The organism is Porticoccus sp. GXU_MW_L64, from assembly GCF_052983295.1.
In genome coordinates this window covers 1-57,671 of sequence record NZ_JBRKJK010000008.1, presented here as the reverse complement: position 1 = coordinate 57,671, position 57,671 = coordinate 1, and the positions used below count along the sequence as shown (strand labels likewise).

Sequence of the window (57,671 nt, the reverse complement as noted above, 5' to 3'; positions counted from 1 at the left end):
GCGAGCGTAGCGCGGCGATCCAGTGACTTTGCTTTAAATCGGAGTATTAAAGACGCTGGATTGCCACGCTACGCTCGCAATGACGGCTTGGGTGGTTATCACGGACGGCAGTGTGCGAAAGCGAAGATGACAATATCGCTTAACTGCGCTCAATCACCTCTTTGCCTTCGCGGAATGCCTTGGCACTTTCCACAGTGGCTTTTACACCGCCTTTGGCACCCGGTGAGATCACGGTAACGCCGTGGGGGTTTTCCATAACTATCTGGTTAAAGGCATCCTGCACATCTTTGATGGTGATTTTCTTCAGGGCTGCGATGGATTTTTTGCGGTAATCGAATTCCGTGTGGCCCTCGCGCAAGTCGCGCCAGAAACGGCTTACTCTCTCACCCACATTCTGCGGTGGTTGTTGCAATTGCGCCACCATCGCCTGTTTCAGCGACATCAAATCATCGTCACCCATGGCGTTGAGTTTTTGCTGAAATTCCGGCAGGAATTTATCCGTCGCCGTTTCCACTTCCGCAGCGCTGGCGGTGGGGGACTGGACCATAAATGTCAGCCCCGGAGTGCGCTCACTGCGCTTGGCTCGCGCGCCCACAATATAGCCCAGCTGCTGTTCGGTACGCAGGCTGTCAAAGTAGGGCTGATGTGCCAAGCGGCTCAACAGGCTTATTATCAAGCGCTCTTCCAGGCTGCTGTTGCGGCCCTGGTAGTAACGCAGCACAGCGGCATCGGCATGAGCCAGGTTGGAGCGATACACACCCAGAGTTTTTGTGGGGTTCAGTTTCAACACTCGCTGACCGCGGGGAACCCGTTTGTCAGTGGGCTGCAAATCCAGTTGTGACTGGATATCCCCAACAAACTTCCTGGCCTGTTGTTCGGTGATATTGCCCGAGGCCATCAGGGTCATCTGGCCCTCGCCAAACAACCACTTGGGTGCATTCAGAACCTTGTCTAGGTCGATGCTTTCGACCATCTTGCGCACGTCTTCAATCGGGTAGCTGTCTGCATCCAGCAATTCATCCAGATCACGGCCCACACCTTGAGTGGGTTCCACCTTGTCGTAGTTGGCAAAGTAGCGGCTGATAATTTCCATCATGCGGCTGAATTGACCGTCGCTAAAGGTGGGTTTCAGCACCTGGGCCAACACCTGGTCCGCCAGCTCTGGCAGTTTGTCAGAGTAGCCGCTAAAGGTGACTCCCTGAGCACTGACGTCGTAACTCATACCGGCATTGCTGGCATCAGAACTGAGCTTTTCCAGTTGTTCATTCATCAAACCAAAGTAGATTTGCGAGACCAGATCTTCTTCCAGGCTGGGGCGCTGCGGGCGATCAATGGCCAATTGCACGGTGGCCCGGGGAATGCCGTCTTCAATATTCGGGTAGTACCAGGCGTCTACACCGTTGGTGTCGTCCAGCTTGACCGGTTGCTCGGCGGTTTTCACATCAACCAGATCGAGGTTTTCCGGAATCAGGAGGTTGGCTTGTGCCAGCGTCAGGTCGCTGTATTGGGATACGCTCCAGGCTTTTACCCGCTCGGCACCGGGTTGATAGGTACGGTAATCGGCACCGTAGAATTCGGTTTCCTTCTCGGGCACCACAGTCGACGATATCAGCTGCACCACCATGTTGTCCGGGCGCAGGCTGTCCAGCACATCGTTGATCCGCTTGCTGTCAAAGCGTTTGAAACTGGCGCGAATCAAATCCCGGGGCAGGGTATCCTGCAGGGCGTTGGCAAAATTAATCACTTCCTGTGTACCCAGGGAGCGATTTTCCGAAAACCTGAAGCCCAACTCCCGCAGATTTTTCAGTTCATTGTAGCGCCACTCTTTGACACCTTCTTTCTTCACCAAAGCAATCTGGTCAAACGTGGCGGCAATAATTTCGTCCTGGTGAGCCACACCCTGCTCCGTGAGCACAATGTAAATCAAAAAGGTATCGGCATTGTTGTAATCCATACCCCCCTGCGCGCTAAAACCCAGAATCCAGCCTTTGTCTTTCAGGCGATCGCTCAGATTGTTATCGCTTTTGGAACTCAGCATGGCGGCCACAAACCCGGTGGGGTTTTCCAGTGCGTAGTCTTTTTGCTGGGCAATAGGGAAAGTCAGGGCCAGTATGTGGGAATCCTGAACCGGCTTGATTTCAATTATCTTGGGCAATTCACCAGCGGTGAACAGAGATGGAAATTCAGTGTCCGGCACATTGTCCACTCTGGGGATAGCGGAAAATTTTTCCCGAACCAGTGCTTCCAGGGTATCCAGGGATTCGTTGCTCGCCAGGGCCAGAGTCATCAGGTGAGAGCTGTAGTAGGTGTTGTAAAAATCGATCAGCTCATCCCGGGCCGAACGCTCTGGCTTGTCGGACAGGGTATCCAGATTACCGGCATTAAATTTGTAAGCCGGGTGCGCCGGATTGATGGTATTTTCAAACACTTCAATATTGCGAATACCGTCATTTTCAATGCGGGTGTAGTACTCGGAATGCACCGCATTTTTTTCCCGGTCAACGTATTTTTTGGTAAACAGCGGGCTGATAAAGAACTGGGAGAAACGATCCAGTGCACCATCAAAAGCACTGTTGTCTACAGAGAAATGGTAGTTGGTAATTTCATAGGCGGTGTAGGCGTTATGGGAGCCACCGTGGGCCTTGAGATACTCGCTGTAGTCCGCAGAATCCGGGTATTTTTCCGTACCCAGGAACAGCATATGCTCCAGAAAGTGCGCCAGGCCATCCCAACCTTCCGGGTCCTGGAAGGAGCCGATGTTCACATTCAGGGACGCCACTGACTTCACCGCATTGCCATCGGAAATCAAAAGGGCACGAAGACCGTTGTCCAGTTCAATATAGCGGTATTCTTTGCTATCCAGGGGAAAGCTCTGAACCACGTTGGGGTCCGCTTCCACCGCTGTAGTCTGTGGCTCCGCGCTTTTTTCCACTGGGGAGCAGCCCACCAGAGCCGCCAGCAAAATCACTGCAAACCATTGAATTTTCATACCCTCTCCCGGCATTTGAGAATTATGTTAAGGGCACCTCTAAAATGCACTGTTTTTAGAGGTGCCCTTGAGAAAATTAACCGGCGAATTATATCGTCGAAACAGGGAAATAACAGTTAAGTTTTGCTAAACGATAGAACGAAAAGCATCCAAAAAATGGCTGGATGTACTACAGCGTCAACCAATTTTTACTGAGATTAGGATAAGTGTTACCTGAATCCGTGATTTCAGAGTGAGTGTAGAGTGCAAGATATTGGTTTCACAGTGGAATTGAAAAATCTTAGCTTCACCCATCGGTTAAGTGGGCATTTTTCAAACCGCTGTGGAATCAAGAGCTTGTGCTATGCGCCGCTCTGAAGTCACGGCTTCAGGTATTAATGCCAATAATCAGCGACCCAGGCGGCGGGGCGCAAGCGGCGATACCAGCGGTCGCCCTGACCAGCGATGGCCTCTACGGGGTTCGGTGCCCCGTAAAAAACAATGATGCGACCGGAATCCGGCTTGGTTGATGGGTAAAACCAGCGCTTGAGGCGGTTTTTGGGCAAACAATCCCGGCGATAACTCAGGCACCATTCCCGGGGCCAGAAGTTCAGCTTGCCTTGCTCGCGAACGTATTCAGTCAGGTAAGATTGTTCATTAAAGTGCTGTTCGACGATCCGCTCCCGGTTGTTGCAGAACTCATCCAGCACTCCCGCCATGGCCCCGGCCGTAAAGCGGTACACAGAGGAATTGCCATTGTCGCGCCCCTCGCCCCAGTCGCGAATGATGTGGAAGTCCCCCGGCGGTTCAAAAAAGCAGTCAATGTTGTCGACGATAACAATATCCAGGTCGAGAAACAGGCAGGTACCTTCAATATCGTAGAGGGGCGCTGAAAATGTCAGCAGTTTTTTCCAGGCCTGAACCCGCTTCCTGCCACCGCAATCCTCAATATTGACGTTCACTTCGGGAATGGCAAAACACTCCACCTGCTCGCTAATGCCGGTAGTATCATCGGTCAGGCAGACAAATCGAAACGGCAAACTGAGGTGGCGAGACACCATGGAGTAGAGGCGGTTAACGTACACCGCATCGTATTTGGTACCCCATTTCATGCAGAGAATGTTGACCGGGCTGGCAGACATAGTGGCGATTAGCCTGTTGTTGTAATCCCGCTATAATACTGGTTTGGCTCTTTGATAGAAAGCCGCTTGCCTGCCAGCGACTTTCCCGATACCTTGCCGCATTTAACTGCGGACAGCGTCATGCACTTACCCTACCCTGCCTATTCCTCTGTCGCCCTCGCCAGAGAGAACGAATCCCCGGAAAACCCCGGCGCCCTGGAGAAGCGCGTTGCCCTGTGCCCGGCGGACGTGGGCAAACTGGTGGCCGCAGGTATTGACTGCTATGTGGAGTGCGGCGCTGGTGAAGGCATTGGCTTTAGCGACCAGGAATACCAACAACAAGGCGCCACCCTGCAAAGCGGCGAGCAAATCTACCGCGACAAAGACATGATCATCAAATTCAAGGGCCCCAGCCTGGACGCCATCACCCGGATGCGCCCCGGCTGCACCCTGTTCTGCATGGCCCACTTTCACTCCTACCCGGACCGGGCAAAGCTATTGGCAGAGCACCGCATCAACGTGATCGCCATGGAAGAAATTCTGGAATCCCCCAAGCATCAGGAAGACGAGGAAATTCTCGCCCGCACCGCCATGAACGCCGCCATATCGCCCTTTGTGGAGAGTGGCGACATTGCCCGGCTGGATGTGCGTATTATCCAGTGGACACCACAACTGGCAGGCACCATTCGCCGGGGCAGCAACCGCAACCCCGGCAGCATGAAAGTGGTGCAGCCGGATTGCCCCTTTGAACAACTGGACGTATCCGGCCCCAACAGCCTGTATGTGTTCGACAGCCGCAGCTTTGACAACGCCATTGATAACAACAATGGCCTGCTGGAAAAACTGCGTGCCAGCGGTACCCACCTGCAGGATGTGGCCGCCTTCGAAAGCGACCACGGCGCCCAGGCCATCGCCAACTACCGCCAATCCCACCCGCCGCTGGAGTTCGGCATGCGCCGCATCCAGTGCCTGCACGAAACCGGCATGGCCGGGGCACGCTACGGATTAAAGCTGCTGCGGGAAAACAAACCGCAACTGAACATAAAAGACGCCAAAGCGGTGGTATTGGGCTACGGCAATGTGGGCCAGGGGGCGATTCACGAAATCTACGACCAGGGGGTGAGGAATATCGCCATTCTTGGCCGCGAGCACACCCGCAAGGAAAATATCGAACCCTGGATCCAGGACGCGGATTTAATCGTCAACGGCGCAGAACAGGCCCCGGAACTGCGCGGGGTGAATTACCTGATCAGCAACGACCACCTGGAACGGGTTATTCCAAATAACTCGGTGGTTATCGACCTGGTGGGCGGCAGCGAAACCAACCGCAGCCCAGTGGAAGCAGTACTGGCCTGCACCTTCCTCACCGACCCGCACTTCGAACGCCACGGCGTTACTGTCTCGTCCCTGTGGGGTTGGCCCATGATGGGCATGATGCGAGAAAGCGCCCTGCGCTACTCCGGGCAGATAATCGACGTACTGCTGGGGCGGGAGCGGTTGGTTGATGGTTTGGAAACACTGACGCCAGGGGTTGAGCGGGCGTTGGTGTGTGGGAAGTTTTAGCTGTGGGCAGCGAGCTGGCTACGAGCAGTCAGGTCGTTTGCTGTCACTCTGAGCGCAGCGAAGACAGTAGAGATTGACTTGCTCGATCTCCCCGCAGCCCGGGGCCAGCAGCTTTTTAACTTGTCGGCTTTCTTTTCTTGGGCCCCTTTTTACCCTGGCCACCTTTGGGTTTGCCACCCTTCCCCGGCGGTGGCGCATCGGTCCACTGGCGGATTTTGATGGGCTTTTGGCGGATGCGGGCTTTTTGCAGTTCCCGTAACAGCTCTTTGGGCATGCCCGCTGGCAAGTCCACCACGGTAAATACGTCGTACAGCTGAATGCGGCCAATGTATTGACTGTCTATTTCCGCTTCGTTGGCGATGCAGCCCACTACGTCTTTGGGCATCACTCCGTCTTTGCGGCCCACCGCCAGGCGGTAGCGCACCATTTCCACATCCGGGTGCTCCGCCAGGGGCTCTGCCTCGACTCCGGGCAATTCCGGGCGGCGGCGATCTTTGGGGTCACGCGGGCGGGTGTCCGGTTCGGAAAATTTGGGGAACAACGGCCGCTCCTTTTGTGCCTGATAAGCCAGTGAAGCGGCAATCTCGGTCATGGACAGTTCGCTGCCATTGGCAAACTCCTGCAACAGCTCCACATAAGGTTCCAGTTGTTCCGCCTCGATGGTGTCGCGAATGCGATTTTTGAACTGGGCGACACGCTGCTCGCTGACTTCCTGGCCACTGGGCAGGCGCAGCTCCGACAACTTCTGCCGGGTGGCCCGCTCAATACTCTGCAACATGCGGCACTCCCTGGGCGCCACAAACAGAATGGCCACGCCATCGCGACCGGCGCGCCCGGTGCGGCCAATGCGGTGCACGTAGGCTTCGGTGTCGTAGGGAATGTCGTAGTTGAATACGTGGCTGATGCGCTCCACATCCAGCCCGCGGGCCGCCACATCGGTGGCCACCACAATATCCAGCTGGCCTTTTTTCAGGCGGTTGATAGTGCGTTCGCGCAATTGCTGACTGAGGTCGCCATTGAGCGCACCGGCAGCGTAACCTCGGGCTTCCAGCTTTTCTGCCAGATCCACGGTGGCCTGCTTGGTGCGCACAAAGACGATCATGCCATCGAAGTGCTCCACTTCCAGTATGCGGGTAAAGGCGTCCAGCTTCTGGTTGTTGTGCACCACCAGGTAGCGCTGTTCAATGCGCTCCACGGTGGTGGTTTTGGCGGCAATTTTTACCTCCTGGGCGTCTCCCAGGTATTTGCCGACAATATTGCGTATGGCTCCCGGCATGGTGGCGGAGAACAGTGCTCGCTGGGCATCGTCCGGGGTGTGGGAGAGAATTTCATCCACGTCATCGATAAAGCCCATGCGCAGCATTTCATCCGCTTCGTCCAGCACCACCGCCTTGAGTTGCGACAGGTTCAAACTGCGACGGCGCAGGTGGTCCATAATCCGCCCCGGCGTGCCCACCACTACCTGCACACCGCGCTTCAGGGCGCGCAACTGGCCGCCCATATCCTGACCGCCGTAGATGGGCAACACCTGAAAGCCTTTGCTATACCGGGCATAGCTTTTGAACGCTTCTGCCACCTGAATGGCCAATTCCCGGGTGGGGGCGAGCACCAATACCTGCGGCACCTTCAGTTGCGGGTCAATGCGATTGAGCAGCGGCAAGGCAAAGGCGGCGGTTTTGCCAGTGCCTGTTTGAGCAGTTCCCAGCAGGTTGGCGCCGTCGAGCAAAATCGGAATGCTCTGCGCCTGGATGGGCGACGGTTGTTCGTAACCCACATCCCGCAGGGCTTTTAGGGTGGTGTCGGCGAGGCCGAAGTCGGCAAACAACGGCGCCTGCTGGGGCTGGGAATCGGAGGGCATGGCAATAGTGCTCGTGGATGCCGGCCAGGAGCCGACAGAAAAAGGGCGCGCAGTATACATGAAAAACTGGTTTCGGGTTTCGGGTTTCGACACCTCGCTCGATCTGCCCGCAACACGAAACCCGTAACCCGTAACCCGCAACTAGCTACCGCTTGGCAAGATACCGATCCAGCACATTGGCAAACTGCTGCCGGTGGCGCTGGTCCAGTTTTGAGGGGCCGCCGCTGGCTTCGCCGATGGTGCGCATTTCTTCCATAAAGTTGCGCATCGCCAGGCGCTGGCGAATATTGGCTTTGGTGTAGTGTTCGCCACGGGGGTTTACCGCTTCCACGCCGTTTTCCACCACTTGCGCAGCCAGGGGAATATCCCCGGTAACCACCAGGTCGCCGGGCCGGGCTTGCTGGGCAATCAGGTTGTCTGCCACATCAAAGCCCTGGGGCACTTGAATGGCTTTGATCCAGGCAGTAGCGGGTACGGCGAGTGAGTGATTGGCCACTAACGTCAGGGGCACTTTGGTGCGCTGGGAAGCGCGAAACAGAATTTCCTTGATGACTTTTGGGCAGGCGTCGGCGTCTACCCAGATTTCCGGCTGGCGCTCAGTCATCAAATTGCACGGGGGTGATGCGCGGAGTCAGGTCTTCCTCCTCCACCGACACATCGAATTTGCTGCGTACCAACAGACGGCTGCCTGAGAATATGAACAGCTCCCAAACGCCAGGCACCACTTCGTAGCGTTCGGTAAATTCAAAGGCGGCCACATGGGAATCGCTGTCCGGGCTGAGTTCGATCACTTCTTCGTATTTGTCGTGGCGGGTGCCGTCTGGCTCTACCACCCCTGGGGTCAGGTACAGATAGGTCACCTGGCTGCCTTTTTTCTTGCCGCTCACCCGGTAGCGAATACCGAATTTTGAACCGAGTTGGGCGGGTACATGGCTGGTCTGGCGAATCTGCTCCCGGCCCCGGCTAACCAGGCGCTCGCCTTCTTCCAGGTTGACCTGGGCGCGTTCAAAAACACCGCTGTTGTAACTCTCCAGGCGCAATTCCGCCAATGCGGTGGAGGCAAACCCCGTCAATAACAGGGCGGTCAGCAAGTAGCGAGACATGGCAATTCTCTCCAGTTGGTCAGGCTGGCAAGGATATTTCAGAAAGATGTCAATTATATTACGGAGGATGAGAGATGAAAGGCGGGAGACCCTGGGCAGCCCGCTCGGGCCACCCAGAATAACAACATCAGTATTTAACGGAGCAACCGTAGGGGCGGGTTGTGGTGTAAGACGCGGCTTTGCCAGCCATCACTTGCGGCACCACCACGTCCACGTAGTTGATGGCGTTTTTGATGGCGGCGGGGTCAGGAGATGGATCACTGTCGATAGCGCCCATGTATTGCAGCACACCTTGCTTGTCCACAACGTACATGTGAGGCGTGGTTTTGGCGGCGTATTGTTTACCCACGGTACCGTCGGAATCCATCAACAGATGGCTGCGGTGTACCTGTTGCTGTTCACCAATACTGGCTGCCTGTTCTGCGGTCACATAGCCCTGCTTGCCCGGCGCAGACGACACGATACTCAGCCACACCACACCGTTGTCGGTGTGTTTTTTCTGCAAGGCCTGCATATTGCCGCTGCCGTAATGTTTTACCACATAGGGGCACTGGTGGTTGGTCCACTCCAGCACCACGGTTTTGCCGCGATAGTCTGACAGGCTCACGGTTTCACCGCTCTGGTTGACCAGTTCAAAATCAGGGGCCGGGCTGCCCACTTTGGGGGCCGCCGCTGCCAGCACAGGCAGACTGAACGCCAATGCCGCCAAAAACAGTTTTTTCATCGTTACTCTCCTTTGGGTAGGTAAGGGGCTGTTACTTGGTAAATAGCTTCTTGGTCGAATGCAATAACAAACTCGAAGCTGGAGGGAGGCTGGGAAAAATAATCACTGATGGCAAAGCTGGCCACCAGGCGTTTGCCCTGTTTTTGCAACTCGGGCAGTTGGCTGTAACTCACCAGGTCTTGAGTGATGGGAAAGATGACCGGCGCGTTTTGGTAACCGGCCATATCTTTATAAAGCTCCAACACCAGGCGATCACCTTCTATGGAATAGTTGGCTGAGCTGGCGGGAAATGACTGGGGCAATAACTGGCGGGCGTCGGTGAATGCCTGGGCAACGGCGCTTTTCTGGCTGCTGTTGGCAACGGGCAAAGTCATCTGCAAATTGGCTTTGCCGGGTATGCAGACTTCTTCACACACCAGCCACCTGATTTTGGCGGCTATGGACAGGTCACGGCCAGGCGGCACATCCGGGGCAACGGTAACCGGCACCATCAGCAGCACATCGTGGTAGCCATAGTTCATCAGGTGAGCAACGGGAATACGTTCCGGGGCGGGCCATTGTACGTTGCCCACGCTGATACCCGGTGGCAACTGCCAGTCTATTCGCGGAGCCTGGCCGGAATCGCCGGGGTTTTGCCAGTAAACGTGCCAGTGGTCGGCGGGTTTGAACTGCACTCCCAGCCACTGGGTAGTGCCCGGTTGCAGAGCGTTGTGCTCACTCACCAGGCTAACGGCGATGTTATCGTCAGTGTAAGTTTGCGAGCTGGCCTCAACCACAGCAAGGAGCTGTACAGCCAACAGAAGTGATGCAGACAACAGAATACGCTTCACAGCAGGTCACCAAATACCAAAGCAGGCGCAGACAATGTGATTTTCCCGCTATGGGTGCATCTGATTTTACGTAGTTTTACATGAATGGGTTGCGGGAAATAATAGATTCACCCGTCATTCCCGAAATACGAAACGCGCATCTCGAAACACACCTATCCACTCACGGCCCGCTGCTCAAGTAATTCCCTTGCGACTGGTCTGGTGGCGCTCCCGATTTTCGTCTTTTTTGGCACTGCTTTTACGCAGCATGATGTAGGTGGCCCCGCTGCCGCCGTGAAAAGGCTGGGCGGTATGGAAGGCGAGCACTGGGTTCAGCTCCCGCAGCCAGTGATTGACACAACTTTTCAGCAACGCCGGCTTGTGGCGCAGTTCACCTTTGCCGTGGGTAATAACCGCACTGCGCACATCGGCCTCCACACAGTCGCGCACAAATTCAAACAACGCACGCCGGGCCTGTTCCACGGTGTGATGGTGCAGGTCGAGGCGCGCTTGCAGGGGGTATTTGCCCAGGCGCAGGTTTTTAAATACGCCGTGTTGCACGCCATCCCGTTTATAACTGAGCAGGTCGTGAGGCTCTATCAAGGTGATTTGTTCTTCAGAGGCCAACTGATTGCGTTCCAGCAATACTTCTTTCTGGGCATCGGCGCGGCGCTGTGCGGTGCCGGGCTGGGTGCGCGGCTTTACTCGCTGATTGTGGGTAGGCTCACGTTTTACCGGAGTAATGTCGCCCATCTGGTGAGAGACCAGATCGTGAAAGGAATATTCTTCAGACATGGCCTTATTCTGAAGCGGGAGAGGGCTCCAGATCAATATGTGATGTATCCACTTCTACCGGTGGCTGCTCGCGGCGTTCGTTGGCAGCCAGTACATCGCTGCCCGCAGGGGCCACGGAAATATCCGCCACGTTCAGGTCCACAACCGGCTGCCTGGGACGCTCTTCCGGGCGCAACAGGTTGGCGCCCACCGGGAACAGCGTCCAGGGTTCGTCGCTGATATCGTCTTCCGCTGGCTGCTTGCCATCTTGAGTGGTTTTTACCTTGGCAGTCGCACCGCCCTGGCGTACCTGCACCACAGCACCGGCTCGCTCCATGGCCTGCTGATAGCGATTGGCGGATTGTTCATCCAGATTGCGGCGAATCACCACCGGGCGGCCACTGAACAGCTTGGCCAGCTGTGCGTCGTCGGCTTTAAACAGTTCCCGCAGGTTTTCCCTCACCTCAACCATGGTATTACCGGGGACGATGTCCCCACGGAAGACAATTTCTAATAATGAAGAGTCGAGAGATGAGTCAGACACAATACGCCCCTTTAGTTGTTGTTATAGCGGGGAATATTACATCAAAGAGAGGCGATCAGGTCGATTACGCGGTTCTCAATTTCGTCCCTGACCTGACGAAATTGTTCCAGAGGCAGATGTTTGGGGTCTGGCAATGGCCAATCCTGACGCTGGTGGGCACTGATCCCGGAGCAGCGGTCTCCGCAGCCCATGGTGACAACAGCATCAAATTCCAGATCGTTAACCGCTTCCAGACCCTCAGAACGATGCTCATGGAGAGGATAATCCCGCTCCGCCATCACCTCAATAGCCCTTGGATTTACCTGTCCGGAAGGGTTGGAACCGGCGCTGTATACCGCCAGATTAGCGGGTTTGTGGATATGGCCAAAGGCTTCCGCCATCTGGCTGCGGCAACTGTTTTCCACACAGACAAAGAGGATTTTTTTCACAGGGGCTCCAGGTGGTTAATTGATGAATTATTGACCGGAATAACAGCAGATGGTTTCAAAACTGCGCGTCAGCCCCAAAATCTCAACCACACCACACTGCCCCACACCACCGTAAACAGCAGCAATGTCATAAATACCGCCGCCGAACCGAAGTCTTTGGCGTGTTTGGCAAACTCGTCATTGTGAGTGCCAATGCGGTCTACCGCTGCTTCGATGGCGGAGTTGAACAGTTCGGCAATCAGGATCAGCAGCAACGAGGCAAACATCAGCAGAAATTGCACCAGGCTTTGAGACAGCCAATAGGCCAGCGGCAACAGCGCCAGGCCGAGTAACACTTCGGTACGAAATGCTTCTTCATTTTTAAAGCAGGCACGCAGCCCTTGCAGAGAGTAGCGGGTGGCACCCAGTACCCGGCGGCGAAACCAACCGGTGCGATCCAGTTTTTCCAACGCCTGCTGCATGGCTTCACGGGCGGCATCGGTGCGCTCATTCACCGCCTGGCGAGCGGCATCGGCCCGTTCAGTCATGGCCTGTTTAGCGGCATCTGCACGCTCTGTCATGGCTTGTCTGGCGGCATCTGCGCGATCTTTAAAGTCAGGCATTAGTAGATCTTCAATATAATTTTGTCGAGTTTACTGGCGCAGTGCCCACAGGCCTTTTCAGACACGCTGTGAATACATCCTTGTACGCTCGGTGGCCGCTATCCCTGCGGCCAACGGTCTGAAAAGGCCTGTGAACACTGCACCCGGCAAAGTTAGCCTGCAGCACTATTAGTATTTGCACCCAATTGAATAAAGCGGTCAAACAATTCGTCCATATTATCCAGAACTGTCTGCTTGAGTGCCATCTCCGTCTCTGCAAGTACCACAACCAGTGCTTGCGGGGTCAGGCATTCGGCAAACTGACCGGCAACGGGGCGGTAGCTCAGGTGCCAGGGTTCTGGCGCAATACCACCCCGATCCTGCGCATAGGGGCGAAAAAAGCCGCTGTCGAACTGTTGATTCAACCAATCAGCAAGGCGGCCAAAAGGCCCCTTATCACTGTATTCTTCCGGAATCAGTTGCAACTGATAATCCGCAGCTACCGCCGCCCGATCCCACACATCCATATCCGTACCCCAGTGGTGGCGCGACGCCCCGGGCAATGCGCTCCAGCGCATAATGGCATGCACCTGTTGCAACGGCGATAGGGCCGCCATATCCAAAGGCTGACCATCGCTGTCCAGCACCGGGCGCTGGCCACTGGCCTTGGCATTCCAGATGGCCAACTGGCGCTCGAAGGAGCGAAAGCCGCTGGCAATCTGCACATCCATACCCAGTTCAGCCGCGCGCAGCTGCAATTGCGCAAACGCCGGTGCCACTTGAGAGTGCAGCTGTGCACCGTTGTAACTGACCAGATGATCTTGTATTTGCCCGGTCAGCTGACGATGATTGATAGATGCCATGGCGTTGATTCAACCTGTGCAGTTTGCTGCTATTCTACCCATTAACCGGATTAAACACCCACAGGATTCACCATGGATCAACTTTCCCTGGACAACGAATTGCAGCTGTTACAAAACTTTTATCAGATTGTGGTGGAGTTTTTTGCCAACTACAGCTTTCAGCTGGTTGGCGCCATTCTGATTTTCCTGATCGGCCTGTTTGTGGCTGGCAAGGTTTCCAAAGGGCTGAATAACTTTTGCCTGCGCAAAGAGCTGGACCCCACCCTGTCCAACTTTATTGCCAGCATTGTCAAAATTATTATCCTCGCCGGGGTTATGGTGATCTGCCTGAACAAACTGGGGGTAGAAATCACCCCGTTTGTGGCGGCCATAGGCGCTATTTCACTGGGTGTGGGACTGGCCGTCCAGGGGTTGCTGTCCAATTACAGTGCCGGCCTCAGCATTATTGTTACCCGCCTGTTTGTAGTGGGTGACACCATCAGTGTTCAAGGCGTGACCGGGGTGGTGAAGGAGGTGCGCCTGGCCTATACCCTGCTCAGCGACGAAGATGATGTGCAAATACTGATTCCCAACCGCCATATCGTCGGCGAAATTCTGCACAATTCAAAACACGAAAAACTGGTGGAAGCCACCGTTGGCGTGGCCTACGACTCCGATATGAAGAAGGTCAAACAACTGCTGCGCGGCGTACTGGACAAACACCAACTGTGCGACAACCGTGAACCCCAAATCGGCATCGATGAATTTGCCGACAGCAGCGTGAATTTCAGCCTGCGATACTGGGTGCCCACCGAGCAATACCATCAGCTGCGCATGGCAGTAAACGACGATATATTTGCCGAATTACAGCGCGCCAATGTACAGATACCCTTCCCACAAAGAGAGGTGAAACTCCTCGAGAGATAAAGCACTTAACCCCGGCACACTCAACTTGTCACAAGCCCGCCTTTTTGTCTGGCAATGACGGCGATATACTGTGCCCTTCCAGCGAACAAACAGAGAATGTCACCATGTACGTAGTTGGTCTTACCGGGGGTATCGGCAGCGGCAAAAATGCCGCCTCTCATTATTTTCAGGATTGTGATATCGAGATTGTCGACGCGGACATCGCCGCGCGCCGGGTGGTGGAACCCCACACCGACGCCTATATGGAGATTATCGAACACTTTGGTACCGGTGTGTTGTTGCCCAGCAACGACCTTAACCGCAGCGCCTTGCGCGCCCTGGTGTTTGCCGACCCGGAAAAGCGCCAATGGCTGGAAGATTTGTTGCACCCTCTGATATATCAGTGGATGGATCAGCGCCTGCGCACAGTGCGGAGCCCTTATGTGATTCTCGCCTCGCCACTGCTGCTGGACACAGAACAACACAAACTGGTTGATCGCATTCTGGTGATAGACGCCAGCGAAGAACTGCAAATCGAACGCGCCTGTGCCCGGGACGCCACTTCAGAAGCACAAATTCGCGCTATTATGGCCAGCCAAATGCCCAGGGAAAAGCGCCTGGAGCGGGCCGACGATGTGATCTGCAACAGCGGCTCACTGGAAAAACTGGAGCAGCAAGTTAAAGACATACACCAACAATACCTGCAACTGGCCGCAGCCGCAGTCGAGCAACCAGCATGAGCAACACCACCGAATTAAACTGCCCCACCTGCCAAAAACTGATTCAGTGGAACGACCAGTACCCACACCGGCCTTTTTGCTCCACCCGCTGCAAGCAAATTGATTTTGGCGACTGGGCCAATGAAGCCCACAGTATCCCTGGGGAGCCTGTTATGGATGAGGAATTATTGGATCAGACCCAGCATTGATGGTGGATGCCGAGATGCCTACAGATTTTCAATCAAGTGGTTCACTAAAGCCTGATTTGCTTCCGGAAATGGATAATCCCCAAGTTCGCCGGGTTTAACCCATTTCACCGGCTGGCCTTCGGCGCCGTGAGGCTCGCCATCAAAGTCTGTCACATCCCAAAATTCCAGATGAATCTGCTTGTCTGGATAGTCGTGATGGGTTTCCACCAGCCGTTGGCAGGCGGTGGTTTGGATGCCCAGCTCCTCCTGCAGTTCACGCAGCAAAGCCTGCCGAGGAGTTTCGCCTTCATCGACTTTGCCGCCGGGGAATTCCCACAGCCCACCTTTGTGAACATTGTCCGGGCGCTTGGCGATAAAGATTTCGCCGGGGCGCCCGCAGCAGTCACCATGGATAACAGCGGCAACAACGTGGATTCTTCTCAACAGACGGCCTCTTTCATGTGCGATATTCGGCGTTGATTTTCACGTAGTCGTGAGACAAGTCCGTGGTCCAGACTGTCTCGCTGCAATTGCCGCGCCCCAGGTTGATGTGAATATCAATTTCCTCCTGATCCATCACCGCCTGTCCATCTTCCTCACGGTAATCAGAAGCACGGCCGCCCTGCTCAGTGAGCAGTACATCGCCGAGATGAATAATCACATTATTTACATCCAGATTATCGACACCGGCCCGGCCAACAGCCGCCAGGATACGACCCCAGTTCGGGTCGGAGGCAAACAGCGCGGTTTTTACCAGTGGTGATTCCGCCACTGTGAAGGCCACATCCAGTGCCTCCTGCCGGTTGGCGGCTCCATCCACAGCCACTGTCACAAATTTGCTGGCACCTTCACCATCGCGAACAATGGCTTGCGCCAGCTCCACCGCCACTTGCCGTAAAACGTCAACAAAAGCGGCATAGCCAGAGGAATTTTCAGTAATGGCAACAGCGGATTTTCCGGTGGCGACAAGGACCACTGAATCGTTGGTGGAGGTGTCGCCATCCACGCTAATGCGATTGAACGAGCAATCGCAGCACTCCATGACAAGCTGTTGCAGTAACGGCTGATCAATCTGCGCATCGGTGGCGATATAACCCAGCATGGTCGCCATGTTGGGCTTGATCATGCCGGAACCCTTGGAAATACCCGTAACGGTGACAATTTTGCCGCCAATTTCCACCTGGCGGCTGGCACCTTTGGGGCGAGTGTCGGTGGTGAGTATGCCTTCACCGGCATCTTTCCAGCCCTGTTCATCCAGGGCCGCGAACGCATCGGGTATTGCTGCAATAATTTTATCGGCGGGTAACGGCTCGCCAATCACACCGGTAGAAAACGGCAGCACCTCAGAAGCGGGAACCCCGGCAGTATCAGCAAGTGCTTCACACACTTTATTGGCAGCCAGCAACCCTTGTTCACCGGTGCCGGCATTGGCATTTCCGGTGTTGGTAATCAGGTAGTGCGGGGCTGTTTCCGTCAGGTGCGCTTTGGCAATTTGCACCGGCGCGGCGCAAAAGGCGTTTTTGGTAAACACTCCAGCCACGGTGCTGCCGGGAGCCACTTCCATTACCACCAGGTCTTTGCGGCCAGGGACTTTAATGCCAGCGGAGGTGGTACCCAGCTTAAAGCCGGGTACCGGATACATGGTGGGAAAGGTGGGTTTGCCTACGGGCATTTCTTTACGTTCTCTTTATTCTGTAGGGCGGATTAGACGCGTAGCGACGTAATCCGCCAAAGACCCAAGCAATAGGTGGGTTACGCATTCGCTAACCCACCCTACGGATTGGGATGACGATAAACCTGTTACCCCAGCTTGCCGTGGCATTGCTTGAATTTTTTGCCGGAACCACAGGGGCAGGGGTCGTTGCGGCCCACTTTGGGCATTTCGCGCACAAAGGGCTGCGCCGCACCGTCCAGCTTGCCGTGGCAAGCCTTGTATTTTTTACCAGAACCACAGGGGCACGGGTCGTTGCGGCCCACGCCGGGAGGTGCTTGCTGAGGTTGTGCCTGTTGCTGCGCTTCCGGTTCAGCGGCCATGGCGGAAGCCTGGGCGTGCTGGAATTCCATTTGCTGCCTTTGTTGTTGCTCCAGGCGACGCTGTTCCAGCTGTTCTGCTTCATCCGGCTGGGCAATTTGTACCTTGCACAGAAAGCGGGTGGTTTCCAGTTTGACGTTGTGCAGCAAATCTTCAAACAGCTCAAAAGATTCCCGCTTGTATTCCTGTTTGGGGTTTTTCTGGGCGTAGGCGCGCAGGTTAATGCCCTGACGCAGATGGTCCATATTGGCCAGATGCTCTTTCCACAGCTGATCCAACACCTGCAACATGATCTGCTTTTCGATGGCGCGCATATCCGGGCCAACTTCATCGCATTTGGCCTTGTAGTGGGCGTTCAGCTCGGCGTTAGCTCGCTGACGAATGCCTTCTTCATTGAGGCGGTCGTCGCTGTCGAGCCACTCTTGAATCGGCGCTTCCAGCAAAAATTCAGCTTTTAGAGCCTCCTCCAGCCCGTCGATATCCCACTGTTCTTCGAGGCTTTCCGGTGGGATATGGGCACTGATGACATCGTTTACAACATCCTCACGAACCGAGTCGATCACATCGGAAATATCGTCACTTTCCAGCAAATCGTTGCGCTGCTGATACACCACCTGACGCTGGTCGTTGGCCACATCGTCAAACTCCAGCAGGTGTTTGCGAATATCGAAGTTGCGGCCTTCCACTTTGCGCTGGGCTTTTTCGATGGCGTTGGACACCATGCGGTGCTCGATAGCCTCGCCATCTTTCATGCCCAGGGCGCGCATCATGTTTTTCACCCGGTCGGAGGCGAACAGGCGCATCAACGGGTCTTCCAGCGACAGGTAGAAACGGGATAAACCAGGGTCGCCCTGGCGACCGGCACGGCCCCGCAGCTGGTTATCGATACGGCGGGATTCGTGGCGCTCGGTACCGATAATATGCAGGCCGCCCGCTTCCAGTACGGTGGCGTGGCGCTGCTCCCACTCTTTTCTGGCAGCAGCTAGCTGCTCCTCAGACGGGGACTTCATATCCCGCAATTCCGCTTCCCAGTTGCCCCCCAGCACAATATCGGTACCGCGACCGGCCATGTTGGTGGCAATGGTCACCGCACCGGGGCGGCCCGCCTGGGCAATAATTTGCGCTTCTTTTTCGTGGAATTTGGCGTTCAGAACCTGGTGCGGCACTTTGGCTTTTTTCAGCAGTGCTGACAGCAGTTCAGAGGTTTCGATGGAAGCGGTACCCACCAGCACCGGGGCTTTTTTCTCCATGCAGTGTTTGATGTCTTCAATCACTGCCTGGTATTTCTCACCCTGAGTCAGGTACACCAGGTCGTTGAGGTCTTCCCGGGCAACGGCGCGGTTGGTGGGAATGACCACCACGCTCAGGCCGTAAATCTGGTGAAATTCGTAGGCCTCGGTATCGGCGGTACCGGTCATGCCAGACAGTTTGTCGTACAGGCGGAAGTAGTTCTGGAAGGTGGTGGACGCCAGGGTCTGGCTTTCCTGCTGAATCTGCACCCCCTCGCGGGCTTCAATGGCCTGGTGCAAACCTTCCGACAAACGGCGGCCCAGCATTTTACGGCCCGTGTGTTCGTCAATCAGCACCACGTCATTGCCTTCGACAATGTAATCCACATCCCGGCGAAACAGGTGGTGGGCTTTCAGGCCCGCATGAACGTGGTGCAACAGGCCCAGATTGGTAGACTGATACAGGCTTTCGTCTTCACCCAGCAAGCCCTCATTGATCAGCAGACCTTCGATTTTTTCGTGGCCCTGTTCAGTGAGTTCCACCGCGCGGCTCTTTTCATCCACCACAAAGTCGCCGGTATCGAGAATCTGGCACAGGGGCTGTTTGCCCTCCTCCATCATCACCAGGTCTTTGCCCGCTTCGCTGGCTTCTGCCTGGGCAGCGCCTACATTAACCAGTTCTGGCTCGCCGCCATCGCGCTGCAACATAACCTTGGGTAGCTGAATTTTGTCGTTGCGCACTTTGTCGGAATGCTGCTGAGGCTTGAGCAGCTGCACGATGCGGTTCATGCGTTTGTACACTTCCGAGCTGTCGCTGGCAGCGCCGGAAATAATCAGCGGCGTGCGCGCCTCGTCGATCAGGATGGAGTCCACTTCGTCCACCACCGCGAACGACAGTTTGCGCTGTACACGGTCTTCCTGGCGCAACGCCATGTTGTCGCGCAAATAATCGAAGCCAAATTCGTTGTTGGTGCCATAGGTGATATCGGCGGCGTAATTGAGTTGTTTTTCCTCGGCCATTTGCCCGGAATACACCACACCCACGGTGAGCCCCAACTGTTCGTAAATGGGGCGCATCCAATCGGCATCCCGCTTGGCCAGGTAATCGTTGACGGTGATGATATGCACACCTTCAGCTGGCAGAGCATTCAGGTAGGCGGGCAAGGTAGACATCAGGGTCTTACCTTCACCGGTACGCATTTCGGCGATGCGGCCTTCGTGCAGGGTGATACCGCCGATCATCTGCACATCGAAATGGCGCATTCCCAGGGTTCTGTCCGCCGCTTCCCGCACCACCGCAAAGGCTTCGGGCAACAGTTGGTCGAGGGTTGCACCATCTTGCATGCGCTGACGAAATTCACCGGTTTTGGCGCGCAGCTCAGCGTCGCTGAGCTCCCGCAGCGGCTCATCAAAGCTGTTGATTTGTTTGACTATTTTGCGCATCCGGCGCAATTCACGATCGTTCTTGCTGCCGAATACTTTCTTTATCAGGTTGGCCATCGGTTTCCCTTGGATTCAGTTTGGCGCTGTTCAGTACAGCGCCGCTAAAGGCTATATGGGGTTGTTTTTGCCAGAGACAAATAAAAACTGTGGAATCAGCGGCCCATCAACAAAGGGGCACTGATTTATCGGGGGAATGCCGCGAGTGCGGCCAGAATTCAGAGTACGGTCTTTTTGATATAGGTGGCAGGATCCACCGAGCGGCCGTTTTTAAACACTTCGAAATGCACGTGGGGGCCGGTTGAGCGACCAGTGCTGCCCATCAGGGCAATCACCTGGCCTTTTTTGACCACATCTCCGGCTTTCACCAGATTTTGTTTGTTGTGGCCGTAGCGGGTGACAAAGCCATCGCCGTGTTCTATTTCAATCAGCTGGCCGTAACCGCCGCGCTCGCCAGACCAGGTCACTACGCCAGCGGCAGTGGCCACCACATCGCCACCCTCTTTACCGGCGAAATCCACGCCTTTGTGCCAGGCGCGCTTGCCGTGAAAGGGGTCGGTGCGCCAGCCATATTTGGACGACATCCAGCCCTTGCTAATGGGGCGGCCAGCGACTGTGGTCTGCTGGGTGATCTCGCGATCCACTAGCATGGATTCCATCATCTGCAACTGCAGTTCGCGATCGTCCAGCTGACGTTGCAGTTGGGCAAACAATTGATCCAGGTCGGAGGGTTCGCGGCTGCCGGACTCGTCTCCCAGGCCGCCACCAAGAATGGCTTCATCGGGGCCACCCAGTGCCGGCACCCGGCTGAAATCAAACTCGCCCTGATCCAGGCTGGCCACATCGGTGAGGCGCTCGCCAAGGGCGTCGATGCGCACCAGGCGTGCCTGCATCTCTGCCAATTTGGAAGTCAGGGCCGCCAGCCGGCGACGCGCCTCGGTGCGTTCACCGCTCAGAGTGTCGCGCTGCTGTTGCAGTTCCTCGTGCATGGCCTCTACCGCCTGCACCAGCTCCAGGTCAGTGTTGCGGTCGCTGACCAGTTTGCCAATCAGAAACCCCGTACCGGTGGGCAATGCCAAAAAACACAACGACAGCACCACTTTCGCCCAGCTGTTCAAGCTGACCGTACGGCTGCTGTCCTGATTATTGCCAATAAAGATGATTTTCATAGCACGAGCTTTGCGTTTTTTATTGTCGTTATGGTCGTTCTCGTTGCTGTCGATAAAAGCCACTGATATCACCCGCTACCTTAACGCTACTGAGCCGGACACTCTGTTAACCAGGTCGCATCCAAACCTTCAACTACAGTGCCGCAACCGGCTTGCTGTAGCTGATGGGTGCCTCGGCATCCTCGCCTTCAAAGGTCACCATTTCCCAGGCATCCGGCTGGGCGATCAGTGCCCGCAAAGAGGCGTTATTGAGGGCGTGGCCGGATTTGAAGGCCTCGAACTCACCAATCAGGCTGTTGCCGAGCAAATACAGGTCGCCAATAGCATCGAGAATCTTGTGTTTTACAAACTCGTCTTCGTAGCGCAGGCCATCTTCATTAAGGATGCTGTACTCGTCTACGGCGATAGCGTTCTGCACGCTGGCACCGCGAGCCAGCCCCTTGGAGCGCATGTATTCAAATTCGTGAACAAAACCAAAGGTACGCGCCCGGCTCACTTCTTTCACAAAGGAGGTGGTGGAGAAGTCAATGGCGGAGTGCAGTGCCCGGCCTTTAAATACCGGGTGATCAAAGTCGATGGTAAAGGAGACTTTAAAGCCGTCGAAGGGTTTGAAACGAGCCACTTTGTCGTCGTGGGTGACGGTGACTTCCTTTTTGATACGGATAAATTTTTTCGGGGCTTCCTGCTCGGCGATACCTGCCGACTGAATCAGAAAAACGAAAGGCCCGGAACTGCCATCCATAATGGGTACTTCCGGGGCGGACACGTCGATAATGGCGTTGTCGATACCCAGACCCGCCATAGCGGACAACAGATGTTCTACCGTGGAAACCCGAACATCGCCATTCACCAGTGTGGTAGAGAGAGTGGTGTCGCCGACATTCTCTGCCTTGGCTTCAATTTCCACCACCGGGGAGAGATCGGTACGGCGAAAAACAATGCCGCTGTTCACCGGAGCCGGGTGTAGGGTCAGGTAAACCTTGTCGCCGGTATGCAAGCCAACGCCAGTGGCTTTGATGGTGTTTTTCAGTGTCCGCTGCCTGACCATACGCTGTTTATTCCACGCAAAGTGAGCCGAAAAGCCGCGCATCATACCAGATACCCGGCAACCAGACCACCTGCCGAAAGGACAGGTGGCGATCAGGGTATGACCGTAAAAAGCTCCGATAGTGCCATTCTATCCACAAAGGGGAGAAGTGATGGAATGGCGTTATCATTTAATTGCGCCTATCCCGTCATTGCGGGGCCGAAGGCCGTGGCAATCTCCTGACCCTGGCACTTTGTCCGATGGAGATCGCCACGCTACGCTTGCGATGACGCAACACTATTACTAATCAGCCTGCCTGCGCAGAAAAGCGGGAATATCCAGATAGTCCATATCCTGATCCGCTTTCGGTTCTTCCAGCTTGCGGGCAGTGGCTTCGGTGCTCACCGGAGGCTGTTGCATCTGGGCCTGAGCCGGATTACCCGCCGGGCGGCGAGTTTGCGCCTGACCGCGACGCACCCGATTTACCGCCGGCTTGTCCAGCTCGCCGTAATCCACTTCGCCGTTGTTTTTGCGGGGCTCTGCCTGCTGGGTGGTATTGTCCACCACTTTGGTGGGCACAAATTCCCTGCCGAGACCAGTGGCCACAACGGTTACCCGCAGCTTGTCGCCCAGGCTTTCGTCGATCACCGTACCCACCACCACAGTGGCGTCATCGGAGGCAAACTGTTCCACGGTGTCACCCACATCCTGGAATTCACCCAGAGACAGTTCCGGGCCCGCGGTGATATTCACCAGAATGCCTTTAGCACCCTGCAGGTTGATGTCTTCCAGCAGCGGGCTGTGTACCGCCGACTCCGCCGCTTCGCGGGCGCGCTGGTCGCCAGCGGCTTCGCCACTGCCCATCATCGCCATGCCCATTTCCGACATCACGGTGCGCACATCGGCGAAATCCACGTTGATCATGCCCGGGCGGATAATCAGGTCGGCAATACCCTGCACTGCACCCAGCAATACATCGTTGGCCGCTTTGAAGGCGGACAACAAACTGGTGGAACTGCCCAGTACCGCCAGCAGTTTTTCGTTGGGAATGGTGATCAGCGAGTCCACACGGTCACGCAGGTGCTTGAGCCCTTCTTCGGCAATGGCCATGCGCTTTTTGCCTTCGAAAGAGAACGGGCGAGTCACCACCGCTACCGTAAGGATGCCCAATTCTTTCGCCACATCCGCCACCACCGGTGCACCACCGGTGCCGGTACCGCCGCCCATTCCGGCGGTGATAAACACCATATCGGCGCCCTGCAACACATCGGCAATGCGGTCGCGATCTTCCAGAGCCGCCTGGTGGCCGACCTCCGGGTTGGCCCCGGCACCGAGCCCGCGCGTGACGTTGTTACCCAGCTGCAGGACGGTGGCATTGCCAATGTCCTTGAGCGCCTGGGCGTCGGTATTGGCGCAGATAAACTCCACACCTTCGACGTTGCTTTCGATCATGTGCCGCACGGCATTACCGCCGCCACCACCGACACCAATCACCTTGATTTCCGCTGAATCCGGAATACTGTCTACGATTTGAAACATGGTTTATCCCCTTTGTTTTCCCTGAAATTGTTGATACTGAAAATGATTGAATCTTTGTCATCCTGAGCGCAACGAAGGATCTCGCACTTCGCAGCAATCAAGGGATCCTTCGCTGCGCTCAGGATGACGAAACCACTACTACAAACTGCCCTGAAACCACTGTTTGATACGGCCCACCAAACCCTCTCCACCACTATCAGCACTGCTGCTGGTGCGCCGCACCGGGCCTTCCTGTTGTTGTTGCATGCCGTACAGCAGCAGGCCAACACCGGTGGAATAAATCGGGTTATTCACTATATCGGTCAGCCCGGTGATATTGCTGGGGGCGCCTAAACGCACCGGCATATGGAAGATTTCCTCCGCCAGTTCCACCACCCCTTCCATCTTGGCGGTGCCGCCGGTAAGCACAATGCCCGCCGCCACCAGGTCTTCGAATCCGCTGCGGCGCAGCTCGCCCTGGATCAGGGTAAACAGTTCGTCGTAGCGGGGTTCCACTACCTCCGCCAATGCCTGCCGCGACAGGTCGCGGGGCGGGCGGTCGCCGACGCTGGGCACTTTGATGCTCTCCTCCGGCCCCGCCAGATTCGCCAGCGCACAGGCGTATTTGATCTTCAATTCTTCCGCGTGGGGTGTGGGCGTGCGCAGGGCCATGGCCACATCGTTGGTGACCTGATCCCCGGCAATGGGAATCACTCCGGTGTGGCGAATGGCACCTTCGGTAAAAATGGCAATGTCCGTGGTGCCGCCGCCAATATCCACCAGACACACGCCCAACTGTTTTTCGTCATCGGTGAGCACTGCATAGCTGGAGGCCAGTTGCTCAAGGATCACATCTTCCACTTCCAGCCCGCAGCGGCGAATGCACTTTTTGATGTTCTGGGCAGCGTTGGCGGCGCAGGTCACCAGGTGCACTTTGGCCTCCAGGCGCACACCGGACATACCCAGAGGTTCGCGCACCCCTTCCTGGTTGTCGATAATGAACTCCTGCGGCAGCACGTGAAGGATCTCCTGGTCCGCCGGAATCGCCACCGCCCTTGCCGCATCGATCACCCGCTCTACATCCTGGGGGTTCACCTCGCGATCGCGGATGGCGACAATGCCGTGAGAGTTGAGGCTGCGAATATGGCTGCCAGCAATGCCCACATACACCGAGTGGATATGGCAACCGGCCATTAACTCCGCCTCCTCGATGGCCCGCTGGATGGAGTGCACAGTGGATTCAATATTCACCACCACGCCTTTTTTCATGCCCGTGGAGTGGTACATGCCGGTGCCAACGATCTCCAGCTGACCATCGGGGCTCAGCGAACCCACTATCGCCACCACCTTGGAGGTGCCGATATCGAGTCCGACGATCATGCGTTCTTCGTTACTAGCCATTTTTTGCATCCCCACTCTTTTGTTGACCCACAGCGCGCCAGCTCACGGCAACACCATTGGGGTAACGAATATCAATCTGTGCAATCTCTCCCTGGCGATGGCGCAACACGGTGTCGTACACCGCCAGAAAGCGTTTTAATTTTTCCGTGACATTGCCCTGGCCCACTTCAACTTCCAGGGTTTTGCCCTGGGTGGAGTGGCTGCCGCTGACCGCCACCACTTTCAAATACCAGGCGCGACGGCTGTCGAGGCGAAACTCCATGGTCTTCAACCCCGATGGCAACAACATCTGCGCGGCGTGCTGGTATTCCTCCATAATCAGCCGCGCTTGCCCCTGGGGGCCCAACAACAGAGGCAGATTTTCCAAGCCACTGTTGTCTTCTATATCCAATGCCTGACCGCGGCTGTTGAGAAAGCCGCGGCGGTTCCAGCGGGCGATGGGCATTTCCTCAGTCACTGATATTTCCAGGTACCCGGGCCAGCGGCGGCTTACCACTGCGTTGGCGATCCAGGGGTCGCGCTCCAACTGGCTGCGAATTTTGCCCAGCTCCAGACTCAGGAAACCGCCGTGCAGTTGACCGCGCACCAGACGGGCAATTTGCTCGCGACTGGCGTACTTGAAATCTCCCTGTACCGAAATGCGTTCGATGGGGCGGTCGAGGTGTTGGTACAGCAACACCCCACCCCACAACATGCCGATGGCAAAGCAGCCCCACATCAGAGTGAAAACTGCAGTGCGCAGCAGCGACCACAAGCCCTGGAAGCGGGGCTCGCGATGCTGGCGGCTGGCGCCTTTTCTGTTGGCTACTCTTGTCATTTCAATCCAATATTTCATGTGCGGTGGATTACGCTTCGCTAATCCACCCTACAACCCATATCAACTTATAGAGGTGTTTAAAATTTCCACCACCAACTGCTCCATGGCCAAGCCTTCCGCAGCGGCCGCTTTGGGCACCAGACTGTGGTCGGTCATACCGGGGATGGTGTTTACTTCCAGCACCTGGAAGCGGCCATCGCTGTCGCGCATCACATCCACCCGGCCCCAGCCGCTGCAGCCAATGCTGTTAAATGCTTGCAAGGCCAATTGCTGTAGCTGGTGAATCTCGCCACCGTGTAATCCGCAGGGAATCAGGTAGCGGGTATCATCCAGTAGATACTTGGCTTCGTAGTCGTAAAAGCCGCGATCGGTTTCCAGCTTTATCGGCGTCAAAGCCCGGTCATTGAGTATTGCCACGGTATATTCCGGGCCATCAATCCAGCGCTCCGCCATTACCTCTCCGTACAGTGCCGCCTGCTGCCAGGCATCTCGCAACTGCTCCGGGGTTTCCGCCCGGCGCATGCCGATGCTGGAACCCTCGCCATTGGGCTTTACCATCACCACACCGCTCAGAGATTCCAGGGTCGCCGCCCAATCGCTGCCTTCGTCCAACATGGTGAACTCGGCGGTGGGCAGCTCAATACCGCGCCACAGTTTTTTGCAGCGCCACTTGTCCATGGCCAGCGCAGACGCCATCACGCCGCTGCCGGTATAGGGAATACCCAACAACTCCAGCGCCCCCTGATAAGTACCGTCTTCGTCACCTGGGCCGTGCAGTACCAACATGGCGCGATCCATATCCACGGACTGAATGGTAGCCAGTGGGTTGCCCTCCACCACCACCGGCACCGCGTCTACACCAGCGCGCAGCAGGGCCTCATATACCGCCTTGCCAGATTGCAGCGACACCTCGCGCTCGGCGGAATTGCCACCGTAGATAACGCCGACGCGGCCGTATTGCTTGTTCTTGTTCATTGCCACACCTCAGCAACGAAGTTGTTGTTAGGGGGTCGCACGTCTGACGTCGCACGTCGCACGCTTTGGTTCGGAGCTTGCGTCATTCCCGCCTTCGCGGGGATGACGAAAAACCTGCTGACGCAGTGCTTGGTTTTAGCGTGCGACGTCTGACGTGCGACGTGCGACCGTATATTCATTGCAACTTCCTCTCCGCCAGCATCTTCACCAGTTTGCTGACACTGCCCGCCCCCTGGGTGATGACAATATCGCCGGGTTCAATGATGTCGCGGACGATGTCGGGTACGGCGTCAATGCTGTCGGCGAAAATCGGGTCCACCAGCCCCCGCTGGCGAATGCTGCGGCACAGGCTGCGGGCGTCGGCGCCGGGGATGGGTTCTTCGCCAGCGGAGTACACTTCCGTCAACACCAGGGCATCGCAGCTGGACAGTATTTGCACAAAGTCCTCGTACAAATCCCGGGTGCGGGTAAAACGGTGGGGCTGAAACACCATCACCAGGCGGCGCTGGGGCCAACCGTCGCGCACCGCCTTGATGGTGGCGGCCACCTCGCGGGGATGATGACCGTAGTCGTCCACCAGCATGGCTTCGCCACCGCGACCACCGCCGGTGGATACCGGGAACTCACCGTACATTTCAAAGCGGCGGCCGACACCGCCAAATTTGCTCAGCCCCTCGCAAATGGCGCGGTCGTCAATGCCCTCGTCGGTGGACACCGCAATGGCTGCTGTGGCGTTGAGCACATTGTGGGCTCCGGGGATATTGAGTTCGATGTCCAGGGGCTCTTTCCCGTCCGGGCGCTGCACTGTGAAATAACTGCGATTTTTGTCGCTGCGCAGGTCGCTGATGCGGTAATCCGCCTGCTCGGAAAAACCGTAAGTGAGCATGGGCCGTGACACATCGGGCATCACTTCGCGCACGCGCTCGTCGTCCACGCAAACCACCGCCAAACCGTAAAACGGCAGGTTGTGAAGAAACTCCACAAAGGTCTTTTTCAGTTTGCCCTCGTCGAAACCGTAGGTTTCCATGTGGTCGATATCGATATTGGTGACAACGGCCACCATCGGCTGCAAATGCAGGAAGGAGGCATCGCTCTCGTCCGCCTCCGCCACCAGGTAGCGGCTTTCCCCCAGGCGGGCGTTGGTGCCAGCGCTGTTGAGGCGGCCACCGATAACGAAGGTCGGGTCTTTGTCGCCCTCGGCAAAAATTGAGGCAATCAAACTGGTGGTGGTGGTTTTGCCGTGAGTACCCGCCACGGCAATACCGTGGCGATAGCGCATCAACTCCGCCAGCATTTCTGCCCGGCGCACAATGGGAATGCGCTGATCCCGGGCGCGCACCATTTCCGGGTTGCTGTCATTTACGGCGGTGGAATTGACCACCACATCCACGCCATCCACATTGCTGGCGGCGTGGCCGATAAAAATGCTGGCGCCCATATCCCGCAGGCGTTTGGTCACCGGGCCGTCATTAATATCGGAGCCGGAAATCCGGTAGCCCTGGTTGAGCAGCACTTCGGCAATACCACACATGCCCACTCCGCCAATACCGATAAAGTGGATGCGCTGGATACGGCGCATCTCCGGAATTTCAAACACCGCGTTCACCTTGCCGCCGTCTGTTGCGGTTTTACTCATTTGCATACCTCCTCACAGGCATCCGCCACGGCACATATCGCCCCCGGCCGTGCCAGGGCGCGGGCGTTTTCTGCCATGGTTATCAACTGCTGGCGCTCCCCCAGCAATTGTTGCAATTCCACCGCCAGCTTCTCCGGGCTTAACTGCGCCTGTTGAATCTGGCGGGCAGCATTGTTATCCACCAGCCACTGGCCGTTTTTGGTCTGGTGGTCGTCGATGGCGTGGGGGAACGGAATCAAAATGGAGCCCACCCCCGCCGCCGCCAATTCCGACACCGTCAGGGCACCGGCACGACACAACACCAAATCCGCCCAGCCATAGGCCTCCGCCATATCGTCGATAAAGGGCACCACATGGGCCTCGACGCCGACTTCGCGATAGGCCTCTGCGGTCACCACCGCCTTGTCGCGACCGGTCTGGTGCCAGATATTAGGCCACTCTTTCCGGGGCAGGCGGGCAATGGCCTGGGGCAGCACTTCATTGATAGCCTGGGCTCCCAGGCTGCCGCCCAGCACCAGTAGATTCGGGGTATCGCCGTTGCGTTGCAGGCGCTGCCCGGGCTCTGGCAAATCGATAATTTCCCGGCGTACCGGGTTGCCGCAGTGATCCCCTTTGGGCAGGGAACCGGGAAACGCCTCCATTACCCGCCGCGCCAGCTTCGCCAGCCAGCGGTTGGTGGTACCCGCCACCGCATTCTGTTCGTGAATCACCACCGGTATGCCCAGCAGCCGCGCCGCCAGCCCGCCGGGGCCAGAGGCAAAACCGCCCATGCCGAGCACCGCATTGGGGCGCTGCTGAAGCAACAGCGCACGGGCCTGGGACACCGCCTTGAGCAGTAAAAATGGCGCTTTCAGCAGGGTCGTCACACCCTTGCCACGCACTCCGGCCACATCGATAAAGTGCAGCGGAAAATCGTTGGCGGGCACCAGCTGTGCCTCGATACCCCGGCGGGTACCAAACCATTCGATGGCAACGCCACGGTCGCGCAATTCGCTGGCCACCGCCAGTGCCGGAAATACATGGCCGCCGGTACCACCGGCCATCACCATGATTTTTCTGGGCGCTGTTTGAGCCATGTCGGTCATCGCGCCCTCCCGTCTGCTTTTAAAGGTTTCTTCTTGGCTACCGGAGCATGCAGTTCCATACCAAAGCGCAGAATCAGCGCCACCATCACGCAGCTCACTAACAGGCTGCTACCGCCGTAGCTGATAAAGGGCAGCGTCAAACCCTTGGTGGGCAGTAACCCGGATGCCACACCGATATTGATAAATGCCTGGCCCGCCAGCAGCACGCCGAGGCCAAACACCGAATAAGCGGTAAACCAGTCGCTGCGGCGCACAGCGCGGCGAATAATGGCAAATACCCGCCACAGCAGCAGGGCGAATAGCGCAATCAGCGCCACCACTCCCAACAGGCCAAACTCCTCGGCGTACACCGCAAATACAAAGTCGGTGTAAGCCTCTGGCAGATAGCCCAGTTTTTGCACACTGTTGCCCAGACCCACCCCAAACCATTCGCCGCGACCAAAGGCGATCAGCGACTGGGATAATTGATAGCCACTGCCAAACTGGTCAGCCCAGGGATCCAGATAGGCCACCAGGCGCTTCAGGCGATAGGGCGACAGCACCGCCGCCAAACCCAGCAACCCACCAGCCAATCCCATCAACACTCCCACTTGCCACAACTTGGCACCGGCAAAAAACAGCATGGCCAGCACGGTGGCGGACAACACCACCGAAGACCCCAAATCCGGCTCCAACAGCAACAAGCCCACCAGCACTGCGAGAATACCCAGAGGTTTGCCAATTTCCTTCCAGTTGTCCCGCAACACCTGTTGGTGGCGTTGCAGATAACCCGCCATAAACAGCACCACTGCCAGTTTCACCAACTCAGACACCTGGAAAGTCATGGGGCCCAGCCCCAGCCAACGACGGCTACCGTTAAAACTGCGGCCGACACCGGGAATCAACACAATCAACAACAGGCCAAAAGCCGCCGCCAGCAGCAGCAGCCCATAGCGGTACCAGAACACCACCGGGATGTTGAGTACCACCAGCCCCAATACCGACCCCAGCGCCAGATACATCAGCTGGCGCTTAAAGAAATACAGACTGTCACCAAAGTTCACTTCCGCGAAATTCACAGAGGCTGAATAAATCATCACTACGCCCAGGGTGATCAGCGCCAGCACCGTCAGCAGCAATTTGCCGTCCAGGTGTTGCAGGTCACTCCCAACAAACGACAACGGCATACCCTTGATACTGGCCACGGCACTCATAACAATGCCTCCACTACCCGGGCAAATACCTCCCCCCGGTGTTCAAAGCTGTTGAACATATCGAAGCTGGCACAGGCCGGTGACAGCAACACCAGGTCGCCGGGTTGCGCCAGTTGGCGGGCGCGCCCCACGGCGGCCTGCAGAGAGGGCTGAGCTTCAACATCCGCAGCACCGGCAATGGCCTCAGCTATGCGCGGGCCATCGACACCAATCAGCAATGCCCGCTTAACAGTGGCGGCCACGGCGCTGCGCAGCTCGTGGAATTCGGCACCCTTGCCCTCACCGCCTGCGATCCACAAAATATTGCGACGCTCCCCGTCCGCCAGCCCTTCCAGGGCCGCAAGAGTGGCCCCCACATTGGTGGCCTTGGAATCGTTGATGTAACTGACCCCATCCAGGGTACGCACGGTTTGGCAGCGATGATCGAGGCCGGGAAATTCACGCATGGCCCGAGCCATGGCACTATCTGGCAAGCCAAGCACTGCGCCCATGGCCATGGCTGCCAGTGCATTGGCCCAGTTGTGGCGACCCTTGATGCGCAACTCCTCCACCGGCATCAAATCGCCATCGACGCCGTGTAAATACAGCTCGCCATTGCGATTGGTCACGCCGCACTGATGCTTGTCACCTTCAGTGAGCTCACCCGCTTCCAAGCCAAAGCTGGAAAGCGGCACAGCGCCGTTGCCGGGGCGAGTGGCGTTGTCGTCGCGATTACAGACAATGTGCGCGGCACCCTGGAATATCCGCTGCTTGGCCGCCAGGTAGTTTTCCATGGAGCCGTAGCGATCCAGATGGTCTTCCGACAGGTTCAGAATGGTGGACAGCGCCGGTTTCAGGCTGTGGGTAATTTCCAGTTGGAAACTGGACAACTCCAACACATAAAGCTCGCGATCATCCGCCAACAGCTCCAGCGCCGGAGTACCCAGGTTGCCGCCCACCGCCACGCGCAATCCGGCGGCACGGGCCATTTCTCCCAACAGGGCGGTTACCGTGCTCTTGCCGTTGGAACCGGTAATGGCGGCCACCGGCGCTTTCACGTGGCGGGCAAACAATTCAATATCGCCAATAACCTCGACACCCTGCTGGCGGGCTTCCATCAGCAGCGGTTCGTCCGGAGCCAGGCCGGGGCTGACCACCAGTTCGGCAGCACCTTGCAATGCCCTGTGAGCATCGGCAGCCAAATGGCAGTCAATATCGGGGAATTCGTCGCGAAACTGCGTCAGCAATGGCGGTTTTTCGCGGGTATCACAAACCACAAAGCACTCCCCGCGGCGAGCCAAAAAGCGCGCCACAGACAGCCCGGTAACACCGATACCCAGTATCGCTGTTACGCCTTTTTCTGTGTTGTGATCTGTCGTTTTCATATTCTGTTTGACGTTTGAAGTTCGACGTTTGACGAGGTGCCACAACGAATCACAGATACTCTGTAAGCTCCTGTGGCAGAACACCAAAAATTCACTGCGGTGCCGTCAATGGTTTTTCGTCCAACGTCCAACGTCTAACCCCTTATCTAAGTTTCAATGTCGCCAGGCCGATCAACACCAACATCACCGTAATAATCCAGAAGCGCACAATCACTCGTGGCTCCGGCCAGCCTTTTAATTCAAAGTGGTGGTGGATGGGCGCCATGCGGAACACCCGCTTGCCGGTGAGCTTGTAGGAGGTCACCTGAATCATCACCGACAGGGTTTCCATCACAAACACACCACCCATAATGAAAAATACGATTTCATGGCGCACGATCACCGCAATCACCCCCAGTGCCGCCCCCAATGCAAGCGCACCCACGTCGCCCATAAACACTTGCGCCGGATAGGTGTTGAACCACAGAAAACCCAGACCGGCGCCACCCAGTGCGGCACAGAACACAATCAGCTCACCGGCACCGGCGATATAGGGAATATGCAGGTAGTCGGCAAATTGGCTGTGGCCGGTCAGGTAGGCGAATATCCCCAGCGCGCCGCCCACCATAACCGTGGGCATAATGGCCAGGCCGTCGAGACCATCGGTGAGGTTGACCGCGTTGCTGCCACCGACAATCACAAAATAAGTAAGCGCGATATAGCAAATACCGCCCATGGCGGTCAGAGGCAGTGCCACATCTTTAAAGAACGGCACGTAAAGGGTGGTTTCCGCTGGCGAAGTAGCACTGCAATACAGGAAGATGGCCGCCCCCAAACCGCCCACAGACTGCCAGAAATATTTCCAGCGGGCGGGCAGGCCACGGGAGTTTTTCTCCACCACCTTGCGATAATCGTCCACCCAGCCCACGGCGCCGAAAATAAAGGTCACACCCAACACCACCCAGACGTAGCGGTTTTCCAGGTTGGACCACAGCAGGGTGGCGACAAAAATCGCCATCAAAATCAGCGCACCACCCATGGTGGGGGTGCCGGATTTGCTGAGGTGACTCTGGGGGCCATCGCTGCGCACGGACTGGCCGATCTGCAACAGGTTGAGTTTGCGAATCATCACCGGCCCAAGCCACAGGGAAATACCCAGCGCCGTCAGCACCCCCAAAATGGCGCGAAAGGTAAGGTACTGCACTACCCCAAAAGCACTGACGTACTGCGACAAATAATCGGCTAACCAATAGAGCATTATCGTTCTCCACTTGCGTCGTCTAACCGCAACGCTTTGGTGATTTTTTCCATACCGGAACTGCGCGAGCCTTTCACCAGCACCGCCACACCGCTGCCAAGCAGTGGTTGCAATACGGCGAGCAAGTCCTGTTGATTATCAAAATGCCGTGCGCCGCTGCCAAAAGCGGCACTGGTGCTGGCAGACAAGGTGCCCACCGTAAACAGTTGCTCCACACCGGCACGAGCGGCGTACTCACCCACTTCGCCATGCAAAGCCACTTCGTCATTGCCCAATTCACCCATATCACCCAACACCAATACTGGCGTGCCGGGCAGTTGCAACAGCGCATCCACCGCCGCCTTTACCGAACCGGGATTGGCGTTGTAGCTGTCGTCGATCAGGTAATCACCACTGGCCAGTCGGGATAATTCCATGCGCCCGGCAACCTGCTGCATAGCGCCCAGGCCAGCGGCAATATCCGCCACAGAAACACCGGCAGCCTGGGCCACCGCTGCAGCCGCCAGAGCGTTGGCCACGTTGTGACGGCCACTGATCTTGAGCTTGACCTCTGCCTCACCCTCGGGGCCATGCAGCACAAAACGGCAAAAACCCAGCTCATCGGCGCTGACATCACTGGCAAAAACATCCGCCTCGCGGTTGGCCACGCTGAACGTCAGGCAATTGCGCTCACCAATCAGGCTGCGCCAGCGATCCACATAGGCTTCGTCGAGATTGAGTACCGCCGTGCCGTCTGCAGGCAGGCCGCTGTAAATTTCGCCTTTGGCGTCGGCAATGGCATCGACACTGCCAAAGCCTTCCACATGGGCGGGCAACACATTGTTTACCAGGGTCACTTGAGGGCGAGCCAGCTGACACAGGTAGTCGATTTCACCTCCACCGCTGGCGCCCATTTCAATCACTGCGTAGCGGTGCCGCGACTCCAGATTCATCAAAGTGAGCGGCACACCGATGTGATTATTGAGGTTGCCCCTGGTGGCCAGTACGCCAGCCTCACCCGCCGCCTGAGCAAAGATGGCAGCCAGCATTTCCTTGACTGTGGTTTTGCCTGCGCTGCCGGTAACTGCCACCACACGACCCTGAAAATCCCGCCGCTTGAGGTGCGCCACCTGCCCCAGTGCCACGGTGGTGTCCGGCACTACCCACTGGGGCAATTCCAGGCTGCGATCCGGGGATTCCACCACCAGCCCGCAGGCTTTTTGCGCCGCCTGCGCGAGGAAGCTGTGGGCATCAAAGTTGGCACCCCGCAGGGCCACAAACAATTGCCCGGCAGCGATATCGCGGGTATCCGTAGACAGACCATCAAACTGGCAGTCCGGGTGCATCAACGTGCCGCCGTATTCAATGGCGGCCCGGGACAGGCTGAGTGCAGGCATATCAGTCATCACCCCCTCCCAGACCCACTGGCCCCAAATGCGCAGCCAGATCATCCACCGGCTGCTTCAACGCCCGCTGCCGCAACACCTCAACCGCCTGCTCCACGTCACTGAACCGCAGGCGCTCGCCATTGATCTCTTGATAAGTTTCATGCCCTTTGCCGGCGATCAACACACAGTCGTCATCGGCGGCACAGGCAATGGCCTCACTGATGGCGGTAGCGCGGTCTGGAGCCACCCGCACGGCGGCGTTGTCGGGCATACCAGCGAGGATATCGAGAATGATCTGGTCCGGGTTTTCGCTGCGCGGATTATCACTGGTCACCACCGGGCAATCCGCCAGCCGCGCCACCACCGCACCCATCTGCGGGCGCTTGCCGCTGTCGCGGTCACCACCGCAGCCGAACACACACCACAGCAAACCTTGGCAGTGGCTGCGCAAGGCAATCAGGGCTTTTTCCAGCGCATCCGGCGTGTGGGCGTAATCCACCACCACCGTTGGCAGCAAATCCGCCTCCACCCGAGGGTTCACCAGCTCCATGCGGCCGGGCACAGCCGCCAGTGACGGCAGCTGCGCCAATACTTGATCCAGCGCCCAGCCCTGGCCACAGGCAGCGGTGATAACCGCCAGCAAATTGCTGACATTAAAACGAGCCAACAGCGGCGAGCGCAGCTCACCTTCGCCCCAGGGCGTACTGACCCTGGCACAAACACCCTGCTCCGTAAGCACCACATCCGTTGCCGTCACATCGGCGGTGGAATTATCAATACCGTATTGGTAGCAAGCCACTTCACTGGGCAATTGCGCGGCGATGGTGGCGCTGGCTTCATCATCACCATTCAGTACCGCCAGCGCTAAGCCCGGCTGTTTAAACAGCTGTGCCTTGGCAGCCAGGTAACTGGCCATATCGCCGTGGTAGTCCAGGTGGTCGCGACTGAGGTTGGTAAAGATGGCGGTGTGGAACGGCAGCGCCGCCACCCGGCCCTGCCCCAAACTGTGGGATGAAACCTCCATCGCCACAGAACCGGCGCCGTGATTTTTCAGCTGCGCCAGACACTGTTGAGTACCAATAGCATCTGGGGTGGTCATACCGGTTTCCACCGTTTGCCCACCCACCAGTCCGTAACCGAGCGTACCGATAAAACCGGCGCTGCCCCGGGATTGCTGTAACTTTTTTTGTAATTTTTGTTGCAACTTTTGTTGCAATTGGGCCAATAACTGGCTGCAGGTGGTTTTGCCGTTGGTACCGGTAATGCCGGTCAACTGCAGCTGACTGGCGGGCTCGCCGTAAAAGCGCCCGGCGATGGCGCTGAGTTGTGCGGCGAGGCCGGCCACCGCAATTACCGGCACTGCCCAATCACCAACAGCGAGCCCATCCGCCTCCGCCACAATAGCGGCGGCACCGGCGGCGGCGGCCTGCGCCATAAAATCGCGGCCGTCCACCTTGAGTCCGGGGCAGGCGCAGAACAGGCCACCGGGCACCACCTGGCGACTATCGGCAGTAATGGCACTAACGGCCAATACTTGAAGGTCAGTAGAAAGCGCAACGCCGGGCAGCAATTGGCCCAGCGTTTTCGCTTGTGTCACCTGAGGTTTGTGGGGCTGCGCCATCATGTCGCCCCTCCCACCGGTGGCGACTCTTTGAGGGCCGTCACCTGCTGGCTGTCATCGGTATCTGGCGGCACCCGCAACAATCGCAGCGATTCCGCCATCACCCCGGAAAACACCGGGGCCGCCACCGTGCCGCCGCCGTGACTGTCGCCGACGGTGGGCTCGTCGATCACTACCACACACACCAGTTTGGGGTTGTCCGCCGGAACTGCTCCGGCAAACAAGGCGATGTGGCGGTCACTGTCATAGCCGCCACCCTTGGCCACTTTGCGGGCGGTGCCGGTTTTGCCCGCCACCTGATAGGCCGCCAGCGCCGCCTTGGTGCCGGTACCGCCGGGCTCGGTGACCGCCTTCATCATCTGCAAAACCTGACGGGCAATCTGTGGCTCAATCACCTGTTCCGTACGGGCGGGGACATTGTTCTTTAACAACGTTACTGGCCGCGCCTCACCACCGGCAGCCAGCACCGCATAGGCTTTGGCAATTTGCAGGGGCGAGGCATTGAGGCCGTAGCCAAATGCCAAAGTGGTGCGAGTGACATCGTCCCAGCGCCGTGGCGCCGGCAGGTAGCCTTCGATCTCGCCGGGAAATTCCAGACCGGTGGCCTGCCCCAGACCACCGCGGGCAAACACTTCGCGGACGTGATGGGGGTCCAGCTCCAGGGCCACCTTGGACGTGCCCACCTGACTGGACTTGGCCAACACGCCCGCCATATCCAGCACGCCGTATCCGAGCGGATCCTTAATATCTTTGTAGCCCACCCGCACGTATCCCATGCCGGTATCAACAATACTGCCGGGGGTAAATTTACCGCTCTCCAGAGCCGCCACCATGGTGAAAGGCTTCATGGTGGAACCGGGCTCCACCCGGTCGGTAACCGCGCGGTTGCGCATGGCGGCGGCGGAACGGGAACCTTTGGCGTTGGGATTAAAGGAAGGCTGATTGGCCATGGCCAGGACTTCGCCACTGGCCACATCCAGCATCACCACGGAGCCAGCTTTGGCGCCAAAGCGCTTCACCGCCTCTTTCAATTCCCGGTAGGCCAGGTATTGCAAACGCAGGTCAATACTGAGCGCCACGTCTTTGCCCGGCTGCTCACGACGAATCAATTCCAGGTCTTTGATGACGTTGCCCTTGAGGTCTTTAAGCACCCGTTTGGCACCGGGCTTGCCGGTGAGGTGTTCGTCAAACGCCAGCTCCACTCCTTCCTGACCGCGATCATCCACATTGGTGACGCCAACCAGTTGGGCGGCAACTTCGTGGGCCGGGTAATAGCGTTTGAACTCGCGGCGTTGGTGCACGCCGTCGATTTTCAAATCCATGACTTTTTTCGCATCCGCCGGTGCCAGTTGACGAGCCAGGAACATAAACTCCTTGTTGGCGTAACGGGCCAGGCGTTGCTGCAAATCGTCGACTCTGATCCCCAACTGCGCCGCCAGCCGAGCCAGCACAGCGGGCTCCTTGCTCAGCACTTGCGGATTGGCCCACAGGGTGGCCACCGGGGTGCTCACCGCCAAAGTCTCGCCGTGGCGATCGGTAATCAAACCGCGATTGGCGGGGATTTCACGCACTCGCACGGTGCGCGCATCCCCCTGGTTTTGCAGAAATTCGGCGCCGCGATCCTCATCCGGCATCACCTGCAAACGGGCGATATGCCACACCAACAGCAGCGGCAATACCAGCAGGCAGGCCACCACCGCAAAAAAACGCCAGCGGGAGATGGTGATGCGTGCGGCCCTGATTTTACGGGTAGTAGTTTTACGAGCAGTGGTTTTACGGGCAGTCATGGCCGCACCACCACAATGTCGTCGGCGACCGGTGCGCGCATACCCAGCTTGTCCGCCGCCTGCTGTTCAACGCTGCTAAAGGAACCGTGAGCCGCCTGTTCCAGCAGCAATTGCCCCCACACCACTTGCTGTTCGTGGTGGGCTTTTTCCAGCTGGCTGAGTTCGGCAAACAGGGAGCGGCACTTGTGGCTGACATTCACCACCGCCAGTGCAGACACCATCACGGCCAGCCACAACACAGCTGCGACCCCGGCAAGTGATTTTTTGCTACCTGTGGAACTCATTTCATTTACACCAGCTTTTCCGCCACACGCATAATCGCGCTGCGGGAACGAACATTGTCATCCACCTCACCCCCAGAGGGTTTGAGGGGCTTACCCACGGACTTCATGGGCCGCAACCCGGGCTCATCCCGCACCGGCACACCGCGAGGCAACTGCGGGCCGCGTTCCTGGTCGCGCACAAAGCGCTTGACGATGCGATCTTCCAGGGAGTGAAAACTGATCACCACCAGGCGACCGCCAACCGCCAATACGTCCAGCACCTGCTCCAGCAACTGCTTGAGGTCATCCAGCTCGCGATTGATGTGAATGCGGATACCCTGAAAAGCGCGGGTGGCCGGATGCTTGTGTTTTTCCCAGGCTGGGTGGGCATCGGCGACGATTTTTGCCAACTGGGTGGTGGTGGTAATTTCCTGTTGTTGGCGAGCGCTCACTATCGCTTTAGCCATACGGCGGGCAAAACGCTCCTCGCCGTACTCTTTTAATACTTGGGCGATTTCTTCCTCTTTCGCACGGGCCAACCACTGAGCAGCACTCTCACCGGACTCGGTATTCATGCGCATATCCAGGGGACCTTCGCGCAGAAAGCTGAAGCCGCGATGGTCGTCGTCCAACTGGGGAGAAGAAACCCCCAAGTCCAGCAATACGCCCTGCACCTTGCCGACCAGATCACGACACTTCACCTGTTCGCCCACAGTGGCAAAAGAGTCGTGAATCAATTCCAGGCGCGAATCATCGGCAAAGCGCTGGCGACCGCTGGCGATGGCTTCCGGGTCCTTATCAAAAGCCAGCAGGCGACCATGGACAGACAATTTGTCAAGAATGGCGGCGCTGTGGCCACCGCGACCGAATGTGCCGTCAATATAGATACCGTCCGGATTGGTGACGAGCGCAGCCACCGCCTCATCCAGCAGCACACTTGTATGAGGGTTTGAGTTCTGTGTGGTCTGGCCTTGTTGCATCAGGTTTGGCTCCATATCCACTAGGGGGGTGTTAACAATTAATGAGCCGCTACTGCTGGAGTTCATTTTTTGCTCCAGCAAGACAGAGGGAGTGCCGTGTAGTCACTCTACATAAGCGACCGATAACGCAGCTGGGGCGACTTTCATTACAAAAGTAAGTGAGCCCAGCCCTTCGGGCTGTCCCTGAAAAGGCGTCATCCTGCGTTATTCGTCGCTCATTTGGAGCGACCAAACCGCACTCCTCATGCCTTGACTGACGCCTTTTCAGGGACAACAGTAGTGACTCATTAATTGTTAACACCCCCTAAAGGCTCAGCGAAAGCATCTCTTCTGGTATGGGTTGATCGTCCATGCTTTCTTCCAGACATTCTTCGTGGTGGGCGCCGTAAAGCCCGGCATCCCAGATTTCAAAACGGTGGCCGACACCCAGCAGGCGTACTTTTTTATCCAGGGAGGCGTGCTGGCGCAATTCCGGTGGCAGCAAAATACGGCCACTGCCGTCGATTTCCAGCTCGCGGGCATTACCAATCAGCAAGCGCTGCAAACGGCGCGCCTTGGGGTGGGAAGGCAAACGGGAAATTTTGTTTTCGATCTGAATCCACTCGTCCATGGGATAGAGCAGCAGGCAGCGATCCTGTACATCATTATTCACAGTCACCACCAGGCGACCGCCACACAGCTCCATCAGCTCATCGCGAAACCTGGCCGGTACCGCCATGCGCCCTTTGGCATCTATGTTGATGTCGTTGCTACCCCGAAACACCGGTTTATCCCGTTTTATTGGTTATTTATTGTTCAATTACCCTTGAGCTTGACCGAAAGCGGGTAAAAGAATGACCAAAAATGACACAATTACCCACAATCCGCCACTAAACGACACTATATGCTCATAGAAAGAGAAGTCAAGGAAAGCGGACTGCAAAAAACCAAAAACGTGTGGCTAAAATCGCCGAACTGGACGGCATCTTTCGAGAAATAAAAAACAAAAAGACAAAAGATAAGATAAAACAGAAAGGTATAAACACAACTTAAAGCGACACTTTAAGAAGTGTTATAAATTTTTGGAATAAGAGAGGTAGTTTTGGCTAAAAAATAAAAGAACTGGTTGATTTTTAACCAACATTGACCGTCAAGGGTGACTGAAGAGGCGGCGAGCTGCGGGCAGATCGAGCGCAATTGTCATCCTGAGCGCAGCGAAGGATCTCTGTGTTGGACTGAACCACGGGATTCTTCGCTGCGCTCAGAATGACGGGTGGACACCAAACAGCTCGCAGCTGAATCAACCCAACGCATCATCCGCAACATGGTAGGTGGGATCTTCCATGACATTCACCTCCACCAGCTTGCCCGCCTTGCGCAACAGCAGGCGGCATTCCGGGCTGAGGTGGCGCAGATGGAGGGTGCGGCCAGCATTCTGATAGCGCTCCGCCAGGGCGTCGATGGCCTCGATAGCGGAGTGGTCGCAGACACGGGAATTTTTGAACTCCACAATCACGTCTTGCGGGTCAGTGCGGGCGCTGAACAGGTCGCGGAAGTTACTCACCGAGCCAAAAAACAGCGGCCCGTGAATGTCGTATATTTTCGAGCCGTTTTCATCGATGCTGATTTCCGCACGAATGTGTTTGGCGTGCTCCCAGGCAAACACCAGCGCGGAAACAATCACCCCCACCACCACGGCAATGGCCAGGTCCGTCACCACGGTAACCCCAGACACCAGCACCAGCACAAAGGCATCGCCTTTGGGAATCTTGCCCATTATGCGGAAGCTGGACCACTCGAAGGTGCCGATCACCACAATAAACATCACCCCGATCAACGCCGCCAGGGGAATCTGCTCAATCAGGCTGGAGGCAAACAGAATAAAGCACAGCAAAAACAGCGCCGCTGAAATACCAGACAAGCGCCCGCGGCCACCGGAATTAATATTAATCATGCTCTGGCCAATCATGGCGCAGCCGCCCATGCCGCCGAAAAACCCGGTCACCGTATTGGCAACGCCCTGCCCCACACACTCTTTATTGCCACGGCCACGGGTGTCGGTGACTTCGTCGATCAGCGTCAGTGTGAGCAGGGACTCGATCAAACCAATGGCTGCCAAAATAATGGAGTAAGGCAGCACAATCATCAGGGTATCCCAGTTAAAGGGAACCGCAGGAATATGAAACTCCGGGAAGCCGCCAGCTACCGAGGCCACATCGCCTACGGTTTTGGTGTCAATAGAAAGGCCAATCACCAGCAGACTCACCACCAGAATCGCCGCCAGGGACGCGGGAATGGCTTTGGTGAGTTTCGGCAAACACCAGATAATCGCCATGGTCAAAGCAATCAACCCGGCCATAATCCAGAACTGGCTGTAACCCATCAAGGCACTGAACCCTTCACCACTCAACAGGCCGGATTCCACCTCCGGCACCGGAATCTGCCCCAGTTGAGCCAGGAAGATCACAATCGCCAGGCCGTTTACAAAGCCCAGCATCACCGGGTGCGGCACCATGCGGATAAACTTGCCCAGCCGCAACACCCCACAGAGAATCTGAATTACCCCCATCACCACCACCGTGGCAAACAGATACTCCACGCCGTGTTCCACCACCAGTGACACCATCACCACCGCCAGCGCACCAGTGGCCCCGGAAATCATTCCCGGTCGGCCGCCAACAGCTGCGGTAATCAGCCCCACAATAAAAGCGGCGTACAACCCCACCAGCGGATCCACATGAGCCACAAATGCAAAAGCCACCGCTTCCGGCACCAACGCCAAAGCAACGGTAAGGCCGGAGAGCAAATCGTTCTTGATGCACTGGCGCGACGGAATAGCAGCGAGAGAGACGCTGGACATGGGAACTCCTGAGGGGTGGTGGGCGGTGGATTTCAGGCGCGGGATGCTATCACAAACAGCCGGTAATGATAATGAGCGAAGGAGTGTGCGCAGAGGCAACGTTTTGGTGGCGACCGGGAGTCAGGGGAATTTCTTCAGGCACATCGTAAATACATCCCTGTAGATTCTTCTGCGGCATCCTTGCCGCAGACGGCCTGAAGAAATCCCCCCGGCTCCCGATCTTCATGCCGAGTATTGGAACCTTTAGCAACCGTTTATCCTTACTCGTCACGCACCAACCCGTGAGCAATACGCATTTCGTGTACTGCCTCGCGCACCAGCACTTTCTTTTTGCCAATCAGAAAATAACGGTCCTCGTCGGTACTGCCAACAGACTCATACCACTGGCCGCCGATATAAATAGACGCTGCTCCGGAAAACATATTGGTTTTAAAATCCACCTGACCGTCCATACCGTAATCCTCCACCTCCATAATATGACCACCGTTTTTATCCAGCACGGAGTAAGAGAGCAGATCAAAAACACCATCGCCGTCGATATCGGCGAGTGTGACGTAAGGCTTGTCGGTATTGCGTTGATAGATGCCGATGGAAGCGCTGCCTTTTGATTCGCCATCGACGGTCATATAGACGTCGGGGGTGTTTTTATTGCCGATTATGTGGGTGACGGGTTCGGCGAGCAAAGTAACGCTAGCTAAAGCAAAGATCAAAATTAGTACAATATTTTTCACAGCTTTCACCGTCTGCCAAATCAAAAATTTTCAACGTCTCTCAAGCCTGTAAACGCATTGAGAAGTATTACAAAAAACATAACAAGAGCAACCCCTACCGATCCCAAATCCAATGTAGGACCATTCACGCCTTCGACAAAAACAGCGTAAAGCCTGACGCCCAAACAAAAAAATACCGTCAAAAAAATATTAGAACTTACTATAAATACAAAGGCTTTTTTTTGGAAAAGCGTTTGCTTTTAGCCTTCCGAACAAATACAGAAGTTGTCACATGAAGCAAAGTTAAATGTATTGCAACAAAAATATATGTCATTACAAAGCCCCCCCAGCACTCTCCAACAACCCTCGCTGGTAATAAGCCGCACTTTTGTCCACTTCACCCAGCTGCGCCATCAGCCTTGCCAACTCAGCATAAACCTCCGGCGCGGGGGATAGCCCCAGGGCCGTTTCCAGGTAGTCGCGGGCCTTGCCCCACAATTCCGCTTTTTGCGCCAGCCGCCCCAACGCCAATAACAATGCCGGGTTATTGGGATGCTCCCGCAGCCAGGCTTCGGCGATCACCATTTGGGTGTTTGTGTCGCCGCCCACCAGTAAACCGTAGCGACGTACCAGGCTGTTGTCCCAATAATTGTTGAGGGCGTTGTGCAGCAGTTTTTCCGCCTGCCGGCCATCGCCTCGGGCTTGCAGGTGGTCGCTGTAAATGGCAACCAGTTGCCCGTTGCGCTTTACCGCTGAGGGCAGGGATTGCCACAGTTGCTCGATACTCTGCTGGTGTTTGTTTTTATCGCTGTCGCTATCTGCTTTGCCCCAGCACTCTGCCTGGGACGCCAATTGTTTGGCGTAGACTTCAACTTCCAGTTGCTGAAATTGCTGCCGATCGTAGCCGCTGTCTTTGCGCAGCTGTGGCAGTAGTTGTTGCAGGTTGTGCCAGTCGTTGAGACCGCGATAGGTTTTTTCCAGCAGGCGCAATACATTGCTGTGGTTGGGGTATTTCTGGTGCACGCGGTTGAGGATGGACAGCGCTTCTTCATAGCGTTGTTCTTTCATGTATAACCGCGCCTTGGCAATTTCCACAGCGGGATTATCGTCCTCAGCGATTTCCTGGGCCTTGTTGAGCAGGGTTTGCGCCGCTTCCCAATTGCCTTCTTGGTAAGCGGCGGTGGCGGCAGCCAGGTAGTTCACCAGGGGCATACCCGACTGGTGGGCACCGCGCACCAGTTGTTGACGAGCCCGCTGCCAACGGCCCTCGATAAAGTACAGCAGGCCGCGGGCGGTTTGCGCCCGGCGGCGGCTCAGCCGTGCCCGACGCCAGCCGGCAAACACTTTCAGGGAGCTGAGCAACCGCCACAGCAGGCGCACCAACAGCCACAACAAAATCAGCGCGATAACTGCTGCCCACAGGTTCATTTCAATGGTGGTGTTGCCCACGGCGATCAACAAATAACCGCTTTCCCGGCTCATCAGCCAGGCAAGACCGGTGCCCAGCAATAACGCAGCGGCGAAGATCAACACCAATCGCCTCATGGCCGCTCAACCTCGCTGTCGGCCCGGCCATCTTTGGGGGCATCGTGACGCAAATGCCACAGGTTGATGTAGTTGCGCAACGCCTGCAGCGAGGCGCTGATTTCCGGCAGTTGGCTGGTGACTATCTGGGTGGACAGAACATCCAGTTCACTGGCAAACACCTGGGCAGGGTGATCGTCGGCAAAGTGTTGGCTTAACCACTGGCGGCATTTTTCCAGGCTGGCGCGATACACCAGGGGCTCTTCTCGCAACAGCGCCAGCTGCGCCTGCTCCAGCATCACCCGCAGGTTGTGGCGCAGGTATTGTTCTTGCTCCACTCCCAGCAATGGTTCGATGGGCTTGTCCCGCTGGCGGATGCGCACGTAGTCTTTCAGCCCGCTGGCAAATTCACCAAAGTGGTCAGCCACCTGCTCGCCCCAGCTTTGCTCCGTATCCTGCGGCTGTTGCACTGGTGTTTGCGGTGGCTGTGGGTCTTTCAGGCTGAAGGCCAGAGTCAGTTGGGAGATGGTATTTGTGAGGGCATTGAGCTGCAGATAAAGCCCTTCGCGATCCACTACGGTGGCAATTTTCAGGGCGGTGATGTCGTTGGCTATCTGGCTGCGCACCGCGAACAGGTCCGGGTCGTCGAAATCCTTGAGAATGGCATCGGCGCTCTGCAACAGGGAAACCGGGCTGGCGGTGCTGCGCTCGGTCAACAGGCGCTGGTTAGCCAGACGCAGCAGATATTCTGCCTCTGCCAACAGCCAGTCGTCACGGGTGGAAGTGGACAAATTCCGCAAACGGCTGCCCTGGCTGGTGACTCGCCGTTGCAGTTCATCCAGCCGCTGGCGGTTGCCCTGCTCTGCCTGGCCAGCCTGCTGCACTTGTGCCGCCAGGGTATCCAGTGCGGTAGAATTTTGCTGTTGCTCAAGCTGCTGTTGCAGTTGTTGCAACTGCGCGGCCTGACTGTCCAATCGGGCTTGCAGGGCTTGCTGCTGGCTGTTACCGACAGCCTGCCATTGTTGCCAGTAAAGCCAGCCGTAATAGCCACCCGCACCCAACCCCGTCAGTAATAACAGGGTAACCAACAGCGCCGGCCAAGCGCTGCGGTTTGATTTTTGAGTACGAGGCTTTTTGGCACGAGACTGTTTAGCACGAGACTTTTTGCCAACAGAGCGCCGCTTGGTAGACAGATCATCAATATCCAGCGGGTCCGGCACGTGCCGGGGCTTGGAGTTATCGGCTTTTTTGGCGGGCTGCTGCTCAGCCCGTTTGGTCAGGATGGGAGGCTGCTGGCTGTCTTTGGCCGCAGATTGTCCGGAGCTGCTTTTCCCGGAGCTTTCCTTTTTGGCGCTTTCCGGTTTAGAGCTTTCCGGTGTTTTTTGGTCTTTATCCGTCACTGGCCCATTGCTCTGCGAAATTGATAGATGTCAGTCGCTAATGTAACACCTGCTTACAGCCGAAACCATGTCACCGGGCACAGCGGAGTTGGCGACTTGAAGGTTTACAAAGCCCCTGTCTCTGGCGAGACCCGCTATGCGCTCACTGGGCACCACCAAAGGCAATATAAAAAGGTCAGCATGCAGTGCTTCGGGTACCTGGCTCAACAGGTTATCAAGCAACTCTGCGGAATGTGCCACCGTTGCGCTCACACCATTTTGCAAAGCACTGAGGATATCCGCCCGGTGTTGATCGCTGGAGCAGCGACTGTACAGGTTTAACTCATCCACCTGGGCGCCGCGCTGTTGCAGTTGATCTGCCAGGAACTCACGCCCCCCCTCGCCTTTGCAAATCAGCACTTTACGATTGTGCAGTTGTTGCAAAGCGGGGAGTTGCAACAAGCCCTCACTGGTTTGATTTTGGTTGGGAGCCTGAGCCTCAATACCCTGGGCTGCCAATACCTGACGGCTGCTTTCACCAACCGCATAAAACTGAACACCAACCGGCAACTGGGGCCAGCAGTGGTCTATCCAGTTGCCCGCCAGCAATGCGGCCGGGCGACTGACCACAATAACTGCTTGATAATTGGCCAGCGCCAGCACACGACTTTTAATCTGTTCAATATTGTGGTTGGTGGGCGCGTTACCGAGAGGAATATCGCAGGGCTGAATCGCCATCACCGGCAAGTGCAGGGGTCGTGCGCCGCAGGTGGCCAGTTGCTCGACAAACTGATCAGGTTCCAGCGCCGCCAAGGGCTTGGGGCGAATCACCAGAACCCGTTTACCCGCCAGATTCATTTACTGCTGGCCATAGACTTCGGCAAGAATGGCATCGGCACCACGGGCCAATAGCCGATCAGCCAGGGTAATACCCAACTGCTCCGCCTGCTCAGCGGGGCCGCAGATGTCATCCCGCAGAACACGGGAACCGTCCACCGCGCCCACCAGACCGCGCAACCACAACTGGTCGTTTCCCTGTAACAGCGCGTAACAGGCAATGGGCACCTGGCAGCCACCTTGCAGGCGACGGTTCATGGCGCGCTCGGCAGTAACGCACACAGCGGTGTCGCGGTGGTGCAATGGCGCCAACAAATCGATGGTGCGCTGATCGCTGTTGCGACATTCGATACCCACCGCCCCCTGACCACCAGCGGGAAGGGAATCTTCCGGAGCAATACGGCTGCGAATGCGCTCGCCCATTTGCAGGCGAAGCAAACCGGCGCTGGCAAGAATAATGGCATCGTAGTCGCCGTTATCCAGTTTCGCCAAGCGAGTATTGACGTTGCCCCGCAGGTCGAGAATTTGCAAATCTGGCCGGGATTCCCGCAACTGGCACTGGCGGCGCAAACTGGACGTACCCACCCGGCCGCCCGCTGGCAGTTGTGACAAGTCGTTGTACTGGCTGGAAACAAAAGCGTCGGTAGGATCTTCCCGCGGGCAAATGGTGGTCAGCCCCAAGCCCTCCGGAAATTCCATGGGCACATCCTTCATGGAGTGCACGGCAATATCCGCGCGCCCTTCCAGCATGGCCACTTCCAGCTCTTTGACAAACAGCCCCTTGCCTCCCACCTTGGCCAGGGGCGTATCGAGAATTTTATCGCCCTTGGTGGTAAAGCCCAGCAACTCCACCACCAAACCCGGGTGGTGTTTCTGCAATTCAGCTTTTACATATTCTGCCTGCCACAGGGCGAGGGGGCTTTTGCGGGTGGCGATTTTGAGGAGTTGGGACATGGTGGGTTGCGGGTTGCGGGTTGCGGGTTGCGGGTTGCGGGTTGCGGGTTGCGGGTTGCGGGTTGCGGGTTGCAACCATAGCAAAGCAGCGAGCAGCGCGCTACGGGCGGTAAGCAAACCAGAAAAGGAATGTATTAACAGCCTGCTGCAGAGGCTCTTGCCACCAGCCCATACCCCACTAAAGCCGCCGATGCTGCTCAATGGGCATATTTTGTTTCAGCTTTTGAATTTCCGCCAGGTCAATATCAGCACAAATCACTCCTTCGCCGCCGTCCAGTTCAGCCAATACATTTCCCCAGGGGTGGACGATTGCAGAACCGCCCCAGGTGGGGCGTTTGGGGTGGTGGCGGTCGCCCATATTGGCACCGATAACAAAACATTGATTTTCCACCGCCCGGGCGCGCAGCAGCAGTTGCCAGTGGGCTTCGCCGGTGACGGCGGTAAAGGCGGAAGGCACCAAGACAATTTCCGCACCGCGGTCGGCCAACTGCCGAAACAGTTCGGCAAAGCGCAGGTCGTAACACACACTCAGCCCCAGTTTGCCGAAGGGGGTATCCAGCACTGCGGGCTCAATACCCGGGCGATAGTCGTCGGATTCCCGATAATGCTTATGGGCGTCTCCCACATCCACATCGAACAGGTGTATTTTGTTGTATTGGCCTTGTTCGTTGCCGTCACTGTCAACCACCAGGCAGGCGGCGTAGCCGCGCTCATCCCCCGGTGACACCACAGGAAGGGTACCGCCGACAATCCACAGCCGATGGCGTTTTGCCTGTTCACTGAGAAACTGGCGTACCGGGCCACTGTTGTCGGCTTCATCGCGGGCCACCTGGCGCAGCTCCTTGCAGCCGTAGTAGGCAAAATTTTCCGGCAGCACGGCCAACCGGACACCCTGCTCTGCGGCCTGCGCCAGCAGCGCCTCCGCCCGTTGCAGGTTGTGCTGCAGGTCGCGGGTACTGCACATTTGAATGGCGGCAACTTTGGTCATTACGTGCCTTGCTCCTGATCTTCTGACGGTGAGGTTTTTTCTTCAACTACGCTTTTTTTGTCGGAGAACACTTTTTCAATTTCAAACTCCGGGTCATCCCAGGAGCCTTGAATTTTGTAGCTGAGGCTGGAGAGTTTGTTCACCTGTTTTTTGAACACTTTACTGATTACCCAGGCACCGGCGGCAGCGGGCAGGTTGACCGCCAGAGCCGCCACCCAGGGCAGGTTGGTACCCACCGGCAAGGTGGCCACCAGCTGGGTGTCTATCTGCTCGTTGATCAGGTCGATATTGCCGTACATTTTCATGGTGCCCGAGGGACCTTTGGCAACAATGGCTTCGGGGAAGCGCAGGTAGCCGTTGTCAAATATCAGGCTGCCGTTGATGTAGTCGTAACTCAGCCCCTTGCTGAACACATCGGAAAAATCCAGCCTCAGACGACGCAGCCAGGTGCTGAAATTCAGCAGCCCCACCACGCGAATAAACGGGCTGGCGCCGCCGGTACTCTGCTGGATGGTGCCATCAGTCAAAATAAACGTTATCTGCCCCATCAGGTTATTGCGGTCAAACTCCCAGGGCCGCCCGGTCCAGTTCAGTTCGCTTTGCAATACCGCATTGTCGCCTTTGATGATGGGTTCCATACCGATATTTTCCAGCACCTGGGCAATGTTGGTTGACTGTACGGTGCCGGTGTAACTGCTGCTGTGTTGCTGGCCGTCAAAGCGCCACTGGAAATCCCCGTCTGCCTGCAGGCCGAGTACCTGGGCATTCAATTCACTGATGGTCAACCCTTGTTCACTGGCATCCAATGCAAAGGACACCGCCCCCAGCTGACGTTCGCCCAGCTGCAGATTGTCCACAGAAAAAGTCATGCTGCGCAGGGTGCGGGGGTCAAAGGTGACTGCGCCGCTTTGTTCGCCACCTGGCTGTGACAGCTCCGGCAGTTTCAGGTGATCGAGAGCGATCACCATGGGCCGACTGTTATCCAGGGGGATGTTCAATTTGCCAGCGGCGCTATCGGATTCCAGGCTGGTGCGCAGCACCGAGCCCACCAGTGTGCCATTGAGGTGGGCGTTTTCCAGGCTGAGGGCAGACACCCCCAGTTCACCCACACGCACATCGAGAATGGCCGGCGGCAGCCAACGCCTTGAGGGGTTTTCACCCTGGCTTTGTTCGGGGCTGTCAAACAGGGTCAGCAAGCTGGACTGCCAATCCACCAAATTGACATCGCTGACATCCGCCGCCAACAGCAACACCTGATTTTCCGGCAGCGCCAGATCAGAGCGATTCACCCCCAGGTAGCCGCGCTGCAAATACTTGCCCTGCCACTGGGAGCCGGCGCGAACACTCTGGCCATAGGAGGCTTCGATATCCACCAGGTCACCGAACGTCAGCAACGCCTCAAAATTTTGCGACTGGCTCGCCTCCTTGCCAAAAGGCTGTGGCAGGTCAACCGCAATACCTTGCAGCTGGCTTTGTACCTTGATGGAGCCGGACTGTTCGTCGCCATCACCGGGCAGGATCACCACCGCCTGATAACGGCTCTGACCCTGAATCTGCTGGCCCACATCCACATTGAAGTGCTGCGCCAACAACGCTGGCTGCAAAGCGCCGTCCACGGTCAATTGCAGGCCTTCATCCTCCGTGACCAAATTGGCGGTAGCGGGCATACCCCACAAGCGACCTTTCAGCGAATCGCCGCGCAGCCCCTTGTCCAGATCGAACCGCATCTGCCCGGCAACGCCATCAATACGCACCTGATATTCCGGCTGCACAAGCGCCCCATCAACCACATCCGCCACCACCTGATAACGGCCAGTTTGCCAGTCGTCTTGCAGGGGTACTTGCAGGTCCACACGGGCGCTGACATCTCCGCCCAGCTGCCAGCCTTCCAAGCCATCCACTCTTTCCCGCAGCGGTGAACGCCGCAACAATTGCCGGGTTTGTTCCGCATTGGCACTGCCCGTGGCGCGAATATTGAGGCGCTGCTCACCCAGGGCATCCATGGTCAGCTCGCCGCCATGAACAGCCAAACCACCCATACGACCGGCGCTGATGTCCCCTTGCAAGTGGCCGCCGTGATACAGCAGGCGACCGGAAAACTCCTCCAGTGCCGGCCATTCCGGGTGGTAGATCAGGCGCTCGCCATTGGCGGCCACATGAAGCTGAATAGTGCGCCTGTCTTCCTGCCCGTTGCGCACCGAACCGCGGTAGATAACCCCGGCTTCCGCCACGCTGACATTGTCCAGGGCGCGGTCCAGCCATTCAGTCAGATTGGGGTTGAGAATGGCGGGCACAAATTGATCCCGGTAGCGGGAGTGGCTGTTGAGCACCCCAAGCTGCAGGAACAGTTGCGCCGCATCGTCGCTGCGCACAATCGGCTGGTACAGGTAGAACTGCCCCTTCATTTGCCCCGCCGGGGAATCCGCCTGCAGCAAACTGCTGGTCAGGGTGATCAGCTGGCGCTGGCGATCCCAGGACCACCCCAGGGTGCCGGAGACCCGATTCACAGCAATGGCACTGGTAAACAGCTTTTCGAAATGGATACTGGCATCGCGGCTGTCCAGGGCCAGCATGCCGTCATCAATGGTGGTTTCCAGATAGCCACTCACACCGCTGGCCGCGGGAACCCCCTGATAGGCGTTGATAGCCACATCGCGCAGATTCGCCTTCAACACCAAATCCGGCAGCCCGGTATCGGACAGCACCGCGTCCAGGCTGACGTTGTCCACGTGGCCGCTGGGCTCAATGGCGGCCAGGGCGTCTGCCACTTGCTGCGGCAAAAATTCGCTGTTGACCAGTAATTTGCGCAGCGCGTCCACACTGAGATAATTGATGTCCAGGCCGAATTCGCCCCAGCGATCCCCAACCCTCTGGTTAAAGCGAATATCCAGCGGCTGAATATTTTCCTCACCCCACTGAAAGTGCAGCCCTTGCAGCGCCAGGCCCCAGTCCTCACCGGGCTGATACCAACCGGTAACGTCGGTATTCAAGCCGGTGACCTCCGGCAGTGCCATGGCCCTGTCCAGGGGCAGTTGATCGGTTTGCAGGCGGCCGCGCATATCCACCCGGCCATGCTCTCCCCATTGCAGCCACAGCTGGGTGGCGACACTGCCATCCAGTGCCGTCAGTTTGTCTTCATAGGCCGGAAGCAACTGGGCAAAAAACCTGGTTACGGAAGCCAGATTGAGTTGCTGCAGTTCCACGTAAGCCTGAGCATGAAATTCGTCCAGATCGCGGTAATCTCCCTCTCCCTCAAACACAAAGCGGGCCAGGGATTGTTGATCGGTGCCGGATTCAGTGGCTGATTGCTCGCTGTCCGGCTCCTCACCGCCAGCAATAGCGGCGACGATGCGGTGAAACTGGTCGTTGTTTTCAACCAGGATATCGCCAGCATTAAAGGTCAATTGGGCACCGGAGTAAAAGTGCAGTGCAACCGACACACTGTCCACTTCAATCAGCGAGCTGTAGAGCAACATATCCAGAGGGCGAATACCACCGCCACTGCCGCCGGTAAGAGGAAAGCCCGCCAGTGACCAGCGACCGCTGGCATCTTCCACCAGCTGCAAATTCACCTGACTGAGGCTGAGCTTGCGCCAGATCAGCTGGCCATGCCAAATGCTGGCAAATGGCTCCAATTCCGCACTCAGCTGGCCAATACCAATATGCCCCGTGTCATCTGCGGTTATCTGCACACCATCCGCAGACAGAGTGGGCGCCAGTCGCGGCCAGGTGCCAGACAGCCGCTGCAACTGCACCTGCGCCCCCAACACATCGGAAAGCTGTTGCGCCACCTGGGGGCGATAATCGTCCAGATAGGGCAACAGGGTACGCCCCAGCACCACCAACACGGCGTAGCTGATCACCACTGCGGCCATGGTAAACCACAGCCAGCGAGTCAGTTTGCTTACGTATTTCAGTGCTTTCATTTGGATGCCGGGAGATGAAAAATGGGAGATGGAAGACGGAAAACCCTGCACCCTGAATTGAGCGCCGCGTCTCTCGTCTCACATCTCTCGTCTCTCATATAACGCCTAAACCGGAACAATGTCGTACTGCTCCTGAGAGTACATGGACTCCACACGGAATTGAATTGGCCGGCGGATAAATTCTTCCAGGTCGGCAACGTTGGCAGATTCTTCATCCAGCAGGCGGTCGATCACCGGCTGGCAGGCCAGCACCAGAAATTTTTCGCACTCAAAGGCGCGGGCTTCGCGGAGGATTTCTCGCAGGATTTCGTAGCACAGGGTTTCCACAGATTTAACGCTGCCACTGCCGCCGCACTGCTCACAGGGTTCGCACAGCAAATGCTCCAGGCTTTCACTGGTGCGTTTGCGGGTCATTTCAATCAGGCCCAGCTCCGAGGTAGTCAGTACGCTGGTTTTGGCGCGATCCCGTTCCAGCGCTTTCTCCAGAGTGCGCGACACCTGGCGCTGATGTTCCTTTTCGCGCATGTCGATAAAGTCGAGAATGATAATGCCCCCCAGATTGCGCAGGCGCAGCTGGCGGGCAATGGCGGTGGCCGCCTCCAGGTTGGTTTTGAAGATGGTTTCTTCCAGGTTGCGATGGCCCACAAAGGCACCGGTGTTGACGTCCACCGTGGTCATTGCTTCGGTCTGGTCGATCACCAGATAACCACCGGATTTCAGCTGCACTTTGCGCTGCAGAGCCTTCTGAATTTCATCTTCTACAGAGTAGAGATAAAACAGCGGGCGCTCGCCGGGGTAATGCTCGATCAACGGCAACAGATTCGGGTGATATTTGCCCGCAAATGCGCGCATTTTTTCGTAGCATTCTCTGGAATCCACGCGAATTTTTTCCACCCCGTCGCGGGTCATCTCCCGCAGCGTGCGCAAATGCAGAGGCAAATCCTCAAACACGTTGCTGGCCAGGGGCGTCAGTGGGGCGCGCTCGCCAATATCCCGCCACAGGCGTTTTAAAAAGTGCACATCCCGGCGCAATTCACCGGCGGACAAACCCTCGGCGGCGGTGCGAATAATATAGCCGCCATCGGGGTTGGCTTCTCCGGTGAGAATTTTCCCGTCGCCCTCCTCCGACAGAGCAAGCGCCAATTCGCCTTTGAGCCGCTCACGCTCGGCCTCCCCTTCTATGCGCTGGGAGATACTGATATGGGATTCGCGAGGGATATACACCAGGTATTTGGAGCACACCGACAGCTTGCTGCTCAGTCGCGCGCCTTTGCTACCCAGGGGGTCTTTGGCCACCTGTACAGTCACCCCCTGACCATCGTGCAACAGCTGGCGAATATCCTCTACCTTCTGCTCACTGCCATCGGCGGCGGCATCCACATGAATGTCATCCACGTGGATAAAACCGGCCTTTTCCAAACCGATGTCCACAAACGCCGCCTGCATACCCGGCATCACCCGCACCACCTTGCCACGGTAAATATTGCCCACCACCCCGCGCTTGAACGTGCGCTCGATGGCCACCTCTTGCAGCACACCGTTTTCCACCAGTGCCACGCGGGTTTCCATGGGAGTGATATTGATCAGGATTTCTGCGCTCATGGGTGGGGATACTCGGTTGGTGAGCAGTGAGTTGATGCTGCGGTGTGTTCGGCAAGCAGTCGCACGCCGCACGTCAGACGTCGCACGCTTTGGTACGGTACTTCTGTCATTCCCGCGCAGGCGGGAATCCATCTCACCACTTCGTCATAAGTATGGGTCCCCGCCATCGCGGGGAGGACACCAATCTTTCTGACAGAGTGCCAGCTTTTAGCGTGCGACGTCAGACGTGCGACGTGCGACTTGCTGTTCTTTATCTCAAAGCTCATCGCCATCCTCACCCCTCTGCCACACATCGATCCCAAACTCCGCCAGCAAATCTGTCGTTTCCGCCAGAGGCAGCCCCACCACATTGGAATAACTGCCTTCAATACGATCCACAAATACCGCCGCCAAACCCTGTATACCATAACTGCCCGCCTTGTCCGCCGGCTCGCCAGTGAACCAGTAGCGCTGGCACTGCTCCCTGCTGAGAGTACGAAAATACACAGAGGTTTCCACGGCGCAGGCGACAGCATGTTTGGCACCCACCATGGCGATGCCAGACAGCACCTGATGGCAGCTGCCGGACAGGCTCATCAGCATGTCCACTGCATCGTTCTGATCACGGGGTTTGCCGAGAATTCGACCGTTGTGCACCACTGCCGTATCCGACCCCAGCACCGGCAAAACCGCATCTGTTTGCGCCTGAAACCCCGCCTGCGCCTTGGCGCGCGCCAAACGGATAACGTAATCCTCAGGGCGCTCTCCCTCCCGAAGGTGTTCCGGCACATTCGCCGGGGCAACCACAAAACGCACCCCAATTTGTTGCAACAGCTGACGACGCCGGGGTGAGGCGGAGGCGAGGATAAAATCAGCGGTTTGGGTATTCACGGCACAGGCTCAACGGGTCAGGCGCATCATCAGGGTATAGAACAGTGGCCACAGAAGCGCCGAGGTAAGCGCCGGATACCACACCAGCGCCCAACTGGTGCGGCCACCAGCCAGCATATTGACACTCATCACCACCAATTGCGCCGCCGCCACCAACAGCAGCACCACACCACTTTGATGCCATATACGAGCGTGCTGCAAACGCTGACGCAACAGGTGTAACAGGTAAGCACAGACTCCCAGGGCCAACGCATAACGACCAAACACGCCGCCGGTGACCGCATCCATGACCAGCCCGGTAATCCAGGCGGTAGCGATGCCGTAGTAGTTGGGGCGATGAATCAGGGCAAAGGTCAGCACCAGCAAGACAAACTGCGGGCGCCACAGGGCCACACCGCCAAACAGCGGCCACAGTTGCAGTACCAGAGCAACCAGCAGGGCCACAAACAACAGTCCGCGGCGTTGGGATTGTCGGGGCCGCTTCACCGGTTGTTTCCGGCTGGCAGGCCAGCCGCCGACCCCAGCTGTTCTTCCGAGGGGAAAACCAGCAATACCGTGCGACGGCGATTGAGAGGTTCGCTGGGAGCGACTATCACGTCCACAAACGCCTTGCCGGGGTCCCGTTCAATGCGCTCTACGGTGCCCACCGGATAGCCCGCCGGGTAGCGATCACCGAGCCCTGAGCTTTCCAACAGGTCGCCACTGGCAATGTCCATGGTGGGGGAGATATAACGCAGCTTCAGGTTGCCATCGCCAATGCCCTCGGCTATGGCACGCAGACCGTTGCGGCGCACCTGCACCGGCAGGGCGTGGCGGCTGTCGGTAATCAGCAGCACCCGGCTGTGGCCACTGAAGACATCCACCACTTGGCCCATCAAACCCTCGGCACCGAGTACAGCCTGGCCCACAAAAACGCCGTCGGCGCTGCCGCGATTGATGGTAAAGGTGTGGGACAGTGGGTAGTCCGGAGATATGCCGATCAGCTCCGCCACCTGAACCCGGTCCTTGACCATTTCGGTGGCGTTGAGCAGGCTGCGCAGGCGAATATTTTCCGCTTCCAGTCCAGCCATGCGTTGCTGGCTGGCCCGCAATACCAGCAGCTGGGTTTTCAGCTGTTCGTTTTCACTGGCGAGGTCGGCGCGGCTGAGGGTGGATTCCTCACCCCACTCCGCCATACGCCCCGGTAAATCTGCCAGCCAGTGCAGCGGATAAACCACTTCCTCCAGATAACTGCGCGCCGGTTTCAGCCACTGGGTGAAGCTGTCTATCAGCACCAAGATCAGAGCGAGCAAACCCAGCACAAGGATACGCCTTGAGGGAGAGCGACCTTGTGCGAACAGGTTTTTGATAGCGACCCCCTAACGGCGGTTTATAAGACTCTTATTTCGTCATCCTGAGCGCAGCGAAGGATCTTGCAGGTTAAACAAAGCAAAGAGATTCTTCGCTGCGCTCAGAATGACAGATCAACAACACTCAAGGAGAAAGAATATCCAGATTGCGCTTATCCATAATTTCCATAGCGCGACCGCCGCCTCGAGCCACACAGGTGAGCGGGTCTTCGGCGACAATTACCGGCAGGCCGGTTTCGTGGGTCAGCAGACGGTCGATGTCGCGCAACAGGGCACCGCCACCGGTCAGTACGATACCGCGCTCGGCAATATCGGAAGCCAGTTCCGGTGGCGATTGTTCCAGCACCCGCTTCACCGCCTGCACAATACCCGCCAGTGGCTCCTGCAGGGCTTCCAGAATTTCGTCGCTGTTGAGAGTAAAGCTCTTGGGCACCCCTTCTGCCAGATTGCGACCGCGCACGTCGATTTCGCGCACTTCGCTGCCCGGGTAGGCGCTGCCCACTTCGATTTTGATACGCTCGGCGGTGGAATCGCCAATCACGCTGCCGTAGTGACGGCGCACGTAGTTGGTAATGGCTTCATCAAAGCGGTCGCCGCCTATGCGTACGGAGTCGGAGTACACCACGCCATTGAGGGACAAAATGGCGATTTCGGTGGTACCACCACCGATATCCACCACCATGGAGCCACAGGCTTCTTCCACCGGCAAACCGGCACCGATGGCCGCCGCCATAGGCTCTTCAATCAGGTATACCTCGCGGGCACCGGCACTGTCGGCAGACTCGCGAATGGCACGCTTTTCCACTTCCGTTGCCAAACAGGGCACACAGATCAGCACCCGGGGGCTGGGGGGAATCAGGCTGTTTTCGTGCACCTTTTTGATAAAGTGCTGGAGCATTTTTTCGGTCACCTGAAAGTCGGCGATCACACCGTCTTTCATGGGGCGGATGGCGGTAATATTGCCGGGAGTACGACCCAGCATGCGCTTGGCTTCAACCCCTACTGCCTCAACAATTTTCTGGCCGTGGTGGTGACGAATGGCCACTACCGATGGCTCGTTGAGCAGAATGCCTTTGTCGCGAACATGAATCAGGGTGTTGGCAGTTCCCAGGTCAATAGAAAGGTCGTTGGAAAAAAGTCCGCGCAGTCGTCTAAACACCATTTGTTTTTTATTCCTTGTCGGCCGGAACGCCGGGAAAGCATCGTTATGTACAGGGCGGCAACCAGTGCCACCGCTCCCGCGTGAATTTAACTCGCGACTGTAACAACCACGGGGATTCAGGGCAACAACAACCGTGCGATTGCCAGGGCCACCTCATCTAAATTAGCGCCTCCAGTACCTTGACAAGAGTCTGATTGTCCCAACCAGCCAGTTTTCTCATTTGCTTAACGCTGGTTCGCTTGGGCTTCACCGTATTGATGGC

49 protein-coding genes are annotated in these 57,671 nt (G+C 57.0%); 4 read left to right on the top strand and 45 right to left on the bottom strand.

The genetic code is table 11. From position 1 onward, the window contains the following. Positions 1 to 139: 139 nt before the first annotated feature. Positions 140 to 2,989 (bottom strand): insulinase family protein, encoded by a 2,850-nt coding sequence (locus ACVBEJ_RS07930; protein ID WP_447129083.1) that lies wholly within the window; start codon positions 2,987 to 2,989, stop codon positions 140 to 142. 374 nt (positions 2,990 to 3,363) lie between these two features. Beyond that, positions 3,364 to 4,110 (bottom strand): glycosyltransferase, encoded by a 747-nt coding sequence (locus ACVBEJ_RS07925; RefSeq protein ID WP_447129082.1) that lies wholly within the window; start codon positions 4,108 to 4,110, stop codon positions 3,364 to 3,366. Positions 4,111 to 4,230: 120 nt separating this feature from the next. Between ACVBEJ_RS07925 and ACVBEJ_RS07920 the strand changes: the two genes are divergently transcribed. Next, the gene (locus ACVBEJ_RS07920) at positions 4,231 to 5,652 is read left to right on the top strand and encodes an alanine dehydrogenase (protein ID WP_447129081.1); all 1,422 of its coding nucleotides are present in this window, start codon (positions 4,231 to 4,233) and stop codon (positions 5,650 to 5,652) included. A gap of 115 nt (positions 5,653 to 5,767) precedes the next feature. On the opposite strand, the gene ACVBEJ_RS07915 is transcribed toward ACVBEJ_RS07920, so the two are convergent. The 10 genes from ACVBEJ_RS07915 to ACVBEJ_RS07870 all read right to left on the bottom strand — a co-directional run bounded on the left by ACVBEJ_RS07915 (position 5,768) and on the right by ACVBEJ_RS07870 (position 13,336). Then, a complete protein-coding gene (locus ACVBEJ_RS07915) occupies positions 5,768 to 7,510 on the bottom strand; it encodes a DEAD/DEAH box helicase (protein WP_447129080.1) in 1,743 nt (580 codons plus the stop codon). A gap of 145 nt (positions 7,511 to 7,655) precedes the next feature. Beyond that, a complete protein-coding gene (locus ACVBEJ_RS07910) occupies positions 7,656 to 8,114 on the bottom strand; it encodes a YaiI/YqxD family protein (RefSeq protein WP_447129079.1) in 459 nt (152 codons plus the stop codon). Then, positions 8,107 to 8,613, bottom strand: coding sequence for a DUF3859 domain-containing protein (locus ACVBEJ_RS07905; RefSeq protein WP_447129078.1), 507 nt, complete (start codon positions 8,611 to 8,613; stop codon positions 8,107 to 8,109). Before ACVBEJ_RS07905 ends, ACVBEJ_RS07910 begins: the two co-directional genes overlap by 8 nt. A 127-nt stretch (positions 8,614 to 8,740) precedes the next feature. Then, entirely contained in the window at positions 8,741 to 9,337 is a 597-nt protein-coding gene (locus ACVBEJ_RS07900; RefSeq protein ID WP_447129077.1) for a redoxin domain-containing protein, read from the bottom strand. Between the two features lie 2 nt (positions 9,338 to 9,339). Next, positions 9,340 to 10,167, bottom strand: coding sequence for a protein-disulfide reductase DsbD domain-containing protein (locus tag ACVBEJ_RS07895; protein ID WP_447129076.1), 828 nt, complete (start codon positions 10,165 to 10,167; stop codon positions 9,340 to 9,342). Between the two features lie 174 nt (positions 10,168 to 10,341). Continuing rightward, the gene (smrA, locus tag ACVBEJ_RS07890) at positions 10,342 to 10,941 is read right to left on the bottom strand and encodes a DNA endonuclease SmrA (protein WP_447129075.1); all 600 of its coding nucleotides are present in this window, start codon (positions 10,939 to 10,941) and stop codon (positions 10,342 to 10,344) included. Positions 10,942 to 10,945: 4 nt separating this feature from the next. Next, positions 10,946 to 11,464, bottom strand: a complete 519-nt coding sequence (locus ACVBEJ_RS07885) for a hypothetical protein (RefSeq protein ID WP_447129074.1) — start codon at positions 11,462 to 11,464, stop codon at positions 10,946 to 10,948. Positions 11,465 to 11,505: 41 nt separating this feature from the next. Continuing rightward, positions 11,506 to 11,892: an arsenate reductase ArsC gene (locus tag ACVBEJ_RS07880; RefSeq protein WP_447129073.1), complete on the bottom strand. Its 387-nt coding sequence runs from the start codon at positions 11,890 to 11,892 to the stop codon at positions 11,506 to 11,508. Between the two features lie 68 nt (positions 11,893 to 11,960). Then, positions 11,961 to 12,494, bottom strand: a complete 534-nt coding sequence (locus tag ACVBEJ_RS07875; protein WP_447129072.1) for a diacylglycerol kinase — start codon at positions 12,492 to 12,494, stop codon at positions 11,961 to 11,963. A gap of 152 nt (positions 12,495 to 12,646) precedes the next feature. Continuing rightward, positions 12,647 to 13,336 carry a M15 family metallopeptidase gene (locus tag ACVBEJ_RS07870; RefSeq protein WP_447129071.1) on the bottom strand — a complete coding sequence of 230 codons (690 nt, stop codon included), beginning with the start codon at positions 13,334 to 13,336 and terminating at the stop codon, positions 12,647 to 12,649. Between the two features lie 72 nt (positions 13,337 to 13,408). On the opposite strand from ACVBEJ_RS07870, the gene ACVBEJ_RS07865 reads away from it, so the two are divergent. The 3 genes from ACVBEJ_RS07865 to yacG all read left to right on the top strand — a co-directional run bounded on the left by ACVBEJ_RS07865 (position 13,409) and on the right by yacG (position 15,149). Continuing rightward, the gene (locus ACVBEJ_RS07865) at positions 13,409 to 14,242 is read left to right on the top strand and encodes a mechanosensitive ion channel family protein (protein ID WP_447129070.1); all 834 of its coding nucleotides are present in this window, start codon (positions 13,409 to 13,411) and stop codon (positions 14,240 to 14,242) included. A gap of 104 nt (positions 14,243 to 14,346) precedes the next feature. Continuing rightward, complete coding sequence (coaE, locus tag ACVBEJ_RS07860) at positions 14,347 to 14,961, top strand: dephospho-CoA kinase (RefSeq protein ID WP_447129069.1); 615 nt, start codon at positions 14,347 to 14,349, stop codon at positions 14,959 to 14,961. Further along, positions 14,958 to 15,149, top strand: coding sequence for a DNA gyrase inhibitor YacG (yacG, locus tag ACVBEJ_RS07855; protein ID WP_447129068.1), 192 nt, complete (start codon positions 14,958 to 14,960; stop codon positions 15,147 to 15,149). The genes coaE and yacG overlap by 4 nt, the downstream gene beginning before the upstream one ends. 18 nt (positions 15,150 to 15,167) lie before the next feature. On the opposite strand, the gene mutT is transcribed toward yacG, so the two are convergent. The 33 genes from mutT to ACVBEJ_RS07690 all read right to left on the bottom strand — a co-directional run bounded on the left by mutT (position 15,168) and on the right by ACVBEJ_RS07690 (position 57,406). Further along, positions 15,168 to 15,572 (bottom strand): 8-oxo-dGTP diphosphatase MutT, encoded by a 405-nt coding sequence (gene mutT / locus ACVBEJ_RS07850; RefSeq protein ID WP_447129067.1) that lies wholly within the window; start codon positions 15,570 to 15,572, stop codon positions 15,168 to 15,170. A gap of 13 nt (positions 15,573 to 15,585) precedes the next feature. Beyond that, positions 15,586 to 16,800 (bottom strand): bifunctional glutamate N-acetyltransferase/amino-acid acetyltransferase ArgJ, encoded by a 1,215-nt coding sequence (gene argJ, locus ACVBEJ_RS07845; protein WP_447129066.1) that lies wholly within the window; start codon positions 16,798 to 16,800, stop codon positions 15,586 to 15,588. Positions 16,801 to 16,928: 128 nt separating this feature from the next. After that, the gene (secA, locus tag ACVBEJ_RS07840) at positions 16,929 to 19,889 is read right to left on the bottom strand and encodes a preprotein translocase subunit SecA (protein WP_447129065.1); all 2,961 of its coding nucleotides are present in this window, start codon (positions 19,887 to 19,889) and stop codon (positions 16,929 to 16,931) included. A gap of 158 nt (positions 19,890 to 20,047) precedes the next feature. Next, positions 20,048 to 20,998 carry a peptidoglycan DD-metalloendopeptidase family protein gene (locus tag ACVBEJ_RS07835; RefSeq protein WP_447129221.1) on the bottom strand — a complete coding sequence of 317 codons (951 nt, stop codon included), beginning with the start codon at positions 20,996 to 20,998 and terminating at the stop codon, positions 20,048 to 20,050. A 133-nt stretch (positions 20,999 to 21,131) separates the two neighbouring features. Next, positions 21,132 to 22,046, bottom strand: coding sequence for a UDP-3-O-acyl-N-acetylglucosamine deacetylase (lpxC, locus tag ACVBEJ_RS07830; RefSeq protein WP_447129064.1), 915 nt, complete (start codon positions 22,044 to 22,046; stop codon positions 21,132 to 21,134). A gap of 282 nt (positions 22,047 to 22,328) precedes the next feature. Further along, complete coding sequence (ftsZ, locus tag ACVBEJ_RS07825) at positions 22,329 to 23,564, bottom strand: cell division protein FtsZ (protein WP_447129063.1); 1,236 nt, start codon at positions 23,562 to 23,564, stop codon at positions 22,329 to 22,331. A 138-nt stretch (positions 23,565 to 23,702) separates the two neighbouring features. After that, on the bottom strand, positions 23,703 to 24,944 hold the full coding sequence (gene ftsA, locus ACVBEJ_RS07820; protein WP_447129062.1) for a cell division protein FtsA: 1,242 nt from the start codon (positions 24,942 to 24,944) through the stop codon (positions 23,703 to 23,705). Continuing rightward, positions 24,937 to 25,761: a cell division protein FtsQ/DivIB gene (locus tag ACVBEJ_RS07815; RefSeq protein WP_447129061.1), complete on the bottom strand. Its 825-nt coding sequence runs from the start codon at positions 25,759 to 25,761 to the stop codon at positions 24,937 to 24,939. Before ACVBEJ_RS07815 ends, ftsA begins: the two co-directional genes overlap by 8 nt. A 60-nt stretch (positions 25,762 to 25,821) precedes the next feature. Continuing rightward, a complete protein-coding gene (locus ACVBEJ_RS07810; RefSeq protein WP_447129060.1) occupies positions 25,822 to 26,736 on the bottom strand; it encodes a D-alanine--D-alanine ligase in 915 nt (304 codons plus the stop codon). A gap of 175 nt (positions 26,737 to 26,911) precedes the next feature. After that, entirely contained in the window at positions 26,912 to 28,372 is a 1,461-nt protein-coding gene (gene murC, locus ACVBEJ_RS07805; RefSeq protein ID WP_447129059.1) for a UDP-N-acetylmuramate--L-alanine ligase, read from the bottom strand. Further along, on the bottom strand, positions 28,369 to 29,457 hold the full coding sequence (gene murG / locus ACVBEJ_RS07800; protein ID WP_447129058.1) for an undecaprenyldiphospho-muramoylpentapeptide beta-N-acetylglucosaminyltransferase: 1,089 nt from the start codon (positions 29,455 to 29,457) through the stop codon (positions 28,369 to 28,371). The genes murC and murG overlap by 4 nt, the downstream gene beginning before the upstream one ends. Then, entirely contained in the window at positions 29,454 to 30,650 is a 1,197-nt protein-coding gene (ftsW, locus tag ACVBEJ_RS07795) for a putative lipid II flippase FtsW (protein WP_447129057.1), read from the bottom strand. The genes murG and ftsW overlap by 4 nt, the downstream gene beginning before the upstream one ends. After that, positions 30,647 to 32,014, bottom strand: a complete 1,368-nt coding sequence (gene murD / locus ACVBEJ_RS07790; protein ID WP_447129056.1) for a UDP-N-acetylmuramoyl-L-alanine--D-glutamate ligase — start codon at positions 32,012 to 32,014, stop codon at positions 30,647 to 30,649. Before murD ends, ftsW begins: the two co-directional genes overlap by 4 nt. A gap of 142 nt (positions 32,015 to 32,156) precedes the next feature. Next, positions 32,157 to 33,251 carry a phospho-N-acetylmuramoyl-pentapeptide-transferase gene (gene mraY, locus ACVBEJ_RS07785; protein ID WP_447129055.1) on the bottom strand — a complete coding sequence of 365 codons (1,095 nt, stop codon included), beginning with the start codon at positions 33,249 to 33,251 and terminating at the stop codon, positions 32,157 to 32,159. After that, a complete protein-coding gene (locus tag ACVBEJ_RS07780; protein WP_447129054.1) occupies positions 33,251 to 34,636 on the bottom strand; it encodes a UDP-N-acetylmuramoyl-tripeptide--D-alanyl-D-alanine ligase in 1,386 nt (461 codons plus the stop codon). Before ACVBEJ_RS07780 ends, mraY begins: the two co-directional genes overlap by 1 nt. Then, complete coding sequence (locus ACVBEJ_RS07775) at positions 34,629 to 36,242, bottom strand: UDP-N-acetylmuramoyl-L-alanyl-D-glutamate--2,6-diaminopimelate ligase (protein WP_447129053.1); 1,614 nt, start codon at positions 36,240 to 36,242, stop codon at positions 34,629 to 34,631. Before ACVBEJ_RS07775 ends, ACVBEJ_RS07780 begins: the two co-directional genes overlap by 8 nt. Further along, the gene (locus ACVBEJ_RS07770) at positions 36,239 to 38,026 is read right to left on the bottom strand and encodes a peptidoglycan D,D-transpeptidase FtsI family protein (protein WP_447129052.1); all 1,788 of its coding nucleotides are present in this window, start codon (positions 38,024 to 38,026) and stop codon (positions 36,239 to 36,241) included. The genes ACVBEJ_RS07775 and ACVBEJ_RS07770 overlap by 4 nt, the downstream gene beginning before the upstream one ends. After that, positions 38,023 to 38,310: a cell division protein FtsL gene (ftsL, locus tag ACVBEJ_RS07765; RefSeq protein ID WP_447129051.1), complete on the bottom strand. Its 288-nt coding sequence runs from the start codon at positions 38,308 to 38,310 to the stop codon at positions 38,023 to 38,025. The genes ACVBEJ_RS07770 and ftsL overlap by 4 nt, the downstream gene beginning before the upstream one ends. Positions 38,311 to 38,315: 5 nt before the next feature. After that, positions 38,316 to 39,269, bottom strand: a complete 954-nt coding sequence (gene rsmH, locus ACVBEJ_RS07760; protein WP_447129220.1) for a 16S rRNA (cytosine(1402)-N(4))-methyltransferase RsmH — start codon at positions 39,267 to 39,269, stop codon at positions 38,316 to 38,318. Positions 39,270 to 39,573: 304 nt separating this feature from the next. Beyond that, positions 39,574 to 40,032 carry a division/cell wall cluster transcriptional repressor MraZ gene (gene mraZ, locus ACVBEJ_RS07755; protein WP_447129050.1) on the bottom strand — a complete coding sequence of 153 codons (459 nt, stop codon included), beginning with the start codon at positions 40,030 to 40,032 and terminating at the stop codon, positions 39,574 to 39,576. A 516-nt stretch (positions 40,033 to 40,548) separates the two neighbouring features. After that, a complete protein-coding gene (locus ACVBEJ_RS07750) occupies positions 40,549 to 42,108 on the bottom strand; it encodes a SulP family inorganic anion transporter (RefSeq protein WP_447129049.1) in 1,560 nt (519 codons plus the stop codon). 260 nt (positions 42,109 to 42,368) lie between these two features. Next, positions 42,369 to 42,839 carry a hypothetical protein gene (locus ACVBEJ_RS07745; protein WP_447129048.1) on the bottom strand — a complete coding sequence of 157 codons (471 nt, stop codon included), beginning with the start codon at positions 42,837 to 42,839 and terminating at the stop codon, positions 42,369 to 42,371. 312 nt (positions 42,840 to 43,151) lie between these two features. Beyond that, positions 43,152 to 44,363, bottom strand: a complete 1,212-nt coding sequence (locus tag ACVBEJ_RS07740; protein ID WP_447129047.1) for a heme biosynthesis HemY N-terminal domain-containing protein — start codon at positions 44,361 to 44,363, stop codon at positions 43,152 to 43,154. Beyond that, positions 44,360 to 45,742 (bottom strand): uroporphyrinogen-III C-methyltransferase, encoded by a 1,383-nt coding sequence (locus tag ACVBEJ_RS07735; RefSeq protein ID WP_447129046.1) that lies wholly within the window; start codon positions 45,740 to 45,742, stop codon positions 44,360 to 44,362. Before ACVBEJ_RS07735 ends, ACVBEJ_RS07740 begins: the two co-directional genes overlap by 4 nt. A 30-nt stretch (positions 45,743 to 45,772) precedes the next feature. Next, positions 45,773 to 46,579, bottom strand: a complete 807-nt coding sequence (locus ACVBEJ_RS07730) for a uroporphyrinogen-III synthase (protein WP_447129045.1) — start codon at positions 46,577 to 46,579, stop codon at positions 45,773 to 45,775. After that, positions 46,580 to 47,512, bottom strand: a complete 933-nt coding sequence (hemC, locus tag ACVBEJ_RS07725; protein ID WP_447129219.1) for a hydroxymethylbilane synthase — start codon at positions 47,510 to 47,512, stop codon at positions 46,580 to 46,582. 178 nt (positions 47,513 to 47,690) lie between these two features. Continuing rightward, positions 47,691 to 48,500 (bottom strand): carbon-nitrogen hydrolase family protein, encoded by an 810-nt coding sequence (locus ACVBEJ_RS07720; protein ID WP_447129044.1) that lies wholly within the window; start codon positions 48,498 to 48,500, stop codon positions 47,691 to 47,693. Continuing rightward, a complete protein-coding gene (locus ACVBEJ_RS07715; RefSeq protein WP_447129043.1) occupies positions 48,500 to 52,426 on the bottom strand; it encodes a YhdP family protein in 3,927 nt (1,308 codons plus the stop codon). Before ACVBEJ_RS07715 ends, ACVBEJ_RS07720 begins: the two co-directional genes overlap by 1 nt. 105 nt (positions 52,427 to 52,531) lie before the next feature. After that, on the bottom strand, positions 52,532 to 54,028 hold the full coding sequence (rng, locus tag ACVBEJ_RS07710) for a ribonuclease G (protein WP_447129042.1): 1,497 nt from the start codon (positions 54,026 to 54,028) through the stop codon (positions 52,532 to 52,534). A gap of 255 nt (positions 54,029 to 54,283) precedes the next feature. Continuing rightward, positions 54,284 to 54,898: a Maf family protein gene (locus ACVBEJ_RS07705; protein WP_447129041.1), complete on the bottom strand. Its 615-nt coding sequence runs from the start codon at positions 54,896 to 54,898 to the stop codon at positions 54,284 to 54,286. A 9-nt stretch (positions 54,899 to 54,907) separates the two neighbouring features. Then, positions 54,908 to 55,384 (bottom strand): rod shape-determining protein MreD, encoded by a 477-nt coding sequence (gene mreD / locus ACVBEJ_RS07700; protein ID WP_447129040.1) that lies wholly within the window; start codon positions 55,382 to 55,384, stop codon positions 54,908 to 54,910. Further along, complete coding sequence (gene mreC, locus ACVBEJ_RS07695; protein WP_447129039.1) at positions 55,381 to 56,199, bottom strand: rod shape-determining protein MreC; 819 nt, start codon at positions 56,197 to 56,199, stop codon at positions 55,381 to 55,383. Before mreC ends, mreD begins: the two co-directional genes overlap by 4 nt. A gap of 172 nt (positions 56,200 to 56,371) precedes the next feature. Continuing rightward, the gene (locus ACVBEJ_RS07690) at positions 56,372 to 57,406 is read right to left on the bottom strand and encodes a rod shape-determining protein (RefSeq protein WP_447129218.1); all 1,035 of its coding nucleotides are present in this window, start codon (positions 57,404 to 57,406) and stop codon (positions 56,372 to 56,374) included. Positions 57,407 to 57,671: the final 265 nt, after the last annotated feature.

Coding starts and splice junctions, on each gene's coding strand:
- ACVBEJ_RS07900 (WP_447129077.1), bottom strand. CDS start 9,337: ATGAAAAAACTGTTTTTGGCGGCATTGGCGTTCAGTCTGCCTGTGCTG.
- secA (WP_447129065.1), bottom strand. CDS start 19,889: ATGGCCAACCTGATAAAGAAAGTATTCGGCAGCAAGAACGATCGTGAA.
- yacG (WP_447129068.1), top strand. CDS start 14,958: ATGAGCAACACCACCGAATTAAACTGCCCCACCTGCCAAAAACTGATT.
- lpxC (WP_447129064.1), bottom strand. CDS start 22,046: ATGGTCAGGCAGCGGACACTGAAAAACACCATCAAAGCCACTGGCGTT.
- mraY (WP_447129055.1), bottom strand. CDS start 33,251: ATGCTCTATTGGTTAGCCGATTATTTGTCGCAGTACGTCAGTGCTTTT.
- murG (WP_447129058.1), bottom strand. CDS start 29,457: ATGACCGACATGGCTCAAACAGCGCCCAGAAAAATCATGGTGATGGCC.
- smrA (WP_447129075.1), bottom strand. CDS start 10,941: ATGTCTGAAGAATATTCCTTTCACGATCTGGTCTCTCACCAGATGGGC.
- ACVBEJ_RS07740 (WP_447129047.1), bottom strand. CDS start 44,363: ATGAGGCGATTGGTGTTGATCTTCGCCGCTGCGTTATTGCTGGGCACC.
- ACVBEJ_RS07730 (WP_447129045.1), bottom strand. CDS start 46,579: ATGAATCTGGCGGGTAAACGGGTTCTGGTGATTCGCCCCAAGCCCTTG.
- ACVBEJ_RS07780 (WP_447129054.1), bottom strand. CDS start 34,636: ATGACTGATATGCCTGCACTCAGCCTGTCCCGGGCCGCCATTGAATAC.
- hemC (WP_447129219.1), bottom strand. CDS start 47,512: ATGTCCCAACTCCTCAAAATCGCCACCCGCAAAAGCCCCCTCGCCCTG.
- ACVBEJ_RS07810 (WP_447129060.1), bottom strand. CDS start 26,736: ATGAACAAGAACAAGCAATACGGCCGCGTCGGCGTTATCTACGGTGGC.
- ACVBEJ_RS07915 (WP_447129080.1), bottom strand. CDS start 7,510: ATGCCCTCCGATTCCCAGCCCCAGCAGGCGCCGTTGTTTGCCGACTTC.
- rsmH (WP_447129220.1), bottom strand. CDS start 39,269: ATGCAACAAGGCCAGACCACACAGAACTCAAACCCTCATACAAGTGTG.
- ftsZ (WP_447129063.1), bottom strand. CDS start 23,564: ATGTTTCAAATCGTAGACAGTATTCCGGATTCAGCGGAAATCAAGGTG.
- ACVBEJ_RS07925 (WP_447129082.1), bottom strand. CDS start 4,110: ATGTCTGCCAGCCCGGTCAACATTCTCTGCATGAAATGGGGTACCAAA.
- murD (WP_447129056.1), bottom strand. CDS start 32,014: ATGAAAACGACAGATCACAACACAGAAAAAGGCGTAACAGCGATACTG.
- murC (WP_447129059.1), bottom strand. CDS start 28,372: ATGAGTAAAACCGCAACAGACGGCGGCAAGGTGAACGCGGTGTTTGAA.
- coaE (WP_447129069.1), top strand. CDS start 14,347: ATGTACGTAGTTGGTCTTACCGGGGGTATCGGCAGCGGCAAAAATGCC.
- ftsA (WP_447129062.1), bottom strand. CDS start 24,944: ATGGCTAGTAACGAAGAACGCATGATCGTCGGACTCGATATCGGCACC.
- ACVBEJ_RS07930 (WP_447129083.1), bottom strand. CDS start 2,989: ATGAAAATTCAATGGTTTGCAGTGATTTTGCTGGCGGCTCTGGTGGGC.
- ACVBEJ_RS07835 (WP_447129221.1), bottom strand. CDS start 20,998: ATGAAAATCATCTTTATTGGCAATAATCAGGACAGCAGCCGTACGGTC.
- argJ (WP_447129066.1), bottom strand. CDS start 16,800: ATGCCCGTAGGCAAACCCACCTTTCCCACCATGTATCCGGTACCCGGC.
- ACVBEJ_RS07905 (WP_447129078.1), bottom strand. CDS start 8,613: ATGTCTCGCTACTTGCTGACCGCCCTGTTATTGACGGGGTTTGCCTCC.
- ACVBEJ_RS07910 (WP_447129079.1), bottom strand. CDS start 8,114: ATGACTGAGCGCCAGCCGGAAATCTGGGTAGACGCCGACGCCTGCCCA.
- ACVBEJ_RS07770 (WP_447129052.1), bottom strand. CDS start 38,026: ATGACTGCCCGTAAAACCACTGCTCGTAAAACTACTACCCGTAAAATC.
- ACVBEJ_RS07715 (WP_447129043.1), bottom strand. CDS start 52,426: ATGAAAGCACTGAAATACGTAAGCAAACTGACTCGCTGGCTGTGGTTT.
- ftsW (WP_447129057.1), bottom strand. CDS start 30,650: ATGAGTGCCGTGGCCAGTATCAAGGGTATGCCGTTGTCGTTTGTTGGG.
- ACVBEJ_RS07720 (WP_447129044.1), bottom strand. CDS start 48,500: ATGACCAAAGTTGCCGCCATTCAAATGTGCAGTACCCGCGACCTGCAG.
- ACVBEJ_RS07815 (WP_447129061.1), bottom strand. CDS start 25,761: ATGACAAGAGTAGCCAACAGAAAAGGCGCCAGCCGCCAGCATCGCGAG.
- rng (WP_447129042.1), bottom strand. CDS start 54,028: ATGAGCGCAGAAATCCTGATCAATATCACTCCCATGGAAACCCGCGTG.
- ACVBEJ_RS07865 (WP_447129070.1), top strand. CDS start 13,409: ATGGATCAACTTTCCCTGGACAACGAATTGCAGCTGTTACAAAACTTT.
- ACVBEJ_RS07920 (WP_447129081.1), top strand. CDS start 4,231: ATGCACTTACCCTACCCTGCCTATTCCTCTGTCGCCCTCGCCAGAGAG.
- ACVBEJ_RS07750 (WP_447129049.1), bottom strand. CDS start 42,108: ATGTCCAGCGTCTCTCTCGCTGCTATTCCGTCGCGCCAGTGCATCAAG.
- ACVBEJ_RS07875 (WP_447129072.1), bottom strand. CDS start 12,494: ATGCCTGACTTTAAAGATCGCGCAGATGCCGCCAGACAAGCCATGACA.
- ftsL (WP_447129051.1), bottom strand. CDS start 38,310: ATGAGTTCCACAGGTAGCAAAAAATCACTTGCCGGGGTCGCAGCTGTG.
- ACVBEJ_RS07775 (WP_447129053.1), bottom strand. CDS start 36,242: ATGATGGCGCAGCCCCACAAACCTCAGGTGACACAAGCGAAAACGCTG.
- ACVBEJ_RS07870 (WP_447129071.1), bottom strand. CDS start 13,336: ATGGCATCTATCAATCATCGTCAGCTGACCGGGCAAATACAAGATCAT.